This is a genomic window from Niabella drilacis (assembly GCF_900101395.1).
Taxonomy (GTDB): domain Bacteria; phylum Bacteroidota; class Bacteroidia; order Chitinophagales; family Chitinophagaceae; genus Niabella; species Niabella drilacis.
This window is the reverse complement of the sequence record NZ_FMZO01000001.1, coordinates 288,357-346,027: the sequence shown is the minus strand read 5'-3', so window position 1 is coordinate 346,027 and position 57,671 is coordinate 288,357. Positions and strand designations below refer to the sequence as shown.

At 48.8% G+C, this 57,671-nt stretch carries 50 protein-coding genes and 1 tRNA gene (1 of these 51 only partly in view); 28 read left to right on the top strand and 23 right to left on the bottom strand.

What is annotated here, in order from left to right; all coding sequences use genetic code 11:
* From BLS44_RS01560 to BLS44_RS01545, 4 genes are all read left to right on the top strand, one after another.
* A protein-coding gene (locus tag BLS44_RS01560) for a 5-(carboxyamino)imidazole ribonucleotide synthase (RefSeq protein ID WP_090388257.1) crosses the window boundary here: on the top strand, window positions 1-666 show its 3' portion. 462 nt of this gene lie to the left of the window's left edge; only the last 666 of its 1,128 coding nucleotides appear in the window; its start codon lies off the left edge, out of view; it ends in the stop codon at window positions 664-666.
* A gap of 81 nt (window positions 667-747) precedes the next feature.
* A complete protein-coding gene (locus BLS44_RS01555; RefSeq protein WP_090388256.1) occupies window positions 748-1,383 on the top strand; it encodes a hypothetical protein in 636 nt (211 codons plus the stop codon).
* A complete protein-coding gene (locus tag BLS44_RS01550; RefSeq protein ID WP_090388255.1) occupies window positions 1,383-1,931 on the top strand; it encodes a Crp/Fnr family transcriptional regulator in 549 nt (182 codons plus the stop codon). Before BLS44_RS01555 ends, BLS44_RS01550 begins: the two co-directional genes overlap by 1 nt.
* Window positions 1,932-1,985: 54 nt before the next feature.
* Entirely contained in the window at window positions 1,986-2,531 is a 546-nt protein-coding gene (locus tag BLS44_RS01545; protein ID WP_176954280.1) for a DinB family protein, read from the top strand.
* On the opposite strand, the gene BLS44_RS01540 is transcribed toward BLS44_RS01545, so the two are convergent.
* On the bottom strand, window positions 2,518-5,325 hold the full coding sequence (locus tag BLS44_RS01540) for a TolB family protein (RefSeq protein ID WP_090388253.1): 2,808 nt from the start codon (window positions 5,323-5,325) through the stop codon (window positions 2,518-2,520). The genes BLS44_RS01545 and BLS44_RS01540 overlap by 14 nt on opposite strands.
* Before the next feature lie 351 nt (window positions 5,326-5,676).
* Here BLS44_RS01540 and BLS44_RS01535 point away from each other — a divergent pair, with 351 nt between their 5' ends.
* On the top strand, window positions 5,677-10,434 hold the full coding sequence (locus tag BLS44_RS01535) for a translocation/assembly module TamB domain-containing protein (protein ID WP_245729058.1): 4,758 nt from the start codon (window positions 5,677-5,679) through the stop codon (window positions 10,432-10,434).
* Between the two features lie 102 nt (window positions 10,435-10,536).
* On the opposite strand, the gene dxs is transcribed toward BLS44_RS01535, so the two are convergent.
* Window positions 10,537-12,477 (bottom strand): 1-deoxy-D-xylulose-5-phosphate synthase, encoded by a 1,941-nt coding sequence (gene dxs, locus BLS44_RS01530; RefSeq protein ID WP_090388251.1) that lies wholly within the window; start codon window positions 12,475-12,477, stop codon window positions 10,537-10,539.
* Between the two features lie 377 nt (window positions 12,478-12,854).
* Complete coding sequence (gene nagA / locus BLS44_RS01525; RefSeq protein WP_090388250.1) at window positions 12,855-13,967, bottom strand: N-acetylglucosamine-6-phosphate deacetylase; 1,113 nt, start codon at window positions 13,965-13,967, stop codon at window positions 12,855-12,857.
* Between the two features lie 347 nt (window positions 13,968-14,314).
* Here nagA and BLS44_RS01515 point away from each other — a divergent pair, with 347 nt between their 5' ends.
* A complete protein-coding gene (locus tag BLS44_RS01515) occupies window positions 14,315-14,812 on the top strand; it encodes a deoxycytidylate deaminase (RefSeq protein ID WP_090388248.1) in 498 nt (165 codons plus the stop codon).
* 177 nt (window positions 14,813-14,989) lie between these two features.
* On the opposite strand, the gene BLS44_RS01510 is transcribed toward BLS44_RS01515, so the two are convergent.
* A complete protein-coding gene (locus BLS44_RS01510; protein WP_090388247.1) occupies window positions 14,990-15,508 on the bottom strand; it encodes a dihydrofolate reductase family protein in 519 nt (172 codons plus the stop codon).
* Between the two features lie 89 nt (window positions 15,509-15,597).
* Between BLS44_RS01510 and BLS44_RS01505 the strand changes: the two genes are divergently transcribed.
* Window positions 15,598-15,963, top strand: coding sequence for a winged helix-turn-helix transcriptional regulator (locus tag BLS44_RS01505; RefSeq protein ID WP_090388603.1), 366 nt, complete (start codon window positions 15,598-15,600; stop codon window positions 15,961-15,963).
* A gap of 39 nt (window positions 15,964-16,002) precedes the next feature.
* Here BLS44_RS01505 and map read toward each other — a convergent pair whose 3' ends face one another.
* The 3 genes from map to BLS44_RS01490 all read right to left on the bottom strand — a co-directional run bounded on the left by map (window position 16,003) and on the right by BLS44_RS01490 (window position 18,737).
* Complete coding sequence (gene map / locus BLS44_RS01500; protein WP_090388602.1) at window positions 16,003-16,767, bottom strand: type I methionyl aminopeptidase; 765 nt, start codon at window positions 16,765-16,767, stop codon at window positions 16,003-16,005.
* A 142-nt stretch (window positions 16,768-16,909) separates the two neighbouring features.
* Window positions 16,910-17,968: an ankyrin repeat domain-containing protein gene (locus BLS44_RS01495; RefSeq protein WP_090388246.1), complete on the bottom strand. Its 1,059-nt coding sequence runs from the start codon at window positions 17,966-17,968 to the stop codon at window positions 16,910-16,912.
* A 286-nt stretch (window positions 17,969-18,254) separates the two neighbouring features.
* On the bottom strand, window positions 18,255-18,737 hold the full coding sequence (locus tag BLS44_RS01490; protein ID WP_090388245.1) for an anthrone oxygenase family protein: 483 nt from the start codon (window positions 18,735-18,737) through the stop codon (window positions 18,255-18,257).
* Between the two features lie 156 nt (window positions 18,738-18,893).
* On the opposite strand from BLS44_RS01490, the gene BLS44_RS01485 reads away from it, so the two are divergent.
* Entirely contained in the window at window positions 18,894-19,247 is a 354-nt protein-coding gene (locus tag BLS44_RS01485; protein WP_090388244.1) for a hypothetical protein, read from the top strand.
* Entirely contained in the window at window positions 19,247-20,095 is an 849-nt protein-coding gene (locus tag BLS44_RS01480; protein ID WP_090388243.1) for a sterol desaturase family protein, read from the top strand. Before BLS44_RS01485 ends, BLS44_RS01480 begins: the two co-directional genes overlap by 1 nt.
* 144 nt (window positions 20,096-20,239) lie before the next feature.
* Here the strand turns inward: BLS44_RS01480 and BLS44_RS01475 are convergent, their stop codons facing one another.
* On the bottom strand, window positions 20,240-20,959 hold the full coding sequence (locus tag BLS44_RS01475; protein WP_245729057.1) for an RsmE family RNA methyltransferase: 720 nt from the start codon (window positions 20,957-20,959) through the stop codon (window positions 20,240-20,242).
* A gap of 76 nt (window positions 20,960-21,035) precedes the next feature.
* Window positions 21,036-22,619, bottom strand: coding sequence for a replicative DNA helicase (gene dnaB, locus BLS44_RS01470; RefSeq protein ID WP_090388242.1), 1,584 nt, complete (start codon window positions 22,617-22,619; stop codon window positions 21,036-21,038).
* A gap of 415 nt (window positions 22,620-23,034) precedes the next feature.
* Between dnaB and rsmG the strand changes: the two genes are divergently transcribed.
* Window positions 23,035-23,685 carry a 16S rRNA (guanine(527)-N(7))-methyltransferase RsmG gene (gene rsmG / locus BLS44_RS01465; protein WP_090388241.1) on the top strand — a complete coding sequence of 217 codons (651 nt, stop codon included), beginning with the start codon at window positions 23,035-23,037 and terminating at the stop codon, window positions 23,683-23,685.
* A gap of 9 nt (window positions 23,686-23,694) precedes the next feature.
* Here the strand turns inward: rsmG and BLS44_RS01460 are convergent, their stop codons facing one another.
* The 3 genes from BLS44_RS01460 to BLS44_RS01450 all read right to left on the bottom strand — a co-directional run bounded on the left by BLS44_RS01460 (window position 23,695) and on the right by BLS44_RS01450 (window position 26,242).
* Window positions 23,695-24,534 (bottom strand): hypothetical protein, encoded by an 840-nt coding sequence (locus tag BLS44_RS01460; protein ID WP_090388240.1) that lies wholly within the window; start codon window positions 24,532-24,534, stop codon window positions 23,695-23,697.
* A gap of 364 nt (window positions 24,535-24,898) precedes the next feature.
* Entirely contained in the window at window positions 24,899-25,669 is a 771-nt protein-coding gene (locus BLS44_RS01455; RefSeq protein WP_176954279.1) for an FkbM family methyltransferase, read from the bottom strand.
* A 189-nt stretch (window positions 25,670-25,858) separates the two neighbouring features.
* Window positions 25,859-26,242, bottom strand: a complete 384-nt coding sequence (locus tag BLS44_RS01450) for a hypothetical protein (RefSeq protein WP_090388238.1) — start codon at window positions 26,240-26,242, stop codon at window positions 25,859-25,861.
* An 88-nt stretch (window positions 26,243-26,330) separates the two neighbouring features.
* Between BLS44_RS01450 and BLS44_RS01445 the strand changes: the two genes are divergently transcribed.
* A complete protein-coding gene (locus BLS44_RS01445; RefSeq protein ID WP_090388237.1) occupies window positions 26,331-27,896 on the top strand; it encodes a M20/M25/M40 family metallo-hydrolase in 1,566 nt (521 codons plus the stop codon).
* 316 nt (window positions 27,897-28,212) lie between these two features.
* Here BLS44_RS01445 and BLS44_RS01440 read toward each other — a convergent pair whose 3' ends face one another.
* From BLS44_RS01440 to BLS44_RS01420, 5 genes are all read right to left on the bottom strand, one after another.
* Window positions 28,213-30,069 carry a M1 family metallopeptidase gene (locus tag BLS44_RS01440; protein WP_090388600.1) on the bottom strand — a complete coding sequence of 619 codons (1,857 nt, stop codon included), beginning with the start codon at window positions 30,067-30,069 and terminating at the stop codon, window positions 28,213-28,215.
* 76 nt (window positions 30,070-30,145) lie between these two features.
* Window positions 30,146-30,637 (bottom strand): hypothetical protein, encoded by a 492-nt coding sequence (locus BLS44_RS01435; RefSeq protein ID WP_143019626.1) that lies wholly within the window; start codon window positions 30,635-30,637, stop codon window positions 30,146-30,148.
* A gap of 64 nt (window positions 30,638-30,701) precedes the next feature.
* The gene (locus BLS44_RS01430; protein WP_090388235.1) at window positions 30,702-30,989 is read right to left on the bottom strand and encodes a chaperone modulator CbpM; all 288 of its coding nucleotides are present in this window, start codon (window positions 30,987-30,989) and stop codon (window positions 30,702-30,704) included.
* Window positions 30,986-31,903: a DnaJ C-terminal domain-containing protein gene (locus BLS44_RS01425; RefSeq protein WP_090388234.1), complete on the bottom strand. Its 918-nt coding sequence runs from the start codon at window positions 31,901-31,903 to the stop codon at window positions 30,986-30,988. Before BLS44_RS01425 ends, BLS44_RS01430 begins: the two co-directional genes overlap by 4 nt.
* 67 nt (window positions 31,904-31,970) lie before the next feature.
* Window positions 31,971-32,159 (bottom strand): hypothetical protein, encoded by a 189-nt coding sequence (locus BLS44_RS01420; RefSeq protein WP_090388233.1) that lies wholly within the window; start codon window positions 32,157-32,159, stop codon window positions 31,971-31,973.
* Between the two features lie 194 nt (window positions 32,160-32,353).
* Here BLS44_RS01420 and ung point away from each other — a divergent pair, with 194 nt between their 5' ends.
* The 8 genes from ung to BLS44_RS01375 all read left to right on the top strand — a co-directional run bounded on the left by ung (window position 32,354) and on the right by BLS44_RS01375 (window position 39,216).
* The gene (ung, locus tag BLS44_RS01415) at window positions 32,354-33,034 is read left to right on the top strand and encodes a uracil-DNA glycosylase (protein WP_090388232.1); all 681 of its coding nucleotides are present in this window, start codon (window positions 32,354-32,356) and stop codon (window positions 33,032-33,034) included.
* Between the two features lie 152 nt (window positions 33,035-33,186).
* Window positions 33,187-34,227, top strand: a complete 1,041-nt coding sequence (locus tag BLS44_RS01410) for a quinone-dependent dihydroorotate dehydrogenase (protein ID WP_090388231.1) — start codon at window positions 33,187-33,189, stop codon at window positions 34,225-34,227.
* Between the two features lie 14 nt (window positions 34,228-34,241).
* Window positions 34,242-35,060 (top strand): TerC family protein, encoded by an 819-nt coding sequence (locus BLS44_RS01405; RefSeq protein ID WP_090388230.1) that lies wholly within the window; start codon window positions 34,242-34,244, stop codon window positions 35,058-35,060.
* Window positions 35,061-35,587: 527 nt separating this feature from the next.
* Window positions 35,588-36,109, top strand: coding sequence for a DUF4251 domain-containing protein (locus BLS44_RS01395; protein WP_090388599.1), 522 nt, complete (start codon window positions 35,588-35,590; stop codon window positions 36,107-36,109).
* A 69-nt stretch (window positions 36,110-36,178) separates the two neighbouring features.
* Window positions 36,179-36,727, top strand: a complete 549-nt coding sequence (locus BLS44_RS01390) for a hypothetical protein (protein WP_090388228.1) — start codon at window positions 36,179-36,181, stop codon at window positions 36,725-36,727.
* 30 nt (window positions 36,728-36,757) lie between these two features.
* Window positions 36,758-37,681: a hypothetical protein gene (locus BLS44_RS01385; RefSeq protein WP_090388227.1), complete on the top strand. Its 924-nt coding sequence runs from the start codon at window positions 36,758-36,760 to the stop codon at window positions 37,679-37,681.
* Window positions 37,678-38,286: a hypothetical protein gene (locus tag BLS44_RS01380; RefSeq protein WP_090388598.1), complete on the top strand. Its 609-nt coding sequence runs from the start codon at window positions 37,678-37,680 to the stop codon at window positions 38,284-38,286. The genes BLS44_RS01385 and BLS44_RS01380 overlap by 4 nt, the downstream gene beginning before the upstream one ends.
* 84 nt (window positions 38,287-38,370) lie before the next feature.
* Window positions 38,371-39,216 carry a type 1 glutamine amidotransferase gene (locus BLS44_RS01375; RefSeq protein WP_245729056.1) on the top strand — a complete coding sequence of 282 codons (846 nt, stop codon included), beginning with the start codon at window positions 38,371-38,373 and terminating at the stop codon, window positions 39,214-39,216.
* 406 nt (window positions 39,217-39,622) lie between these two features.
* Here the strand turns inward: BLS44_RS01375 and BLS44_RS01370 are convergent, their stop codons facing one another.
* From BLS44_RS01370 to BLS44_RS01360, 3 genes are all read right to left on the bottom strand, one after another.
* A complete protein-coding gene (locus BLS44_RS01370) occupies window positions 39,623-41,068 on the bottom strand; it encodes a Gfo/Idh/MocA family protein (RefSeq protein WP_090388225.1) in 1,446 nt (481 codons plus the stop codon).
* Between the two features lie 54 nt (window positions 41,069-41,122).
* The gene (locus BLS44_RS01365; protein WP_090388224.1) at window positions 41,123-42,571 is read right to left on the bottom strand and encodes a Gfo/Idh/MocA family protein; all 1,449 of its coding nucleotides are present in this window, start codon (window positions 42,569-42,571) and stop codon (window positions 41,123-41,125) included.
* Between the two features lie 106 nt (window positions 42,572-42,677).
* Window positions 42,678-43,307 carry a DUF4230 domain-containing protein gene (locus BLS44_RS01360; RefSeq protein WP_090388223.1) on the bottom strand — a complete coding sequence of 210 codons (630 nt, stop codon included), beginning with the start codon at window positions 43,305-43,307 and terminating at the stop codon, window positions 42,678-42,680.
* 159 nt (window positions 43,308-43,466) lie between these two features.
* On the opposite strand from BLS44_RS01360, the gene BLS44_RS01355 reads away from it, so the two are divergent.
* A complete protein-coding gene (locus BLS44_RS01355) occupies window positions 43,467-45,206 on the top strand; it encodes a GMC oxidoreductase (protein WP_090388222.1) in 1,740 nt (579 codons plus the stop codon).
* Between the two features lie 73 nt (window positions 45,207-45,279).
* On the top strand, window positions 45,280-45,948 hold the full coding sequence (locus BLS44_RS01350; protein ID WP_176954278.1) for a gluconate 2-dehydrogenase subunit 3 family protein: 669 nt from the start codon (window positions 45,280-45,282) through the stop codon (window positions 45,946-45,948).
* Between the two features lie 78 nt (window positions 45,949-46,026).
* On the opposite strand, the gene BLS44_RS01345 is transcribed toward BLS44_RS01350, so the two are convergent.
* On the bottom strand, window positions 46,027-46,587 hold the full coding sequence (locus tag BLS44_RS01345; RefSeq protein WP_143019625.1) for a hypothetical protein: 561 nt from the start codon (window positions 46,585-46,587) through the stop codon (window positions 46,027-46,029).
* Window positions 46,588-47,223: 636 nt separating this feature from the next.
* On the opposite strand from BLS44_RS01345, the gene BLS44_RS01340 reads away from it, so the two are divergent.
* From BLS44_RS01340 to dnaG, 3 genes are all read left to right on the top strand, one after another.
* Window positions 47,224-47,694, top strand: a complete 471-nt coding sequence (locus BLS44_RS01340; protein WP_245729055.1) for a methyltransferase family protein — start codon at window positions 47,224-47,226, stop codon at window positions 47,692-47,694.
* Window positions 47,695-47,731: 37 nt separating this feature from the next.
* Window positions 47,732-48,520, top strand: a complete 789-nt coding sequence (locus BLS44_RS01335; protein WP_090388219.1) for a PhzF family phenazine biosynthesis protein — start codon at window positions 47,732-47,734, stop codon at window positions 48,518-48,520.
* Window positions 48,521-48,581: 61 nt separating this feature from the next.
* Window positions 48,582-50,606 carry a DNA primase gene (gene dnaG, locus BLS44_RS01330; RefSeq protein WP_090388218.1) on the top strand — a complete coding sequence of 675 codons (2,025 nt, stop codon included), beginning with the start codon at window positions 48,582-48,584 and terminating at the stop codon, window positions 50,604-50,606.
* Between the two features lie 28 nt (window positions 50,607-50,634).
* On the opposite strand, the gene BLS44_RS01325 is transcribed toward dnaG, so the two are convergent.
* Window positions 50,635-51,645, bottom strand: coding sequence for an AraC family transcriptional regulator (locus tag BLS44_RS01325; protein ID WP_176954277.1), 1,011 nt, complete (start codon window positions 51,643-51,645; stop codon window positions 50,635-50,637).
* Between the two features lie 87 nt (window positions 51,646-51,732).
* On the opposite strand from BLS44_RS01325, the gene BLS44_RS01320 reads away from it, so the two are divergent.
* Both BLS44_RS01320 and BLS44_RS01315 read left to right on the top strand, forming a co-directional pair.
* A complete protein-coding gene (locus BLS44_RS01320) occupies window positions 51,733-53,085 on the top strand; it encodes a glycosyltransferase (protein ID WP_090388216.1) in 1,353 nt (450 codons plus the stop codon).
* Window positions 53,086-53,327: 242 nt separating this feature from the next.
* A complete protein-coding gene (locus BLS44_RS01315) occupies window positions 53,328-55,034 on the top strand; it encodes a hypothetical protein (protein WP_090388215.1) in 1,707 nt (568 codons plus the stop codon).
* 350 nt (window positions 55,035-55,384) lie between these two features.
* Here BLS44_RS01315 and BLS44_RS01310 read toward each other — a convergent pair whose 3' ends face one another.
* Window positions 55,385-55,930 carry a DNA-3-methyladenine glycosylase I gene (locus BLS44_RS01310; RefSeq protein WP_090388214.1) on the bottom strand — a complete coding sequence of 182 codons (546 nt, stop codon included), beginning with the start codon at window positions 55,928-55,930 and terminating at the stop codon, window positions 55,385-55,387.
* A 123-nt stretch (window positions 55,931-56,053) separates the two neighbouring features.
* On the opposite strand from BLS44_RS01310, the gene BLS44_RS01305 reads away from it, so the two are divergent.
* Window positions 56,054-56,131 (top strand) — tRNA-Val (locus tag BLS44_RS01305).
* 176 nt (window positions 56,132-56,307) lie between these two features.
* Window positions 56,308-57,624 (top strand): DUF3592 domain-containing protein, encoded by a 1,317-nt coding sequence (locus BLS44_RS01300; RefSeq protein ID WP_176954276.1) that lies wholly within the window; start codon window positions 56,308-56,310, stop codon window positions 57,622-57,624.
* The last annotated feature ends 47 nt before the right edge of the window (window positions 57,625-57,671 follow it).

Below are 57,671 nucleotides of genomic sequence, written 5' to 3'. Positions count from 1 at the left end.
AACGAACAGGATGTGGCCAAAGGTTTTGACGCCATGTCTGTACTGGAAAAAAAGGTTGACGTAGCCCGGGAAATAGCCATGATGATCGCCATTGACCGGTCCGGCGCAATTGCCATCTATCCCGCAGTTCAGATGGTGTTTGATAAAACACTGAACCTGCTCGACTTCCAGTTATGCCCTGCGGATATTGAAGAAAAAACATACTGGAAAGCAGAAGCCATTGCACTGTCTGCTGTAAAAAACTTCAACTCCCCCGGTATCTTTGCCGTGGAGCTGTTTGTGACACCCGGCGGCGAGGTGCTGGTCAATGAAACAGCTCCCCGTGTGCACAACAGCGGGCACCATACCATTGAAGCCCACTACAGCTCCCAGTTTGATATGGTGTGGCGTATCCTGCTGAACTACCCGCTTGGCAGCACGGATGCGATCCTTCCTTCTGTGATGCTGAATATCATTGGCAAAGAAGGATATTCCGGTGAGGCCGTTTATGAGGGGCTGGATGAAATGCTGAAAATAGAAAATGCTTTTTTTCACCTGTATGGGAAAAGACAGACCAAGGCAGGACGTAAAATGGGGCATGTAACCATCATCAGCAATGAAAAAGCCGACCTGCTGCATAAGGCCAACAAGATCAAACACGGGCTTTCGGTAATTGCAAAAGAGTAATGCCTAAACCGTCTTATTATGTAAAAAGCCGGCAGGCCGCATCCTAAAAAAAATCCATTACAGGCCAAAACATTTACGCGTATGAAAAAACGATGCTTCGCGTTTCTGACCGGATTGCTGATAGGCATTACCCGCTTATTGGCACAAACTGCTGCCGACCTCCCGGCGGAGCCTGCACTCCTTATAGTGGATTCAACAGTCACCGATAACCTGGGTTACCTGCCCCCTGAAGATATCGAATCGATTACCGTATTAAAAGGAAAGGAAGCCATTGCCCGCGCGGCATTGTTCGGCAAAAGCGGAACAGGCGGTGTACTCCTTATTAAAACAAAGGATCCCCGGCAAACGCTCCCCGCCGAAGCGTATCTTTCCCTGTACAAGATAAAGCTAACTCCTTATAGCGTGCTGATGTTGGATGACCGGCTGATCGCGGATCCATGGCGTTTAAGGATCGACACCTCGCAAATTGTGCAGGTAACCCGGTCAGTATTCGACGGTCTTTCCTATCTTGATTCCGCCAGCAGGAACCTGCAACTGATAAAGATCTATACAAAAAGATTTGACGCTAAAAGGCCGGCGGAGGTCCCGGTAAAAAAAACACCTACACCATATGAACGCTACCAGGGTTTTAAAAACCTGCAGACCATCCGGTCTGCAGGATCACGACTGATCTATATGCAGCGCTATTGGTCATCAAACGGGAAAAAGTCTTTATAATGGAGGCGCAGCACAGGAACATTGCCGGCCTTATTCACCTCTTATTGGATTCCGGGGATCCTCAAAAAGAGATCGTCCTGAAGCGGAATGAGATCCTGCGTTCAAAAAAGACAGCGGATTCTAATATCTATTTTGTAGCCGCCGGCAGCATCCGGGTCTTTATCGAAGACGGGGACGCAGAGCAAAATATCCGGTTCGGCTATCAAAACGACCTGGTCGTATACATGGATGCGTTTTTATCCGGGAAGCCCTCTTCCTATTTTATACAGGCCTTAAAAAAAACCACCCTGAAGGTGGTCCCTAAAGAAACATTAAACCGGTTGCTGGGGCAACATCCGGAGCAGCTTAAGGTCTGGCTGGCGCTCCTTGAAGAGCTGGTACTACAGTTACTGGAACGCGAAAAAGATATTCTCACCTCTTCCCCTGCAGAGCGGTATCACCGGTTATTGCAGCGAAGTCCGCGGCTGTTCCAGGAGATCTCCAACCGCCATATTGCCAATTACCTGCGCATGAGCCCGGAAACACTTTCCCGGCTTAAAAAACATTGACATCCATCAACGTTTTTTTCTTTTCCCGGGTTGAATTTTGCAAATAAAATGAGCATGCGATCACAACCTTTATTAGACGCGCTGGTACTGCTGTCTGAAGAGCATACCCGGTTTGCCGAAGTGTTGCAAACCCTGCCCGGGGCATCCCTTACCCAAAGACCGCCTTGCGGAGGCTGGAATGTGCTGGAATGCATGGAGCACCTGAACCGGTACAGCATTTTTTATCTGCGGGAGATCGACGCGGTTATACAGAAAGCCGCTTCCCGCCCCGCAGGCAATTTCAAGCCGGGTGTACTGGGCAATTATTTCTGTAAGATCATCCACCCGGATTCTTCCCAAAAAGCGATGAAGACCTCGCAACCAATGAACACGCAAAATGCAAGGCTTACCCCAGCAGTATTAACCGATTTTATCAGCCATCAGCAACAGTTCCTACAGCTTCTTGAGAAAGCAAGGGGGATCAATATCGGCAAAGAAAAAACAGGCACCAGCCTTTCCCGCATGATCCGCCTAAAACTCGGAGATACGCTGCGCTTTGTAGCCTATCATAACGAACGGCATGTTCGACAGGCCAGAAATGTGATCGCTATCTCGGGATAAGACTCACGGGGAGGATTACTTCATAAAACCAGCGCCTGCCGGGTGCTGCAGGATCGGGGGTTAAAAGCCGGCCGGCTCTGAAGCCAAAGGTCAGCGGGTGCTGGTTCCACCACTGCGTATCCAGGTAAACTTCGCCCCCGGTACTCTGGAGTCTCGTATAAGAGCCCGGTTGCCGGCCGTTAACGGCCGTATAGTCATAAAAGGCTGCGCCCCTTACACGCCGCAGGTAAAAGATGTTACCAAAGCCCCAGTCGGGGTACCACAACGGTACATGATAACTGGCGGTTGCCGTTGCAACACGGGCAGAATCGATACCGTTAAAGCCTCTCGCAAAATTGATCCGGCTGCCAAAAAGCCGGTCTTTGGAAAACGCCTCCTGGTAACCCGCACCCAGTACCAGGCTGTGAGTGGCAAAAAGCCCGGGCAGGTATACCGCCCCTGTTGCAATAAACTGCCGGGCGCTCCATTTATTAATGGCATAGCGGTATTGCGTATTTACACTAAATCCCCAGCGCGGGTAAATATCCTGTACGGCCTGCTGCACCTGTGCGGCAAAACCCAGGTTATGCGCAATATATCCAAAGGCTACCGCAGGAAAGAGCGCTTTGTTCGCCCCTTTGGTAATATCCTGCCGGTAACCAACGCTGGTACCTGCATTTAAAAAACGGAACTGTTGCCCATGGTTCCAGCTCAGCGGTACGGTAAGCGACAGGAAATGATCCCACTGATCCCACTCCTTCAATTTTTTCTTCACCTCCTGGTGGCGGTTCATCCGGTATTGTGAGCTGATACCGATATAAGGGAACCATCCTGCATAAGTAATATTACCGCCAACAGCATGGGTACGATCGTTTTCATTATACAAATAATACAGCTCCGTTTGTGTGGTGTTCAGCGTATTATTACCATAGATGGTAAAGCTATACTCAGGATCATTATAATTAGGCCGCCAGCTGTGAAAATGAATGGGCCTCGTCAGCGAAGCATATTTTTTGGAGGGCAACACCGGAGTTTCCTCATCCAGCGGACCATGGCCGGCCGCTACCGTATCGCTGATGATGCCGGTAGTACCTGCTGCGAACACATCCGCAGCTACCGGCTCCCACACGGCAGCTGCAGCCGGTAGCTGCCGGAGCTGGTAGCCATCAGCCGTAAACTGGCTCCAGGTAAGCTTGCCGGAAGCCGCATTAACAAAATAGCTGTTATTTTCCCGGCTCTTTAACTGCTTTAATACACCTGAGTGCATATTCACCGAAAAGACCCGGTCCCTTAAACCATCAGCTCCTGTAAAATAAACAGTGTCTCCGGAAACGCTGATCTGGCCCACTGTTTTAAATGAAACGGGGGTAAGGGCCCGGACCTGTTGCCCCTCCAGGTCCACGATACCGATATACGAAGTGCCCTTTGTTTCCCTGATAGCGGCCACAATCCTGTTGGCATCTACGATCCTGGGACTGGCAAAATAATCAACACCGGCCGCAGAGAACTCCCGGAGTACGGCACCGGTTCCCGCATCCAGCTCCACAAGGGAGGAATGCTCCCGCAGGTCCACTTTATTAGCAACGATCCGGCTTCCGTCTGCCGAAATATCCGGGGAAAAATAGCGGGTCTTAGAAGCAAGCTTTTGCTGTTTCCCGGACTGCAGGTCCAGTACCCGCAACACGCTGTATGTTTTCCATGCCCAGCGCGGATCGGTCTCAATTGCAGCATACACGATCTTTCCGTTGGCATAGCCAAACTGGCGCTCACTGCTGATATCCCTGAAACGCAGGCGATGTTCCCCGTTCCTGTCCCGGATATAAAAAGCAGCCCGTTGTTTATTGGATACTTTTAAATAAAGCAGGGAATCGGCGCCTACCTGGCAGGGATAATAATAACTGGTGAGGGTTTTGTGATCTGCGGGCAGTAAAGCCAATGTACTATCTGTATATACCCCTGCTGCCTGTAAGCCGTAGCGCTCTTTATAAAAATCAAAGGCGGCTGTTGTAAACTTCCTGTACGAAAGTCCTGTATGCCGCCTGATGGCCGTTTGCAGGGGATAAAACAGCCCTTTATAAGCGGCAGCCCCGGAAGTAATCTTTCCCCAAAAATCAGGTCCGTATTGCGCGTACCCATAATTTGCCAGCAGGTATCCAAGGTCGTAATGATTGGGCACATAGTCTTTGAACGACCCATTCCTCAGCTTCATCCAGCGGTACTGTTTTCCATCATTCCACAGGGAAGGAAAGGCTTTCAGAAAAGAAGGCATGCGCCCCCGGCCCTGTGCCGACAGGCTGGTTTCCTGGTAAACGGCATCTCCTTCAAAAAACCAGTTAGGTATCGCAGCGCTGACAGCCAGCGCATATCCTTCCTGGCCAAAAAGCGTTTTCATTAAATGGCTAAGGCCCCTGTTAAAATTATTATACTGTTCCACATGCCGGTATTCATGCAGGGCCAGCTGATCGGCCCAATGAAGGGTCCCCTGGTCAAAATTATCAGCCGGGGGCGTTAGGTAAAATTCGCTCCGGAAAGGCCCCAGGCTCACATAACCATTGGAATTGACCGGCTGGTTCTGCAATACAATATCGATCTTCTTCAGCCGGTCACCCAGCGGGTGATAGGTCCCGGCGGCAAGGCGGTGAACGATTGCCGTTACGCGACTTGCCGTGGAATCCAGTCCCCGGGGATAAATGACCCGCACTGTATCCGTATTTACCTGCCGCCAGCGTACAGAGGGAGGGTTACCCCCAAACTGCTGCGCCCCTGTATCCACTACTACCCCCAAAAGCAGGATCACATACAATAATTTACGCATACCCGATTTTTAAATATAGTTTCCGAAAGGGATGTTCCGCCATTCACGAAACAGCTCCGGATCATTGTAACTAAAATTATAAAATTAAAGAGAGATCACCTGCAAATTTGCCTGTACTCCCCGAATAAAGTACTTTTACAAATATTTTAATCGTGTAATTTACTGAAGAAACTAAAAAAGATATTACTCATTGTTGCAGGGACGCTTGCAGGCCTTGTTATTATCCTGTGGCTGGTCCTGCAGACGCCGGGAGTTCAGAACTGGCTGATCAGTAAAGTAACAAAACGCCTGTCAAAAGATCTTCAAACCCGGATCGATATCCGGCATGTAGACTTTTCCTTTTTTAATAAAATGCACCTGCGGGGCGTGCTGGTTGAAGACCGGCAACGGGATACCATCCTGAGCGCAGGTGCCGTCACCGTCAATATAACCGACTGGTTCTTTCTTAAAAAGAATATCGAATTAAAATACATCGGTTTAACCGATGCCTATATTCAGCTGCAGCGGACCGATTCCGTTTGGCGCCACCAGTTCCTGCTGGACTATTTCAGCACCCCCGCAAGCAAGACGTCCAAAAAAGAAGGGGCGGTCAATATCGCTTTTAAAGAAGTAGACCTGAAGAATATCCTTCTGAAAAAACGAGACGGATGGACCGGTGAGGACCTGACATTCTCCCTTGTCTCACTCCATGTAGATCCCAAACACGTCGACTTTGATAAAAAGCTCATCGACATCAACGCCCTGGTCATTAATCAGCCTTATGTAGCCCTGCGTTCCTACAGGGGCCATAAACCTGAAATACCTGATGCAGACAAACCGGTTGCCAAACCCAAACCGCCCCAAAACAAAGCTCCCGGCGAGTTGGAATGGAATAGCGGGAAATGGGAGGTTAAGGCGGGGAATGTTACCATCAACAACGGTACTTTTAAAACAGACAACGACTCCATCTCCCCGGATGCCGGCGCTTTTGACGGCCAGCATATCGAATTCTCAAAGATCGATATTGATCTTAAAAAAGTACGCTGGTGGATGGATACCATTACCACCCATATTGCTCTTACCACCCGGGAGAGAAGCGGGCTCGAAGTAAAAACGCTGGACGCCAATGCTAAAGTAACGCCCAGGGAGATCACCTTTAACGACCTCGACCTCCAAACCAATGACAGCCGGCTGACGGACTACTTCAGTATGAAGTTTGCCAGCTTTTCCAGCATGAACCATTTTATTTCGGATGTTCAGATGGAGGGGCGCTTTAAAAAGGCCAATGTAAACAGCGATGATATTGCTTTTTTTGCACCGGCCATGCGCACCTGGAAAAAGAAGATCATTTTAAGCGGGGTCATTAAAGGGCCTGTGGCCTCACTGACAGGTCATAAGCTTGAGATCCAGGCAGGGAACCAGACTTATTTTGCCGGAGATGCCTCTATGAGCGGGCTCCCCGACATCGACGAAACATTTATCGATATTAAAGCCACCGACTTTCGTACCACTTATGCCGACGCGCTGGCTTTTGCCCCTGCGCTAAAAAAGATAACGATCCCCGATCTCTCCCGGTTGCAATACCTGAATTTTGTGGGAAGTTATACGGGCTTTATCCGCGATTTTGTTACCTATGGCACCTTGCGCACCAGCCTGGGAACCGTAAAAACGGATGTAAACATGAAGATCCCCAGGGGTGGCAATCCTATTTACTCAGGAAGTGTATCAACCGACAACTTCAACCTGGGGCCTTTGTTAAAGAACGGCGAGTTGGGTTTTGTCAGCTTCAATGCCAAACTGAAAGGAGCCGGCTTTGACCCAACCAGCGGGCGGGTTGCGCTGACGGCCAATGTCAACTATGTTGATTTCAATAAATACCGCTATAAAAATATAACCGCCGATGGAGAGATCAATAACAAGGTCTTTGACGGCAAACTGAAGATCAATGATCCCAGTATTGACCTGGATCTGAATGGCCTTGTGGACTTCAGCAAACCAGCTCCTGCATTCAACTTCATTTCGGATATCCGCACGATCAACTTTAAAGCGCTGAACCTGCTGCAGGAACAGATTGTCCTCTCCGGTAAAATCAACGCCCAGTTCACCGGCAAATCCATCGACGACTTCCTGGGCCACGCTACCATTACGAACGCCGTATTGGTACGCAATGATGCTCCGCTGTCCTTTGATTCACTGGCGATTCATTCTTCACTCGAAGATGATAAAAAACGGCTTCATATTGCTTCTAACGAATTTTCCGTAAACCTCTTCGGGACCTATAATATCCGCGACCTGCCCAATTCGGTGATCGGGTTCTTAAACCGCTACTACCCTGCCTATATCAAGCCCCCTTCACGCGCTGTTAAAGAGCAGGCCTTTTCGTTCGAGATCAAAACACAGAACTTCGACAGCTTTGCCCCCATTATCGACAGCAGCCTGGGCGGGTTTAACAACACCTCCATTACCGGCAGTATCAACACATTTACCAATAGCCTGATGCTGGATGCAGAGGTCCCTTTCTTCAGCTACGACCGGCTCAAATTCAATGATGTTTCCATAACCGGCAGGGGCAACTATGACAGTCTTTCCCTCACGGGCAGGACCACCAATATCCTAATCGGCGACAGCTTAAACGTACCGCTGGCCCTCTTCAACATCTCGGCCAGGAACGATGTTTCGCGGGTAATGCTGTACTCGGGCGGCACAGCAGGTCTTGACCAGGCCCGGCTCAACACCCTGGTACGCACGTATAATAACGGGGTTAAAATTGAATTCTCGCCCTCCTCCTTTGTCCTGAACGGCAAAACCTGGAACATTGAGAACCAGGGAGAGCTGGAGTTTCGCCAGAATGTACCGGCACACGGGCAGCTGGTATTGCGTGAAAGCACCCAGGAGATCCGCATCCGCACATTACCATCGGATGTAGGCAGCTGGAACGATATCGCTGTTACCTTAAAAGACCTGAACCTCGGCGATCTTTCCAAGTATATTGTACCCGACAACCGGCTGGAAGGAATGATATCGGGAGATTTCCTGCTGGAGAACCCCGGGAAAAACATGCGGGTCATTTCCAATAATTTTACGGGGAATGCCATCCGGTTCGACAATGATTCCATTGGAAATGTTACGGCCCGCATGGTGTTTGACCTGGCCACTATGGAGCTGGTGGCAAACGGGCAAACAAGACATCCGCAGCAAAAAGACCTGGCGTTTAACATCAACCTCTTTTTAAAAGACCAGCAGAGCCAGGCCAATAACATCATTTCCCTGAGCGCCTCCAGCTTTGACATCAAGTACATCAACCGGTTCCTCGGCTTCCTTTTTTCCGATATGCAGGGAGAGATCACCGGGAAATTTGATCTGAAAGGCCCCTTTAACAACCTGAATATTATAGGCAAGGGGCGCTTGCATAAAGCCGGGCTCCGGGTAAACTTTACCCAGTGCTACTACGCACTTGAAGATAATGAAATAGAGCTTAAGGAAAACGAGATCAACCTGGATGGGATCGTGCTGCGGGACACCATTACCAATAATCCTGTTTACCTGCAGGGCAATATCACCCACAATTCCTTTAAGGATATGTTCTTTGATGTGAACGTATCTACCCGGAAGCCCGGTACCCGTGGCGCCGCCAATAACCGTCCTGTACAGGTCCTGAACACCACTTACAATGATAATAAGACCTTCTACGGGAAAGTAAGGGCCACCGGGTCCTTTTCATTGGTAGGTCCTGAAGACAATGCCTATATGAAGATCGATGCCATCGCCTCCTCAAGAGACGAAAGCAGTTTTACCATTGCCTCCTCTGACTCCAAGGCAGGACAGATGCCGGACTGGCTGGTAGAACGTAAATATGGCGAGGCCATGGACGACAGTCTTTACCGGGATAAAACCAGCAAGATCACTTATGACCTGGACGTAACGGCGAATCCAAAAGTGGAAATGAAATTTGTAATGGATGATCTTACCGGTGATGAGATCAAAGGAAGAGGGTCCGGCACCCTGAATATTCATTCCGGAACCACCGACCCTTTAAGTATCCATGGACGGTTCGACATTACAGAGGGAAGCTATAATTATACCTTCCAGTCCTTCTTTAAAAAGCCTTTTGAAATAAAAAAAGGCGGGGAGAACTATATCTCCTGGACGGGAGACCCTATAAGAGCCAACCTGAACCTGGAAGCCCAGTATAAAGCCGAGCGGGTCAGTTTTTCGCCGCTCGCCAAGATCAATATCGACCAGGCCTATGCCAATACCCGGGAGAATGTATATGTAACAGCCCTGCTTACCGGGTTGCTGTCGAAGCCCGACTTTAAGTTCCGGCTGGAGCTGGACCCAAACAGCAAGTACAGGAACGACTTTAACGTAACCAATGCATTGCAGCAGATCGAAAGCAATGAAAATGAAGTAACCCGCCAGGTAACCTACCTGATCGTCTTCAACAGCTTTGCACCGCCGGAAACAGGATCCAATTTCGGTAATACGGTAAACGAATTCACTTACAACACCATTTCCAGCTTGTCCGGCCTCTTCTTTAACGAGATCAATAAAAAGCTGAACAATGAGCTTACAAAGATCCTGGGAGCCGATGTGAGCGTGGTCTTTAATGGCTCGGTGTATAACCGGAACATCCTGGCCGCGCCCAGCAGCAATTTTGATATTAACCAGGCCAATGTGAACGGTGCCATACTGGTACCCTTATTTAAAGACCGGTTCGTGATCTCACTGGGAAGCTCAATGGAAGTACCGCTGCAGTCCTCCATCCAGCAGACCGTGCAGTTCTTACCTGATGTTACTGCTGCCTGGATGCTGAACCAGAGCGGGAGCATCCGGCTGAATTTCTTCTACAGGGAAAACCTGGATTACCTGACCACCAATAGTACCGGCGCTGCAAAGCTGAAACGGACAGGAGGCGGAATTTCGTTCCGGAAGGAATTTGATACGTTGGGCGAGATCTTCCGGAATGTACGCAAACAAACACAGCGGGAAATGCTGTTGCAAAGCCCCGTGCGGCCGGATACCTCCAAACCTGCTGTGCCGGATTCTTCCCTGCAAAAACGGGTTGAGCCAGCGTTAATGGAAAAGAAGAAAGAACCGCTTTCCGCCTCTCCGAAGGAGAAAGTGGATTGACCCGCCAGCTACCCGTAACCAGCTATCAGTGCTGTCAATCCACAAGGGCGCGCTGCCACCCCAAATTACAGGACTGCGGCTTAAAAAAATCCAACCGGAAACTTAAATGTTGAACGTAGCAGTCGTTACCACTACTTTTTCCTTTACCATTTCGCGTACGGCAGCCGCAATACCTTCGGCATCAAATCCGCACTCCCGGTACAGTTCTCTTGGTGTTCCATGTTCCACAATACGGTCCGGGATACCCAGGATCCGCACTTCGTTCTTATACCCATGTGCGGCCATAAATTCCAGCACCGCAGACCCGATACCCCCCGTTACCGTACCATCTTCCACGGTAACCAGTTTGGGATATTTCCGGCAGGCTTCGTGCAGGAGCTCCTCATCGAGCGGCTTGGCAAAACGCAGGTCGTAATGCCCCGGCATGATTCCGTCCTGGTGTAATGTGCGGATAGCTGCCGCCGCAAAATTCCCGGGGTGACCAAAACTCAGGATGGCAATGTCTTTTCCCTCCTTTAACCGGCGGCCTTTACCAATGGTAATTTCTTCCATGGGTGTGCGCCATTCGGGCATGACCCCCTCTCCGCGCGGATAACGGATCACAAACGGGTGATCCGTTTTTTCGAGTTGTGCCGTATACATCAGGTTCCGCAGCTCCGATTCATTCATCGGCGCACTAACGATCATATTGGGGATACAGCGGAAGTAGGCGATATCGTAACAACCATGATGCGTAGGGCCATCATCCCCTACCAACCCCGCGCGGTCCAGGCAAAAGATCACCGGCAGTTGCTGAATGGCTACATCATGCACAGCCTGGTCATAGGCCCGCTGCATAAATGAAGAGTATACATTGCAGAAAACGCGCAACCCCTGGGTGGCCATACCTGCACTAAGCGTAACGGCATGCTGCTCGCAGATCCCCACATCCAGTGCACGGTGGGGCATTTGTTCCATCATGTATTTTAAAGAACTACCCGATGGCATTGCCGGCGTAATTCCAAAGATCTTATCATTCTTTTCTGCCAGCTCAATAATGGTCTTGCCAAATACATCCTGGTACTTGGGTGGCTGCGGCGTTTCAAAGGTCTTCTTAATAATTTCCCCCGTTACCTTATCAAATAAGCCGGGTGCATGCCACTTGGTCTGGTCTTTTTCTGCCAGCGCATATCCCTTTCCTTTTGTTGTGATCACATGCAGGATCTTGGGACCGCCGATCTGTTTGAGGTCCTTCAGGGTATCGACCAGTTTGGTGATATTATGCCCGTCGATAGGGCCGAAATACCGTAGCTTCAGCGATTCGAAAAGGTTGGAATTGCTGTTGAGCATTCCTTTTAACCCTTCTGCCATTTTATGTGCAATACTTTTGGAAATGCTTTTGCCTACCGGCAGTTTATTCAATGCATTCCAGACATCATCCTTGAACTTATTGTATTTGGGGGAAGTAGTAATATCAGTAAGATACTCCTTCAATGCGCCTACATTGGGATCAATGCCAATACCATTATCATTGAGGATGATCAGCATATCCGTATTCGATACACCGGCATGATTCATCGCTTCAAAGGCCATGCCGGCCGTCATGGAACCATCACCAATAACCGCCACTACTTTCCGTTCATTTTCCCCTTTATATTTGGCAGCAATAGCCATACCAAGGGCTGCCGAAATGGAGGTAGAGGAATGTCCCACACCAAATGTGTCGTATGCGCTCTCTGATATTTTCGGGAACCCGCTCAGTCCATTATATTTCCGGTTGGTTTCAAAACGGTCCCTGCGACCGGTAATGATCTTATGACCATAGGCCTGGTGCCCCACATCCCAAACCAGCAGGTCCTCGGGGGTATTGTACACGTAATGCAATGCGGTGGTCAGTTCTACCACTCCCAGGCTGGCCGCAAAATGCCCGCCATGCACACTTACCACGTCAATGATGTACTGCCTGAGTTCGTCGCAAAATTCGTGAAGTTTGTCTTCCGGTATCTTTTTCAGATCCGCAGGTGTATTCACTTGCTGCAAAAGAGGTCCTGGAGTTATTGCCATTCGCATCCGATTATGCTGCAAAAGTACATAAATATTCCCTTTATAGGGGAGTTTTCCTTGTCCGGAAGGGATGCCACAGAAGCGCTGAAACACAGAAGTTTAAATGCATGACATAATGGGCCGGAGACATACGGCCGCAATAGAGGCCTCCGTTCCGGGCATTCAGGATCTTTTCGTAACCCGGGGTGGATTCGCGGCCCTGTTTTACCCAACGACGCAGGGGGGCAAAGACGCAAAGTAACTGTAAATACCCCGAATATTTTCGTTGCCGGTTAAAGGGAGTGCCGGGCTTTGATCCATTTCGGTTCAGTCCCCAATCAAAATAAAAAAATTCAGCGCGTCAGTGTTTCGGTGCTTCTGTGGCCATCATCCCCGCGTCAGGAAAGATCCAGGGTTTCATAGGAGGCCAGTGCATCGTCAAACACCGAAAAAACGGCCGGGTAGCCCGTTTTTACCAACCCCAGGCGGTCGTCCATCCGGATGGCCCGGGCAGGCCGGATGGTTGCCATTGCCACCGCTTCCTGTAGGGGAACGCCTATAAAATCCACCGCATTTTTCATGGCCTCCGGCATCGAGATCGCGGCTCCCGCCAGGCTTCCGGCCTTATCGCGGTAATACCCCCCGATCATTTCAATATCCAGCCCCTGCCAGCCAAAACGGGGCATTTGCCGGCCGAGGAAAGAAGCATCGCTAATGAGGAACAATTGATCTCTTTTTTGCCGGTACGCGATCCGGGCTGCCGCATAGTGACAATGCCCCCCATCCAGTATTATGGGGGCATATACCGCATCATTGTCAAAAGTTGCCCCTACCAGGCCACATTCCCGGTGCCCCAGTTGGGTCATAGCATTAAAAAGATGCGTAACCAGGTTAATTCCCATAGAAAAATAACGCTGCGCCTGTTCATAGCTCATCATCGAATGGCCGGCAGACAACACGATGCCCGTACCGAGCAGGCGTTCCAGCTGCGCATCAGTAAAACATTCGGGGGCAATGGTCATCACCTGTATCACACCCCTGCCCAGTTCTATGATCTCATCCAGTTCCCGGTCTGTAGGTTTGCGGATGATCCGTTCATCATGCGCTCCTTTCTTTGCAGGATTCATAAAAGGTCCCTCTAGGTGCATGCCCAGCGTTCCGGGCTGTGCTTCGCTGAAACGGCTGATGGCATCCATTGCCGTACGTATGGTTTCCTGCGGGGATGAGATCAGCGTGGTAAGGAAAAAAGGCGTGGCATAGGCCCTGCTGGCCCGGTACATGTCCAGCAGGGTTTCCCGGTCCGGATCTTTTGAAAAATAGCGCTCCGTTCCCCCGTTCAGCTGGATATCGATAAAGCCTGCGGAAATATTTTTTCCATTAAGGTCTACCGGCATCGCGGCCTCCGGAATTTCCCGCTGTACAGAAAGGATCCGGCCTTTATCCACCAGGATACAATGGTCTGTTAGTACTTCGTTGCCCGTATAAATAATGCCGTTATGGATAGCTTTCATTGCAATGGGGTTTATGCAAATATAACACCTGGCTAAACGCAGAACGCAGGATGCCTGTTTCAGGTTTAATGTTTAAAGTTCCAGGTTGGATCCCGTTTCCATACTTGATGTCAAATCTCCAATTCCGGTAATAGCCGGCTGAAAGCTGAAGGCTGAAAGCTGAAGGCTGAACGCTGAACGCTGAACGCTGAACGCTGAAGGCTGAAGGCTGAAAACTGAAGGCTGAACGCTGAAAGCTGAACGCTGAAAGCTGAAAGCTGAACGCTGACGGCCTATTCCCATATCTTCAATTTTTCAAATTCCCCGGAGTCCCGCATCTCCTGTATATTTACAGTAATTGAAGCAAAATGTCAAAGAGAACCGATTACATTTCCTGGGATGAATATTTTATGGGAGTGGCGCTGCTATCCGGCAAGCGGAGCAAGGATCCCTCCACCCAGGTAGGCGCCTGTATTGTGAACCAACAGAACAAGATCGTTGGTGTGGGATATAACGGGTTACCCATCGGCATCAGCGATGACCAGTTCCCCTGGCAAAATGAAGGTAATTTCCTGGAGACCAAGTATCCCTATGTTTGTCACGCAGAACTCAATGCCATCCTGAACAATATCGGCATAAACCTCAGCGGCTGCAAGATCTACACTGCTTTATTTCCCTGCAATGAGTGCAGCAAGGCCATTATACAATCCGGGATTAGCGAGGTCATTTACCTGTCGGATAAATATGCCGGCAAAGAAAATTTCATCGCGGCCAAACGGATGTTGCAAACAGCCGGTATCCGGCTCCGGAAGATGACGCCCGGTGTAAATGAGGTAACGCTTTCTTTTGATGAAAAAGGCGTATGATCTGCAGGGTTCCCTTCTAAAGATTTCGTAAAAGCAGCGTTACAATTCAAACAGGAGGAACGGCTCAGCAACCGGTACCTGCAGCCAGCTGTATCAACAGTTGTTTAACTGGTATAATCTTTCTGATCCGCCGTGACAAATCAGAAAGACAAACAGAAAACTTTCGATACAGCCAGATCATGAAAGCGTTCTATACCGCAATTGCAGCACATCATTGTCCAGGCGCTCCTGTGCTACCAATTCAAGTCTGATATTCAGTCCCTCGCCGGAGCCCAGTATCCCTCCCACTGTAATCACTGGAATCATATTGAACACCACATCGGTGATCCGGTCTTTTTCCAGGAAGGCATTGTAAGTTGCTGTACCGCCCCCGATCAGCATTTCATCGAAACCCCTTGCCTCCAGGTATTTTACGGCTTCTTCAGGGCTATTGGCTACCTGGTATGCATCAGTTGTCTGCCAGGTGGAAGAAAGTATAACAAAGATCACCTCCGGAAGCAGTTCCCTTACCTTATCGACCCCACCGAGAGCTGTTACAAAATTTTCGAATGTTTTCCTGCCCATTACAAGATTCCCCACACGATTTATATACTGGATGGACAAACCGATTATTTCCGGCGGCACTTCATGACCGGCATTTTCTGACAGGAGTAATTTTCCATTTGCGGAAACATTTGCGTATACTGTTATTTTCATAAAAAGCGTTTGTTTCAACAAAAATACCAGCGGATTATTTTACTTTCATTATGCGTTAACAATGGGTAACTACTTACTTGGAGGTAACTATGCATATAAAAAGACCAGAAAAAACAAGCCCGGAATGTATTCCTAACCTGCTGGCCCTAAGGGACAGTCTGGAGCTTTTGGGGGGCAAGTGGAAACTTTTAATTGTGCTGCATATCAGTTGCCGCCCAAAAGAGCTACAGCACTTCAAAAAGCTGGAAAAAGAAATTACCGGTATATCGGCTAAGATGCTTGCCAAGGAATTGAAAACACTGGAAGAAAATAAAATCGTAACCCGTACCATTCAAAATACCCGGCCGGTTACGGTAACCTACGCCCTTACAGCCTATGGTGAATCCCTGATTCCCATTGCAAGAGATTTGCAGCAATGGGGATTGAATCACCGGAAAATAATAAAAGAAAAATAAAGCAACCGGGATATGAACCAGGAGACACTGTGCAGGCGACTAGTTAAATATCCCGTTCATTTCGGTTAGTATAATGGGCCTGCCCCCTGTTACCACGATGGTATGTTCGTGCTGGGCCATATACCCGCCGTTGTTTCCCACCAGGGTCCACCCGTCATTCAGTTCTGTTGCATAGGTGGATGCGGTAGCAATAAATGTTTCAATAGCTACAACGGAATTCTTCTTAAACCGGCGCTGGTCAAACCGCTTTTTGTAATTGAGCAACTCCTCCGGCTGTTCGTGCAGTCCCCTGCCGATGCCATGCCCTCCAAGGTTTTTAATCACCAGGAACCCTTTTTTCTTCGCCGTTGTTTCCATCAGGTGCCCGATATCGGCAATTTTCACTCCACCTTTAATATGTTCCAGGGCCTGTTTCAGTACAGCCTTAGATGCATCCACTAACTGCTGATGGTGATGGAGATCCGTTCCAAGAACAAAGGAGGCCCCGTTATCTGCCCAAAAACCATTCAATTCAGCAGATACATCAATATTGACCAGGTCGCCCTCCTTTAAGATCCGCTTGCGGGAGGGTATGCCGTGGCAAAATTCATGGTTCACACTGATGCAGGCACATCCCGGGAATCCATAGGTCAGCCGGGGCGCCGGTCTTGCACCAAAATCAGCCAGTATTTTAGCGCCATAATCATCCAGCTCTTTTGTGCTCATCCCGGGCCGGGCATAGTCCGTCATTTGTTTAAGGGTATAGGCAACGGCTTTACCGGCCTGCTGCATACCGGTGAGCTCAGATTCTTTTGTTATGGACATGGTTCCTGTATTTAGATTGTAGCCTGTATTTTTATTTGCGAATTTATCATTATTCCTGTTCATTACAGGAAATGAAAAACAGTGCAGGTATCAACACCGGGGGTCAGTGGAACAAATCCCCAGCCACAATAGATGGTACGCGTTACTCAACTATTTTATCGATCTGCGTTGAAGGATCGGCAAAAAATTCTTTAACGCTGCACAGCTCTTTAAATTCCTGGTGCTCATAATCTGCAAAGGCAAAGCATTTCTTTTTGGGATACCACACCAAAAAACCGTCGCTGCTGTAATTATCCACAGCACTCAGCAGGTCCAAAAATTTATGTTTCATCCAGTTTACTTCCTTAACATCCAAAAGTGCATTAAATTCAATAAACCGTACATTTTCATTGCCGGGCAGCTCAATGCGCCGGTCGGCACTGCGCAGTATTTTCAGTAGTGCATCCGGCAACTTATAACTTTTTAGCGCTTCCAGCCGTTGTTCCTCATTATGCCATTGCTCCGGCTCCAGCGCTTTCAGAAAGGCCTTCATTTCCTCATTCTGGTTGGCCGCGGCACAATTATACGGCCGCTCTCCATAATGGTCCTTTATCGTAACATCCGCTCCATGCGCCACCAGGAGCTTTACGGTTTCCACATCGTTCCGTTTAGCTGCAATGTGCACGGGTGTGGAGTTGTAAGGATATACCATATCCGGTTTGCAAAAGTTTACATCCACCCCCTGATCCAGCAACAATGCAATGGCCTTATACTGGCGGTTGGAGACGGCCTGTCGCAGGGAACTGCCGTCCTTTTTAAGATCATAACCGGCTTCGATCAATACGGAAATCAGGTGATAGTGATTGCCATACAGCGCAGCGCCCATGGCAGACTTACCTGTTTTATGCCGGGCATTTACAGCAGCGCCCTCTTCGATGAGGCGTTTTACGGTTTTGATATCGCCCGAGGAGCAACCTCCTAAAATGGCAGGATTTTCGGCATCGTTCAATTCCACCTTTTTTGAAAGCAGCCAGTCCAGTACCTTTTTCCTTTTTTCGCTAAGCGCAAGGGTAAGCGGTGTTTCAGCAACCCACCTGGTGATCTGGATCTTCTGGCTGATGTTCCATCCACTGGTTGCTTTATTTTCCAGAGCGGCAATATCTTCGGCCATGATCTGTTGGGCGATTTCGGTCAGTTCGGCGTTAGGTCCAAATAATTTCATCCTGTTGTTGTTTGATATAATGGTGACATTCCTTCACATGCAGCAGGCACAAGATATCACTTTTTACAACATATACATGTGAGCATCCTTTATCCCCGGGGCAAGCGCATCTAAATCCGGGTAAAAGGAGCGGAAGCAGGAACATTATCGGGCACCGTAAGAGCCCTGTGTTTGTAGCAAGGTGTTCAAACCGGTACATTTGCGATAAACATAACGCTCCTCCGGAACTGATCAATGCTGCAATCAGATGTGCTTGCCCTGCAATATCCCTGGAACATCCCCGGATTTAAAAGATCCCGATACAGAGCATCATCCCACAGGCCAGTATGGAAAACAGTGTGCGGATATGGTTGTACCGGTTCCAGGAGGTTTCAAAACGGGAGCGGACGGATTTCGCTGCTTCCGCATCCAGTTTGCCAATATCCTGCTGCTCCAGGTAATTGTTCAACGGAACGTTGCATAACATGGTAACCACAAATACGCCGCCTATATAAACCAGCGCGGTCACCAGCATCCATATAAACAAAACGGGATCCTCAAAAAAACGGATGAGGGCCGTTCCTGCAAGAAAAAGCGGCGCACCGATAAAACAGAACAGGAACACGGGGTTCAGGATCTCCTTATTGATCTTTTGCATTGCCTGTAAATAGCTTTTATCATCCGGTTTTTTTAAGCCCCGCGTTACCGCGATACTAAACGAAAAGAACAGGCCGGCCATCAGCGCCACCAGCAAAAGCGCCATAAAAAAGCATATTTTATCCAGTATCATATCTGATAATTTACAAGTTTGCGCTGCCCCCCGCCCGTTCTTTGTACACACGTAATCAACCGGTAAGAAGGCTCATAGATCCGGTCCGGTTATTCTGCGGTACAATTAACAATCATTTTTGCAATAAAAGTAGTAACTTTCAATATAATCATTGCTATGCTTAAAAAGCGTTTATTACAAACTGCAACCCTTTTATTATTCGTTTGCGGCATTGTATTGTTCCTTGCCTACCGCAGTGGTAATTTTACGGATCTTTTATCATGGGAGCGCACTTCTTTGCAGAGCAGTCCGAACGGAGGATCATTAAACACTTCAAAACCGAATGGAAAAGATTCCATCCGTATAAAGAAAACAACGATGTCTTCTTCTAAATCTGTCGTCCTTGTAAACTATAAAAGTTCCGGGAAGGACAGCGCACATCAATACTACAAACCAACAAAATCAATGCTTAGCAGTTCGAAATCCGCTATTATATTTAAGCCTGCAGACTCAGCAAAAAAAATACGCTAATGGAGGATTTCCTCAAGTTGGTTATTGCAACGGGCGCCAGTTTCCTTTTCCTGTCGCTGGTCTTTATGCCTATGGAGCGCGTTTTCCCCGCAAAGAAGAAACAAAAGATATTACGGAGCAACTGGGTGCTGGATCTGTGTTATTTTCTGGGGCAATATCTTTTATGGAATGGCCTTGTATTAATGCTTTTAAACATACTGGGTAACTGGCTTGACGGGGTTATGCCCAGGGACTTCCGGCTCCTGGTGGGTAACCAGCCATTGTGGCTGCAGGCAACGGAAGTAATTTTACTGAGCGATCTGTTCATTTACTGGGGACACCGGATACAACACAAAGTAGACTTTTTATGGAGGTTTCATAAAGTACATCACAGCACAGAGCATCTTGATTGGCTGGCCGCTCACCGCGAGCATCCGCTGGACACGATCTATACCGTGGGGCTGATCAATTTACCCGCATTGCTGCTGGGGTTCGATCTGGAAGCCCTCTCCATCCTTGTTGCGTTCAGAGGCATCTGGGCCATTTACATTCATTCCAATGTGCGGCTGCCGATCGGTCCGCTGAAATACATTATCGGATCGCCGGAGTTACACCACTGGCATCATGATATTGAACGGGATGCGGGCAATTATGCCAATGTTTCCCCCTTAATGGATCTCGTTTTTGGCACTTATAGCTGCCCGCCTTCCGAACCTGAAAAGGTGGGCATTAAAGAAGCTTTCCCTAAAAGCTATCTTGGGCAGCTGGCCAAACCGGTATTACCGGAGTCCATCTGGAAACTATTGATCCGTAAAAGAAAAACCGACCCTGCCCGGGTAGCAAATGGTTGTCCGGATGAAATAAAATAACCGGGACGGTTTTGCCCCCGCTGCACTATGTATTTTATGAGTGCCTCCGGCAGCCTTGATTCAACAAGTTCCTGCAGGGAATATTTATTTCAGCCATGTGGCAGGACGTTTTATTGTTTTCATGGTCGCAAAGAGCTTGCGTTCTTACCGCACACAAAGCAGGGCTGCTGCTACCACACCTGCGGTTTCGGTACGCAGCCTTGTAGCCCCAAGGGTTACGGGCTGATAACCGTTTGCCAGGGCCGCGCCGATCTCCTCCGTTGTAAAATCACCCTCCGGTCCTATGAGGATGATGCAATCGGCATCTACCTGCCGGTCCTTCAGCGAATACTTTTCCTCTTCCAGGCAGTGGGCAATAAATTTCCGGGGAATAGCCTGAAAACCGCGGTCCTTTATAAAATCAGTATACTTTACCGGTTCCGGCATCTGTGGCAGCCAGACCTGCCGGCTTTGCAATAAGGCGCTGATAAGTATCTGCTGCAACCGCTCTGTTTTAGCGCGGTCCTTTTCCGTGCGTTCACTAACCAGGGGAACGATGGATGCCACACCGATCTCGGTTGCTTTTTCGAGGAACCATTCAAAACGGTTCGCATTTTTTAATAAGGAAATGGCAATGGTGATCCGCGGGTAGCATGGCTCCAGGAAAGCGGTGTTGGTTATGGAAACCCCGCAGTGCTTTTTATGCGGATCAGCGATCTCCGCCGTAAGCAGGTGTCCCTTTCCATCTGTAAGGTGCAACGCTTCCCCGGTTTGCATCCGCAGTACCTGTACTACATGGCGGGAATTGTTTTCATCCAGTATGATGTTCTTTTCACCGGGTATGTATTCGCTGATATAAAAAAAAGGGAGTTGCAAAACGGGCATCTGATTTGAGGTTTGAAGTCAAAGTTCAAGGTACTGCGTTAAACCTGCCGCGGCTGCCGGAACAACCTGGAACGAATTAAAACGGCGCATCTTCCAGATCATCAAACTCATCATCCTTCATCTTATTCATCTTACTCTCTACCTGGAACAACTTGGCGCCACTGTCCCCCCCTTCTTCTTCATCGATCCGCTTCCAGCTGCTGCCGGGTGCAGCCATAATATTATAAGGATCCTCTTCCCAGCTGATGAACTTTTGAATATGCAGTAATGCTTTCAGTTTAATGGTTTCAAGCGAACCGTTCCGGTGCTTGGCTATTTTCACCTCGGTAAGTCCACGCTGGTCTTCCCCCTCGGCATTCGTGTTCATATCATAGTAATCCGGGCGGTACAGGAACATAACCATATCGGCATCCTGTTCAATGGCACCCGATTCCCGCAGATCGCTCAGCTGTGGTACCCGGTTGCCATCCTTGGAGCCCCGCTGTTCCACGGCACGGCTTAACTGGGACAGTGCAATAATAGGCACGCTCAGTTCCTTAGCCAATCCTTTCAGGTTCCGGCTAATGGAGCTGATCTCCTGCTCCCGGTTGCCTTTGGAATCACCGCTACCGCTCATCAGCTGCAGGTAGTCGATAATGATCATGCCGATGTTGTGTTTATTTTTGAGTTTGCGGCATTTGGCCCGCAGCTCAAAAATGTTCAGCGCCGGTGTGTCATCAATAAACAAAGGCGCCTGTGACAAACGCTGGATCCCTTTGGTATAAAGCTGTTTCATCTCATGATCTTCCATCTTGCCCCGGGCGATCTTTTCCAGCATGATCTCACTTTCTGCAGACAATACCCGCTGCACCAGCTGTGCAGCGCTCATCTCCAAAGAAAAGAAAGCCACCGGTGTCGGATGTTCTTTCATCTTGTTCATGACCGCATTCCGCGCCAGGTTTAGCGCAAACGCGGTTTTTCCCACGGCAGGACGTGCCGCAAGGATAATAAGATCCGTATTCTGCCAGCCATAGGTAACCTTATCCAGCATTTTAAACCCGCTGGGCACCCCCGTAATATCTTCGTTCCGGTGCCGCAGGTCTTCGATCCGCTGGATGGTTTGCACCAGCACCGAATCAATAGGCTGGATCGTACTGCGCAGGTGTGAGTTGGTTATTTCAAATAATTTGGATTCAGCATCGTCCAGCAGTTCAAATACATCCGTGCTGTCCTCGAATGCATCATTAATGATCTCCCCGCTGATCCGGATCAACTCCCGCTGGATAAATTTCTGCAACACGATGCGCGCGTGCGACTCAATATTGGCCGCAGAAACCACGGCATTGGTCAGCCGGGTAACATAATAAGCGCCTCCTACCATTTCCAGCTCTTCCCGGCTTCTTAATTCTTCTACAACGGTGAGGATATCGATCGGCTGGCTTTTATTGGCCAGCGACTGCATGGCGCGGAAGATCCGCTGGTTAGCATCTACATAAAAACAGTCCGGTTTTAATACTTCGATAACAGCGTCAAAAGCATTCTTCTCCAGCATAATGGCGCCTAAGATCGCTTCCTCCAGCTCCCTGGCCTGGGGAGGAACTTTTCCGTAAACCATTGTTCCCAGGTCAACTGCCGTTCTTCGTTTTTGTTTCCGGTCCTTATTTACATTCGATAATTCCATTATATTAAAACAACTGTTTTTCTGCCATTTATAGCAAAAGCCCCTTATCTCATCGGCGAAACGCCCATGATCTTCGGGAACATTTTTCCAACCTTAAATTTATTGATTTTAGAGGAGACGCCGTTTCGATCCCTTGAAATCAGGAAGCGAATTTAGACCCTTAAAAGGGTAGAAAAAAATCTTTATTTCTGGACCAATTATTAACAGGGTTATGCACAGGCGATTTTTTTTGTTCCAGGTTTTACATTCAAAGTTTCGTGGTTCTGGCCAGATCCGTTGCACACTTGACACCGGATCTCTGAGATGGTATTGAATCAGCTGAAAACGGATAACAAGCGGGCGGAATGCTGAACGCTGCCAGCCTGTTTTTACATTTCCTCACTTTCAAATTTTCAAAAATCGCTTTCTTTGCAGTATGGATATCCTGCTGAAATACTTTGATGATTTTACTGCCGTGCAACTGGAACAGCTAAAAGCCCTGGAAGGATTGTACCAGGAATGGAATGAAAAAATAAACGTGATCAGCCGAAAGGATATTGGCAGTCTTTATGAAAAACATGTACTGCACTCACTAAGCATTGCCACGATGTTCCGTTTCCGGCCGGGCACACAGATCGCCGACCTGGGCAGCGGCGGCGGATTTCCCGGCGTACCCCTGGCCATTTTTTTCCCCGAAGCCGAGTTCCTCCTGGTAGACAGCATCGGCAAAAAGCTCAAAGTAGTGGATGGTATCGCCGAAGCCATTGGTTTAAAAAACATCCGTACCCGGCATTGCCGTATTGAAGAGGTGAAAGATAAAAAATTCGATTTCGTGGTATCAAGGGCGGTGGCCCCGTTGAAAGACCTGTGGCAATGGAGCAGGCCCCTGATCCGCAAGGATAACACCACGCATACCATCCGGCTGATTGAAAAAGGGGAACATGCCCCCGGACTGATCTGCTTAAAAGGCGGCGACCTGGCCCGGGAGATCTCTGAGAGCGGTACGCGGCCGCATATCATTGCCATCAGCGACCTGTTTACCGAACCCTACTTTGAGGAAAAGTACCTGGTTTACGTGCCAAAGTAGCTGCGTAGCCTAGGGTTCCGGGGGGGCGGGCCATGCTTCCTGATCCTGGGGTTCCTCCACACTTATTGCAACATCCATTATCTGTATCCGCTCACCATTCCATATGGTTTCAGAGATACATGTTCTTTTTTCCTTATGCGCCGGAATTTTATTGGATGTGGAGTGGAGCTCCCTGTCAAAGATCACCATCTGAGCCGTCAGATCCACAATAATCATCCGGATCTTTTTCTGATTCACCCCGGGACTATCCAGTTCCTTTTGCAGGTAATAAAATTTCCAGTTCAGCTGTCCCGAATCCGCAGCGTATTTAAGTTCCAGGTTAAAAAAAACCGGTTTATATTTTTTTGCCGCAACATATGCCCGGGCCAGTTCCTGTGCACGGTCATAATGATACAGTGTTTGTTCAAGGTGAAAAAGGTAACGGGGAAAATCAAATTTCAGTACCTGCCCCAGCTTATCGAAGCTTACTTCAAAACAATATTCCTTTACCCGCATTTCGGGAAAAGAAAAAACAAACCAAAGCTGGTATCGGGGCACCAGGTGATAGTTGGACTGTGCCCGGACCTCATCCTTAAAAAACCGTTCCGGCTGGTATATACGGGCGCTGTGAAAGGTAACCTTATCTGCCCACTGCTGAAGGCTATCTTCCAATACCTGCGTTGCGATGGTCCGGATCTTTTCCGGCAGCCGGTCAAACCGTTTGATCTCCCTGGGCTGGTACGCCCATTCATCCTTGCCGTAATCCTTCAAACCGGACCGGATGCGATGAAAAGAGCTATAATTAACATATGGTTGGTATACTACAGGATTTTCGGGATCAAAAGGCTCCTCGCGATAAGGACCATTCATAAGCTTATTTTTTCCAAAGTTATAAAAAGTAGGCTACTCCTATCCTCACAGAAGTACTGTTCAGAACATTTGGAATTGCGCCCCTGGTGCATAGGCCACAAAGACGGAAAGGATTAAGAGCCTGTTTAAAATTCATTCAATGGCTTTATTATGGCTGTTTTGGGCTGCAACTGCGTTAAATTTTTCGCCATAGTGGCCTACTATGCCTGCAAAATTTTCCTTGTTTCGCTCCAAAATAGCTTCATAATAAATTCCATCAATAAAATTTAAACAGGCTCTAAAGAAGTATAAAGAAATGGTACAAAGTCCTCTGTATTCTGAACATCCGGATCAGTGTAGCTATACCTCTGTGGCTGGATTCATTTTACACTGTCCGCTCCGCAGCATAGGCCATAAAGAAATAGTTGTATCCCTTTTCAAACTGGCCAATGAATTCATGCCGGTTAAAGCCCGGGTAACCTTTGAGAAAATATTGCTGCAGGGTAAGGGTATAGCCCAGCCCATCAAAAAAATCAAACATCAGCTCCGGTGTGGCACCGTACAGGTCGCTCCCGCCTTTTCCAAACTCAAACAACACCACCGGCTTATGCTGTTGCAGGATCCGCCGGGCGCCTTTTAATACCTCCAGTTCGGCACCCTCCACATCAATCTTGACCAGGTGAACGGGTTGGTTGGCAGGAACCAGGTCTTCCAGGCGTTCCAGCTTTACTTGTATCTTTTCGGTATCGTAATTTGCATCCTCAAAACTCCGCTCTTTTAACCCGCTCACCGCAGGACGGTCTTTAAACACCGTAAACTCCGCTTCGCCGGCTTCGCTGGAAAGGGCGGTATTGAACAATTGTACACGGCTGCCGTATTTTTTCTGCAGCTGGCTAAACAAATACGGAATGGGCTCAAACCCCATATGCCGCCCCGCCGGTGCCGCTTTTAGTATAGCCTCCAGTATTTCCCCCTTGTGTGCGCCAATGTCAATACAGTTACTATCCTTCCGCAGCACCCGCTTTAGCACATCAAAGGTTTCAAAATCGTACCGGTCAAACGGAGGCTGCAACACTTTTTCTGTAAAACGATAAAAACGGTAGGCCATTTTTTTGGCTACCGTTGTCACCACCTGTGGAACATATTTGCGTTTCATGAGCTGTAAAAATAGGGCATTTAACTGCACAGGACTCAGGGGCGCACAAAGAAACTTCATAAGAACAGGCTGTTAATGGCGCTCCGGGCTGTGATCAGCAACCAGTTGTCTGCAATCAGATTCTTTCAGCGATCCACTCCACCCTGATTGCTGAAGGCTCAGGGCAGACCACTGAAAGCTGACCGCGGCTTATACAATTTGCGCCTTTATCTGGTTAAACCAGCTTTTGTTGGCGTTACCGAAAAAATGATAGTCTATGAAAAAATACATTACCTGCCCGCTGCTGGTGGCAATGCGCAATGGCTGTCCACCCAGGCCGAAATTATGCACCAGGTTTTTTGTATAATATTCATCAAACCCGATATACAGCTGGGTGATCCGGTCCAGCGGGATCGAGTAATATTCGGTACCCGATAGTTCTAAAGCGCTCCCTGTAAGGGCAATACCTGTTGCGTGCTGGTGAAAAGGCGGTGCGCCGCTTACGCGAAGGCCCATATCGCGGCCTTTATTACGCGTTAATACCTCATGTTTAAAACACCACAAGGCAGTACCGGTCATCAGTAATGTTTCCATGCCTTAATAATGTCTGCTAAAGATACACCCTTTTTATTTTTTAGCCGAAAGGGGCTATATTGGCAACAATCCAAACCGTTTTAGTATCATGAGACAAGCTTCAACTTTTTTCTGCTTCCTGTTTTTCTGCTGTACCGGGGGCTTTGCCCAATCTGCGCCGCAGGACCGGGGGAGCCTTTTGCCGGTCGTTCAAAAGATCGTTGACGAAGTGCAGCATCATTCCCAACTGGAAAAGCTGGCAACGGAACTGCTTGATGGCATCGGCCCGCGGCTGGTAGGCACGCCCGAAATGCAAAAGGCCGGCGACTGGGCCATTGCAACACTGGAAAGCTGGGGCGTACAGGGCAGCCAGCAGCAATTTGGCGAATGGCGGGGCTGGCAGCGGGGCAGCTCACAGGTTGACATGATCGCTCCCCGCATCAAAAGCCTGGAAGCAACGCAGCTGGCCTGGAGCCCGGCTACCAAAACACCCGTGCAGGGAGAAGTGGTCGTACTTCCCTCTGTAAAAAGCCCCGGGGAGTTTGCAGCGTGGCTAAAGACGATCCGGGGAAAAGTGGTGCTGATATCTCAATACCAGCGGTCTGGCCGGCCCGATTACCAGATCAAAGAGTTTGCCACACCCGACCTTTATGACAAAATGATGAAGGAGCGCACCGCAGATGCAGCCGCCTTTCGCAGGCTGATGGCCAATACAGGATATACGGGCAGCACACTCCCGGAAGCATTGGAGAAGGCCGGTGCTGCAGCCATTGCCCTTTCCAACTGGACAGGGATCATGGGCGCTAACAGGATCTTTGGGGCCCGCACCAAAAAAATACCTACTATTGATATTGCGGTGGAAGATTATGGCATGTTGTATCGCATGGCCGTAAACGGCCTGTCGCCCCGTATCCGGATCCATGTGCAATCAAAGGAGCTGGGTATGGTCAAAACATTTAACACCATTGGCCGCATAGAAGGAAAAGAAAAGCCGGAGGAATACGTTCTCCTCTCGGCACACTTCGACTCCTGGGATGGCGGCCAGGGAGCCACAGACAATGGCACCGGAACCATTACCATGATGGAAGCCATCCGGGTCCTGAAGAAGCTGTACCCCAATAACAAGCGCACCATACTGATTTGTCTTTGGGGAAGTGAGGAACAGGGGCTCAACGGTTCCCGGGCCTTTGTGAAGGATAACCCGGGGGTCGTGAAAAATATCCAGGCCGTTTTTAACCAGGACAATGGCACGGGGCGCATCGCCAATATCAGCGGCCAGGGTTTTGTAAACGCTTATGACTACCTGGGAAGGTGGCTTTCCGCTGTGCCCCGGGATATCACAGCGGGGATCGAAACCAGCTTTCCCGGGATGCCGGGCAGCGGCGGATCTGATCATGCTTCGTTTGTTGCAGCTGGGGTTCCCAGCTTCATGCTGGGCTCGCTGAGCTGGGGATATGGTGGCTATACCTGGCATACCAACCGGGATACGTACGACAAGATCGTTTTTGATGAGGTGCGGAAGAATGTGATCCTTACCGCGGTGCTGGCCTATATGGCATCGGAGGATCCGCAGCCGGCCAGTCGCGATAAGCGGATCCTGCCGGTAACAGACGGCAAACAAACTACCTGGCCCGAAGTTAAAGAACCCGAACGCAGAGGCGGGGCCGATAAATAACGGGGAACAACTCCTGTTCATCAGCAGGACCAGTTCCGAACAGGAATCCCCGACCCGGGGCCCCGGAACTGCCAGCGATCCGTTTCGACAGATCGCAGGTGTGCCCGGTTAATTCCTGCCGGCAGAAGATCCCAGGTAACAAAGGCGCAGGAAGAATAGTGCGGTTGCTATACAGGCACTACCGCCGGACCGTCGCTGTTGCCCCATGATAACCGTGCATGTTTCATCCGATTAACCGCGCTTGAAACGCCGGGTTAATGACCGCAAACCCGGTTGAGCCCGGCCGGGCTTCCCTGCATCCCTGTTACAAACGAACTCAATATTTCAATACTATGCGGTTGTTCCTCCGGTTTACATCAGCCATCCGTTGTGAGGGATCGATCTCAGCCGTAATAATATCCGTTAAGCGGTGATCTGTTTCCACAGTATAATATTTTCGGGTCCAGGGCCAGGGGCTATCTACCTTCCATTTTATTGCCGCATTCTCCGGAGGCTTCGCATTGTACATAAGATCGAGCGGGATGTTATGCATTTCCCCGGAGCTATCCCTGAATGTAATCAGGAAATCGACCGGCATCGGCATCAGGCCATCATTGCGTAGCCGGATCCGTGTTTTTCCCCCGTCCTCCCATAAACTGTCGATGGCGTAGTCGATGGTCCGGGTAGTGTAGATCCAGTAGTCCCTGTACCAATCCAGCTCTGTGCCGCTTGTTTTTTCGGCGGTCCGGATAAGATCATCGGGCCCGGGATGCCGGAACTTCCACTGCTGGTAATAGTTCAGCAATACCTGGTCCCGTACCTCTTCACCCAGGATATAACCCAGCTGTACCAGGAACAAAGCGCCCTTTATGTAACTGCTGCGTGTATAGGCAAAATTGGTATTAAAATGATCCCCCGGCGTGCTCATCGCCTCTTCCTTACCGCTCTTTACCAGGTCAAGATAATAGATGAACGTAGAATCGGGGCGGCTGTAACCGGCCACGCCCTGCTGATTCAGCCATGCAGAAACGCGGGTATCTGCATAATCGGCCCCGCCCTCGTCCATCCAGGGGTACCGTGTTTCATTGGTAGCCAGCCTGCCATAAAACCATTCATGCATCCATTCATGCAGCCAGGCTCCGGGGGAAGCCAGCAATGTAGCCATGGGATATTCCATCCCCCCATCGCCCCCGGTAATGAAAGAATATTGCTTGTAGGGGTACGGCCCAAAGGTCTTTTCGATATAAGGCAGGGCCCGTTCGGCATCGGAAAGGACTTTTTCCCATTTTTCGGGTGTGGCTTTTGCAACCTTGTACAGCAGATGGAGGGTAAGATCGTTCCGGATCTTTTTTGACCGGTGTATAAACTCCGGGTCAGCAGCCCACATAAAATCATGCACTTCCGGGGCAACAAATTTCCAGGTAAGCCGTGTACCGGCCGGCCGGGTCACCCTGGTCCCTTCTTCTTCATAGCCATACCCAACCTGGTTTGCATTGGTTAAATACCCTGTGCCTCCAAGTATATAATTCTTATCGATCGTAATATTCACCTCAAAGTCTCCGAAATTCCCAAAGAACTCCCGGCCTACATAGGGGTCTGGATGCCAGCCTTCTTTGTCATAAACGCTGATCTTGGGATACCACTGGCTCATCGAATACCGCACTTTGGTATCGGGGTTGTCTCTTCCGCTTCTGCGGATCTGCAACGGAACCTGGGCTTCAAAGCTCATATCAAACGTAACTTTTTGCCCGGGGAGTATTGGCCGGGTAAGTGTTACAACCAGGATGGTGCCGCGTGTTTCATATTTTTGAGGAGCCCCGTTCATCGTAAGCGTATTAACTTTCTGGTACCCGATCTCATCCGGTTTCAGATTGCTGATCCGGTCTTTAACCCGGGAATCCCAGTCCGGCTTTTCCCCTACCAGGATGGTTCCCTGCCTTCTGCTCCGTTCATCCATCATACTGCCCGGCTGAAAGGCGTTCCAGAACAGATGATAATATACCCGGCGCAGCGTATCCGGCGATTGGTTCCAGTATTCCAGTTTTTGTTTGCCTGTAAACCGGTTGGTTTGCACATCCATATCAATATTCATCACATATTTCACCCGCTGCTGCCAGTAACCGTTTTGTGCATTCGCAGAGAAGGGACCTGTTAACAACAACAAAACAAACAAATTCCCTTTTAAAGTACGCATGATCATTTTTTTTAGTTCCCGCGGAAAATAGTCAAAAAAAAAGAAAGAACGGATATTAAAAACGATGAGCGTCCGGTCAGTTTTGAGAGGCAGGTGTGTGGAGCAGTTTGCCGGACTCACTGAAATAATGATACTTTTTAGCAGACAGCGTATCCTGCAGCTGGAACCGGTAGGTTTCATAACCACTCGGAACATAGACCACATCAACATCCGCAACAACAGCAGTGCCCAGGCGCGACCGCCTGAAGCCGGCTTTTATTTTTTCGGGAAGCCGGTCAAAGCTAAAATCCATGATGGTATATTTCCATTCACTTTTTTTATAAACGGCTTCATACTTTTCGTTCTTCATCAGGAAATCGATAGTGGTCCGCCCTTCCTTTACCAGGCATTTTAGATCCGTGGCATAGGGATACTGGATGTAAAACAGCTCGGCAATATCGCCGGGTATACCGGTGGCCTGTGCCGCCGCATGAGCCCCGGATACCATCCAACAGAACAGTATGCAGGATACCCTTTCGATTGCCCGGCGCCCGAACACGCGCCACTGCTGGTAAAAAGCGTGCTTCAATACATCGTTTGTTAATAAATAAAGAAAAAGGGCATTACTGTTATAAGTTCCCCGTGGTGCCGGATCATGTCCCCAGCGCATTGCGGAGCGTACGGACCTCCGTTTGTAACACCTGCACCTTATTCAGCAAATGTGCAATAGCCTCCAGCCCCTCCATATTGATATCAAGATCGTAGTGCATATGCATGTACTTCTCAAGACTGGCCAGTTGTTCAAACCCGATAAAGTAATGCGTATCCTGCTGTATCAGTTCTATCAGCCCGTGTTCGCTCAGGGACTGAACGAATGTCACTTCTATGCTATAATAAGAACAGCATTGTTCTACGGATATACGATTGGTATGCTCTGTCATGATCTGTTTTCAGCCTCCTTTGCCAGTTCTTTGAACAATTCTTTTTCTGTTTCGGACAAGTGCTTCGGCAGCTGCACCCGGTACGTGATGTAAAGATCGCCAAAGCTTTCTTCTTTCTTATACACCGGGAACCCTTTTCCTTTCAGGCGTACGGTTGTTTCATTTTGTGTCTCTGGCCCAACCGTCAGTTTTACCTTTCCCGCCATGGTATCAATCATTACCTCGCCTCCCAGTACCGCTTTATAAAGATCCAGGGCCACATGCGTGTACAGGTCGTTGCCCTTGCGGATAAAGGAAGTATCATTCTGAATAGTAAACGTGATATACAGATCCCCGTTAGGCCCCCCATTTGCGCCGGGTGCGCCATGGCCGGCGATCCGGATCTCCTGCCCGTCTTCGATCCCCGCAGGCACGGTTATACGTATATTTTTACCATTTACGGTAAAGGTTTGCTGGTGGGTCTGGTAGGCATCCGACAGCTTCAGCTGTACAGCGGCACGGTAATCCTGCCCCTTGAACCGGGCGCCGGAACGCCCGCTCCTGCCCCCGCTGTTACCAAACAGGGAAGAAAAGAAATCTGAAAAATCGCCTTCTTCACCCGGGCCATAGCTATAAGATTCCCCGCCCCCGAAAGGCTGTCCCTGCGAACCGGCAGACTGCTGCCTGCGGGCCTGTTCAAACTGATCCGCATGTTTCCAGTCGGCTCCATACTGATCATATTTTTTTCTTTTTTCCGGGTCACTCAGTACTTCATGCGCTTCATTGATCTGCTGAAATAATTTTACAGCTTCGTTATCATCGGGGTTCAGATCCGGATGGTGCTTGCGGGCCAGTTTCCGGTATGCTTTCTTTATATCATCGGCCGACGCGTCTTTTGAAATCCCGAGGATCTTATAATAATCGATATAATCCATTTATCAGAAATATATACCAAGTTAAAACATAAATGGAAAAAATCCAATAAACATTCCCCGGTAAATTTCAGACATACAGGACACAGGCTACCGCGATGGCCAACAGGGATATCAGCCAAAGGCTTACGAGTGACACTTTCAGGATAGTAACGTACTTTTCTTTAAAGAGCCGGTCTTTTAAAAAAATATACATCGTGATGGAATAAATGCTGTTAGCAACGATCCAAACTACCGGAAATAAAACGTATGGGCTCATTTGACGTGGTTTAGCGGGCAATAAAAGTAGCCAAAATCATCCGCGCCCGCAGGGGTAAAATGTTAAATTATCGATTTCTTAATAACGGGATAATATTCCATATATTTAGAAAGCTACAAACCAGGCAGATACTGCATTTCAATAAATATTTGCGTTTCTGGGCATAGTTCCTATTTTTACTCAAATTACAGATCATGGAAGTAGCAATTGAAGATTCCTGGAAGAAAGAATTAGAGGAGGAATTTCAAAAACCTTATTTTGAATCATTGGTACAGCATCTGAAAACGGAAAAGCAGGCAGGAAAAATCATATACCCTGCGGGCAAAAATATTTTTAATGCTTTTAACACAACCCCCTTTGATCATGTAAAGGTATTGTTACTCGGGCAGGACCCCTATCATGGGCCCGGTCAGGCACATGGGCTCTGCTTCTCCGTGCAAAAGGGAGTACCGCCCCCCCCTTCGCTGGTCAACATTTATAAAGAGCTGAAAGCGGACCTGGGTGTTCCCATCCCTGCAAGCGGAGACCTCACGCATTGGGCACAGCAAGGTGTATTTATGCTCAATGCCTCGCTGACCGTACGGGCCGGGGAACCGATGAGCCACTCAAAAATCGGGTGGGCTACATTCACCGATGCCGTCATCCGCAAGGTATCGGAGCACAAAACACATGTGGTATTCATTTTGTGGGGAAAGTTTGCGCAGGAAAAAGCTTCGCTGATCGATGCCTCAAAACACCTGATCCTCCGGTCGGCGCATCCCTCACCCCTCTCCGCTCATAACGGTTTTTTGGGCAGCCGGCCCTTTTCAAAGACCAACGAATACCTGGCAGCCCATGGCATTGATCCCATCGACTGGAAGGTTGATGCGGTTTAAAACACCTGGCCCATCTGCTGTTATGCCAGACGGACTTTCTTTGGCTCGCCCCGTGGCTATCGGGAACCTCTCAAATCTCATTTCTGATAACGGATGGCTAACCGTTGAATGCTGATTGCTGAAATCTCAATTCTGGTTTATATTTGCAACCTATGTACCGTCTTTTACGCAAGTTCTATTTTACTTTTCCCCCGGAACGGGCTCATTATATGGCCATGCATCAATTGCAGCTGTTTACCCGGAACAGGCTGGGCAAATCGATCATACAGTCGTTTACCAACGCTCCCTTGCGGGAAACCCGTTTCCTGAACCTGAAGCTGAAGAACCCGGTTGGCCTGGGCGCCGGCTTCGACAAGAATGCTGTTTTCCTCAACGAGCTGGAAGCATTGGGCTTTGGGTTTGTTGAGATCGGCACGGTGACCCCCCTGCCGCAGGACGGCAATGAACAGCCCCGCCTCTTCCGTTTGCCGGCAGATAAAGCGCTGATCAACCGTATGGGATTTAACAATGACGGCGTTGACCAGGTTGCCCGGCGGCTGGAAGCCTGGAGGTCGAAAAAAGCCGGGAGCCAGGAAAAATATCCTTTGATCATCGGCGGGAATATTGGCAAAAACAAGATCACCCCCAATGAGAACGCCTGGCAGGACTATGCCGCCTGCTTTACCAAACTGCATCCCTTTGTGGATTATTTTGTGGTGAATGTAAGCAGTCCCAATACACCGGGCCTCCGCGAGCTGCAGGACAAGGAAGCGCTCCGGAAAATCTTGCTGAACCTGGCAATGATCAATAATGGCAAGGCGTTTGCCAAACCCATATTGCTGAAAATCGCACCGGATCTTACCCGGGAGCAGATCGATGATGTGATTGCACTGGCGCTGGAAATTCAACTGGATGGCCTGGTAGCCACCAATACAACCATCGACCGGAGCAACCTGAACACACCGGCAACCGAAGTTGAGGCCATTGGCGCCGGTGGGCTGAGCGGCAAACCCGTACAACAAAAAAGCACCGCTATTGTACAATACATTACCGAGCAAACCAACGGAGCCATTCCCATCATAGCATCCGGCGGTATTTTTACCGCTTCTGATGCAAAGGAAAAACTGGCAGCAGGCGCATCCCTGGTACAGATCTGGACCGGCTTTATTTATGAAGGCCCGGCTATCGTTAAAAATATCTGCACACATTTATAAACCAAAAACCTTTTATGGAGCTTTTATTTATTTCAACCGCTGAAATATTCACCGTTGATTCCCTGATCAGTTTCCTGATCCTGTCTGTCCTGGAGATCGTGCTGGGCATTGACAATGTTATTTTCGTAAGCATTATCCTGAACCGGCTCCATAAAGATTCGCGGAAAAAGGCCCGGCGCGTATGGATGGTTACGGGCATTCTGTCCCGCTGCCTGCTGCTGATGGCGCTAAGCTGGTTACTGGCACAAAAGGGCAAACACATTATTCCGGAATCCTGGTTTGGCAAAGGGTTTGACCTGGCAAGCATCGTAATGCTGGCCGGGGGGCTCTTTCTTATTTATAAATCCGTAAAAGAGATCCATCATAAACTGGAAGGAGAAGATCCTTCAGCGGCCACGCAAAATCAAAAGCAGCTCGGCTTCGGGCAGGCCATCGGCCAGATACTGATCATTGACGCCGTTTTTTCATTCGACAGTGTGATCACCGCAGGCGGAACAGCCAAACATATTGAGATCATGATCGCAGCGGTGATCGTTGCCATGTTTGTTATGTTCACCTTCAGTGCTAGGATCTCCGATTTCATACAAAACCACCCTACCATAAAAATGCTGGCGCTCTCCTTCCTGGTGATGATCGGCGTGAGCCTGATCGTGGAAGGCTGGAACTCAGAAATGGCGCATGAGCTCCACCTGAAAAATTACATTTATTTCGCGATGGCGTTCTCCTTCATCGTAGAACTGCTGAACCTGTTCATGCGTAAAAGACAGCAGCAGCACATTGTTCATTTAAACGGGCCGGTATTACCCAAAAGCGAGGACCCGGAAAAAGAATAAGCCTGTACCTGTATCAACCGTCTTTATTTTGTCTTGCCGAACAATGTCAAACAGGACCTGCTTTCGCTTCTATTCGGCATCTAAAGATGGTTATCCGTCAATAGACGCTGAAACAACCCCGATCGCTATCGCATATGCGTCAAGGTGAGCGGTAAAACCCTGAATGGGGTTATACCCGGATAGCCGGCGGTGCAACCGTCGGTTTATGGGCGATTCATTTGCATGGAACCCCGGCCGGGGTTCCACCAGGATCCGGATCATGAACCCCGCGTTCCACGCGCGTTTCATCAAAGAAAACCCCTTACGGGTTTATCAGGGCAGCAGCCGGGGAATAACAGTGGTTGGGCGGTCATTTATATATAGAAGCGGTCCCCCTCCTATGCCCTGGTTACCCATAATCCCCTACGGACCAACATGGACCTGACGCACATACGATCGCTATCGGGGCAGAACGCCAATGCGCCATTTTTGTTACCGGAAAATTGTGTAAATTACCTTCAGATCGCATCATGAATAAAATCGTTTTTATGAAAACAATACATCATTCATTGCTGATCCTGTTATCGGCAATGGTCATTTATTCCTCCTGCACATCTCAAAAGCAGGCTGCCAATACATCTGCAGCCGTATCGGAGGCCCTTACTGCCCAACAGTATACATTTGTTGCCCGTAGCGTTTTTCCAACAGAAGACAGCCGGTTCAATCCAAGGGTACTGCTCCCCAATGCCAGTAACCTTTACCAGCTGACCTCCCGTTATGATGTACGGGTAACGCCGGATTCGGTGATCGCCTATCTGCCTTTCTTTGGCCGTTCCTACACAGCGCCCACAGATCCCTCAAAAGGCGGTATCAAATTCACATCCACCAAATTTGATTACAGGAAAACACAGCGGAAGAGCAATTACGAAATAGAGATCATACCAAAGGATAATAACGAGGTACGGTCGCTTTACCTCACCATAACACCGGCAGGATTTGCATCGCTGCGGGTGCTGAGTTTAAACAAGACCCCCATCTCATTTAATGGTGAAATAGAGGAAAATAAATAGTACCATAAATTTTAACATTATCAAACAGGAAACCGACCTGTATTATTGTACTTTTATTAAAAGTCCAATATGAAAATACTGCCTGCTTTCCTGGTATTGTTTGCTGCTTCATGTGCCAGTCCTAAATCCATACAACCGGATACGCTCCTTTCCGGTCGGTGGAAGATCATCAACAGTGATATGATCTCAGAAACAGCGCCCCTGCTTTCAACCGGAAGCACGCTCAGCTTTGGTAAAGACCATGTTTTGACCTATACGCCGAAAAACGGGCAAAGAGCCACCGGCAAGTGGTATACAAAATCGGAAACTGACGCTTATTCCCCTTTCCAGGATCAATTCAGCCCGTTTTACCGCTATACCATGGGCGACTATGATTACCAGCGGCAGGTTTATTTTGACAGTGGCAAAGAATATAAAAAGCACCGGTTATACATGCAGCTGCCCTCCGGCGATCCGGATAAATCCGACAAGATATTTTTTGTACTGGTTCCGCAAGGCAGGAACCGGGTAAAAATAAACCTGGATCCTCTTGATCAGGCGGTATTATCCCTGAATACTGATTTTTACAAGCTAAAACGCATCCGCAAAAATACCTCCCGCACACCGGGCGCTGAATAAATTAATTTCAAATTCACTATTTTCGGGACCATGACGACCGTGACCCGGAAAATAAAAACCACAAAATACTTTGTTTTCATTGCACTCCTGATCTTCTCCGTACGGCAGGTCAGCGCCGCCTTGCCGGAGGATATTACCCCTACAAGCTCTCCTGAACAGGCACTGCAATACCTCAGCAGCATTAAAGAACTGCGCCAGAGCAGATGGTGGCCCAATGTTGCGCCGGACCTGCTGCTGCAGAACCTGAAGACCTTTACCATAAAGCCATTGGCCTTTTTTGAGGGAAAAACCACCAATTTTTGTTCCTACTCTGCGCTTACGTATATTCCGTTAACCTACGATCCGCTGGGCTTTGCGCGTTTTATGGTGGACCTTTACCGGAACGGCCAGGCCAATATCGGGAAGATCCAGCTGAAGCCCAGTAAACCGGTGCGCCTGGAGGCCGGTCTGCTGCGTTATAAAGGCTCCCTGGACATCAATCCCGCCGGCCAGATGTGGTTCCTGGCCCTTGCGGACCATTTTAAAGGCTATCTCAACTTTTTTAACCGGCGCTTTCAAAAGGGTGATGAAAATACCTTCTGGGCCTCAACAAACTTTGCAAAGTTTAACCGGATGCTCCGGCGCCTTTTTAACGGGAACGTAAAAGCCAGGGGCGCAGATCTTTTCCGGCCTTCTGTCAAAGACCTTCCGGGGTACCTGGAGGCACAAATGCAAAAAGGCCTGGTATTCCTTTACCTGAATAATAAAAAACTCTACCGGAAATCGCATAAGCAATCGCTGATCAGCACGCCCACCCATTATGTATTGCTGACCGATATCCGGCAGCTTCCGGATGGCAATATCCAGTTTGAATACTGGGACTATGGCGCAAGAGCGGTACAGCAGCTGTCGCCGGATTTTTTAAAGAACATCATCTATGGGGTCAGCCTGTGGATCCCAAAGGCTTCAAAATGAAAAAGAGTATATTCATATTAACCCTGATCTCCGGGCTCATGGGCGTCCTCGGAGGCTGTTCCTATCCCAGGAATTTCACCTCGGATTTCTATGCAAAAAATGAGCAGCGGCTGGAAACCATAAAAGATGATTTTAACCGGTTATATAACCAGCATCCTTTCTCCATCCTGTTTGAAGAAAAAACGTTTACAAATATCTCCTTCGAATTCAACGAGGACAGCATTAAATATATTTATCATTTCAATATTCATGCACCGGCTTTTACAGACAGTCTGAAAGCCCATCACTATCAGGCACAGGAAGTTCAAAAACTTGTGGAAAATATGCGCGCCATCCAATGCACCTGGATAGCGAATGTAGACTACTATGAAGGGCTGAAGGCCCGCCGGTTAACACAGATGTCTGTAAGAAATAAGGCGCTCAACAGCACGCTGAAGGGCGAAAGCTACTGCACCCTTGTGTTCTTTGAAACACCGCAGCCTTTTAATAATAAAGGGATCTTCCTGGACCGGTCTGACCGTAAAAGACGCCGGCAGATCAACGGCAATGTGCTGAAAAGAGTGAACGATAAAGTAGGTTATACGATCACCAAAAAATACCGGTAAGTGTTAAAAATACACACTTGTTAGTAATTCTTGAGCCGGATTAACTACCATTAGGGCTTCAATCGCTATTTTTGCAGGATGTTGATGGAAAAAGAATGTGTTCGTTTTGCAATACTGGACTTGAATGACGGGCAACCCAACCAGGGGATGCGTTGCATTAAAGAGATCGTACACCGGTGGGCAAACGAAAAACAGGTTGACCTGACCTACGATGTATTTGATGTGCGGGTGAAAAATGAATTGCCGGATATGTCGTACGACATTTACATCTCAAGTGGCGGCCCCGGGGATCCGCTGAGTACCCGTTTTGATGACTGGGATATTAACTGGAATAAATGGCTGAATGAAGTGCTCCGGTGGAATGAAAATCCGGGCAATGAACAAAAAAAATATGTGTTCTTCATCTGTCATTCCTTTCAGCTGGCCAGCCGGTATTTTAATGCAGGGCTGATCTGCAAACGGAGATCAACCTCCTTTGGTGTATTCCCGGTACATATGCTTCCGGAAGGCAAGACGAACCCGGTTTTTGAAAACTTAAGCGATCCCTTTTATGCGGTTGACAGCAGGGATTTTCAGCTGATCCAGCCCAATCTTTCCCTGCTGGGCGATATGGGTGCCTATATTACCTGTATTGAAAAAGAGCGGCCGCATGTACCCTACGAAAGGGCCGTGATGGGGATCTCATTTAATCCCTATATGTTTGGGACACAGTTCCATCCTGAAGCCGATGCAGACGGGATGCTGAAACATTTCCAGTCGGAAGACAAGCGAAAGACCGTGATTGAAAATCATGGAGAAGCAAAGCTGACCAGCATGATCGACCAGCTAAAGGATCCGGATAAGATCCTATGGACCAACAAACATTTAATTCCGAATTTCCTAAACGAGGCATACAGTCACATTGTGGCGGTAAGTCTTGTGGTATCTTAGCCTTTTTACGGTATCCCTGCAGTTAAGGTTTCAATGCAATGTGCACGGAGCCTCCGCAAGGTAATGCTATAGCAAACGGAAAGATCATTACAGAAATGCTTCCTGGTTCCGTGGTAAAAAATCAACCGCGGAGAAGATATTTTACAGCCTTGCAGCATCCCTGCAACGGGGGAACAGAGCAATGCTGCATTAGGGTGTTCGCTTCATAATAAGTCGGCATCAAAATTATTTCTTTTCTCGGTCAGTGAGGACACTGACCGTGGCGTGGGCCGTGGTTTGTGTCCTCACAAACCACTAGTAATTACGCATTTTAATAAAATTGATTCCGGTTCATTATCAGGTATCAAAAAAAAGAGACTGCCCCATTTCTGAGACAATCTCTTTATATGCAATTCAGTGATCGTTCTTAGAACTTCAGATCCGGCCACCCCTCACGGTAGGTACGTTTTACATACTGATTGGCCGGTTCAAAATTGGTCACCTTCATATTGTCTCCATCCCATTGCAGGGTGATGCCTCTTCCCGGGAACTTGCCCTGGGCATCTTTAAAGTTAAAGCTGCGGATGGCCAGGTTCCCCATCAGGATACTTTCGGTCAGCGGCACTGCATAACCAATAAAGGGAGAATCCACCATTTTGCTGCCCTTTTCATAACCAGCGATACAGGCGTCTACCCATTGTTTGTAATGCCCATCAGCGCCGCCGGGGATACGGGGATATTTTTTTGCTACCTTCAGCCCGTTCATTTTTGAAAGCGGCAGCAATGTGGGATCCTGTCCGTATACCCCGCACATCATTTTGCCTTTGGTTCCTACAAAAAGGGCGCCATTACCTACATCGCCTTTGCCTCCCATGATATCATTGGGGCCCAGTTCATCCGGGCGCTCCGGCTGAATACCTCCGTCCATCCAGTGCAGCTTGATGTTCTTACCGTTCTTTCCCTTGTATTTAAAATGAACAGAAGAAGAAACCGGGGGACTATCCGGGAAGAAGCCCTGTTTAAAGTTACCGGTATAGATCGTACTGTTACTACAGGTTACTTCTGTGGGGAAACCCAGTCCCAGCACTTTGAACACCGGCCCTACAATATGACAGGCCATGTCTCCAAGCGCACCGGTACCATAATCCCACCAGCCACGCCAGTTAAAGGGCACTACGTTATCTGCATAATCCCGGTAGGGCGCAGTACCCAGCCACAGATCCCAGTCGAGCCCTTCCGGTACAGCCGGCTTTTCTGTGGGCCATGCGATCCCCTGGGGCCACACCGGGCGGTTCGTCCAGCAATGAATGGATTCGATATCACCGATCAGACCGGCTTCATACCACTCTTTCAGATCGCGGACCCCGTCGTTGGAAGAGCCCTGGTCGCCCATCTGGGTTACCACTTTATAACGTTTTGCAGCATCGCCCAGCATGCGCGATTCCCAGATATCATGTGTCAGCGGCTTTTGCACATATACGTGCTTTTTGAGCTGCATGGCATGAAAGGCCACAATAGCATGGGTATGATCCGGCGTGCTTACACTTACCGCATCAAAATGTTTGCTTTCCTTATCCAGCAGCTCCCGCCAGTCCTTGTAATACTTCGCATTCGGAAACCGTTTGCGGCTGCCGGCTGCCTGACGATCGTCCACATCACAAAGGAACGCGATCTCTGCGTTGCCGCTCTTGTGAAACATACTGATATCACCCGAACCTTTTCCGCCAACGCCCACACCGGCTATTATCAGCTTATCGCTGGGAGCTACATAGCCCCTTCCCAGTACGTGCCTCGGCACGATAAAAAAGGCTCCGCCGGCCAGCGCGGAATTCCGGATAAACTTCCTTCTTGAGTTTCGATTCTTTTGGTCCATAATTACTTCAGGAATTAATTGAACATAATAAAAATAAAATAGCAATGAGATCCCTTAGAGGTTCAGGCTTCCCCAGCCATCCCTGTAGGTTCTTTTTACAAACCGGTTCGCCTCTTCAAAGTTGGTGATCTTCATATTCTTTGCATCCCACAACAATTTTTTACGGCCTGTAAATTTGCTCTTGCCCCAGCCACTCACGGAGGGATCCATATATAATGCACTCCGGATAGCCAGGTTGCCCATCAGGATGCTTTCGGTAAACGGACCTGCATATTCAAAAGGCGAGCTCGTAACCCCTTTTCCATACCCTGCGATGCAGGCATTAACCCACTGCAGGTAGTGCCCGCCTTCTCCTCCGGGTACACGGGCAATGGTTTGCTTAACAGCTTTGGCACTTTCATTTTTGGAAAGCGGCAACAGTCTTGGATTACCCCCGTAACAGTCAGCCAGCAGTTTGCCCTTGGTACCGATAAATAATACACCTCCATCCCAGTTACCAAAGGACTCTTCCGGCTGCAGCTCATCCGGGCGTTTGGGAAGTAGTCCCCCGTCATACCAGGATACTTTCAGGGTTGCTTTTTTATCTTTCCGCGGGTACTCCAGGTGAATGATCGAAGCAACCGGGCAACTATCTGTATTATTCGCCTCCTGGTTCATACCTGTCCACTGGTTGGCGATACTGCACTCTGCCGATGTCGGATAATCAATAGGCAGGATCCGGTAAATAGGGTCCATAATATGGCAGGCCATATCGCCCAGCGCCCCGGTTCCGTAAGCCCAGAATCCCCTCCAGTTAAAGGGCACATATGCGGGATTGTACTCCTCTTTAGGTGCGGTACCCAGCCAGAGGTCCCAGTTCAGTTCACTGGGAACGGCATGGCTTCCGGAGGGCTTGGGTACACCCTGCGGCCAGATGGGACGGTTGGTCCAGGCCTGCGCTTCCACGATATCACCGATCAGTCCTGCATCATAGAGTTCCTTCATCCTGCGTACACCATCACCGGAACCGCCCTGGTTCCCCATTTGGGTTACCACGCGGTATTTCTTTGCAGCCTGTGCCAGGATACGTGCTTCATAAATATCATGTGTCAGCGGTTTTTGCGTATACACATGTTTTCCCAGCTGCATGGCTGCCAGTGTAGCCACCGCGTGGGTATGATCGGGCGTACTGATGCTGCAGGCATCGATATTCTTTGCTTCTTTTTGCAGCATCTCCCGGAAATCTTTGTAATAATTGGCTTTCGGAAAATTCTTCCGCGAATTAACCGCCTGGCGGTCATCCACGTCACAGAGCGCTACAATATTAACATTGGGGCTCTTGGCAAAGTTTGCCAGATCACTTTCGCCTTTTCCGCCGGCGCCAATGCCCGCAATATTCAATTTATCGCTGGGCGCCACGTGTCCCCTGCCGAGCACATGCCTTGGTACTATAAAAAAGGCGCTGCCTGCAAGAGCCGAGTTCCGGATAAACTTCCTTCTGGAATATTGATTTTTTGGTTTCATAATGGCGAAAAATTTTAAATTTAGTTTTAAAAAGCAATCAAAGTAATAAATTTCGTTTAAACAGCATATTAACAGTCGGTAGTTTTTCGCTTTTTTTAAAAATTATTTAATTTAAGGGGCTGTTTACCTTACTTTTTATCTCATCTTTAAATACTACGTTAACCTTAAACTGCATGGGGGCGTAATACTGTTCCAGCACTTTCCGGATCTTTTCCTTTGCCTGCTCCACATAGACCGGCTGGCCATCCAGTTGTTTGCGCGACGCTGTATATAGTTTTTTTTCTACCGTACTGTAAGCCGCTTCGTTAAAACTGGTAAGCAATCCCTTCCGGGTACTGGCATCGGCGCGATCCAGCCGCAGCTCATAGCTCAGCAGCTGCGGCGCTGGTATTACAATATATACCTGCCGGTTCTTTTCTTCTATGGTCAGCTGCTGCTGCTGCAGGTTAACCCCGTACTTGGCAATATAAGGTACAGAGATGTTCAGGGTCTGTTCTGCAAACAGTTTTCTGAGCTCGTCGGTAATGCTGCCATCATTGGCCACATTGGTGGTTCTGATACTGGCGGTCCCCTGCACTTCCAGCGACGACAATTCAGCAACCTCCTGCACAAATGCGGCATTCAGCGCAATATGATCGATCGTCTTTGTCCCGTTCCGTTTTCCCAGGAGATAGGCCAGTATCCCCACTGCGATCACACAGACCAGGATCACCAGCGGTAAACAGCTTTTTTGCATAAGTAACCCATTTGTAACAATTCAAATTCCCGTTAAAATTAGCCGAAAATCATTTAAAACCGCCTTTCTCCGCAGAACTTAAAAAATAGGTTTAAAATTTTTAAACATTTCATTGTATCTTGGGTCACCATTTTAAAAATTTAAAACAGGCCATCTGAAATGAAAGAATTGCAAATCAAGAAACAGGGCAAAAAGTATGATGTGGTGATCGTTGGTTCCGGTGCGGGCGGCGGTATGGCTGCGTACACGCTGTCGAAAGCCGGGCTTAGCGTATGTATGCTGGAAGCGGGTCCTATGTATGACCCTCAAAAGGAGATCTTCCAGCTGAAAAGACCCTGGGAGTCAAAGCGCAGGGGCCGGGCTACCAAGTACCGTCCTTTTGGAGACTTTGATGCCTGCTATGGCGGATGGGAACTTGAAGGAGAACCTTATACAAAAGAAAGCGGTACTGAATGGGAATGGTTCCGGGCGCGGATGCTTGGTGGCAGAACCAACCACTGGGGACGGATATCGCTCCGCTTCGGACCCAAAGATTTTAAGGGCTACAGTCATGACGGCGTTGGCGCCGACTGGCCCATCAGTTACGATGACATCAAACCCTACTATGATAAGGTAGATCAGTTGATCGGCATTTTCGGAAGCGTGGAAAACCTCCCCAACGAGCCGGATGGGATCTTCCTGCCTCCGCCCAAACCCCGTCTTCATGAACTCTTTATAAAGAAAGGGGCTCAAAAATCCAATGTACCGATCATCCCCTCCCGTTTATCGATCCTTACCAAAAAAATAAATGATGACCGGGGAGCCTGCTTCTTTTGCGCGCAATGCGGCAGGAACTGCAGTATGGCCAAGGCCGACTTCTCCTCTTCAAATGTGCTGATTTACCCGGCGCTGAAGACCGGCAAGCTGGAAGTGATCGCCAATGCCATGGCACGCGAAGTGCTGACCAATTCTGAAGGAGTGGCAACAGGCGTGTCTTATGTTAATAAGGATGATATGCTGGAATACCAGGTGGAAGGCCGCGTGGTGATCCTGGCAGCCAGTGCCTGTGAAACGGCCAGGTTATTACTCAATTCAAAATCACAGCGCCATCCCAACGGCCTGGCCAACAGCAGCAACGTCGTAGGCAAGTACCTGCAGGACAGTACCGGCGCCGCCATGGGAGGCTATATACCCGAACTCTTTGGCCGGAAGCGATATAACGAAGACGGCGTGGGTGGTATGCACGTATACTCTCCCTGGTGGGGCGATGATAAAAAACTTGATTTTCCAAGGGGATACCATATTGAGTACTGGGGAGGCTTTGGTCAGCCCGCCTATGGATTTGGTATGGGCATGGAATCCTTTAATGGCAAATATCCCGTAAACGGCCAGAAGAAAGAAGCCGGCGGTTATGGTAAATCCTTAAAAGAAGATCAGCGTTATTTCTACGGGGCCAGCGTTGGTATGGCCGGGCGCGGTGAAGCCATTGCCTATGAACATAACCGCTGTGAGATTGATCCCACGGTTGTCGATAAATACGGTATCCCGGTTTTAAAATTCAATGTGAAGCTCAGCGATTACGAGGTCAAACAGGCCAAACACATGAAAGAAACCTTTAAAGAGATCATGCATAATATGGGAGCCGTGATCACCTGGGGCGACGATGGTCCGGAAAATAATTATGGCATTGATAAACCGGGATGGATCATACACGAGGCCGGAACCGCACGTATGGGTGACGATGCGAAGACCTCTGCCCTCAACAAATGGAGCCAGGCGCATGACTGTAAGAACCTGTTTTGCGTGGATGGAAGCCAGTTTACTTCCCAGGCCAATAAGAATATTACCTGGACCATCCTTGCGCTGAGCATGCGTGCCAGCGAATACATCATTGATGAAATGAAAAAACAAAATTTATAGCTATCAGACGCCAGATGCCGGACGCTGAATTCAGCCCATAGTCTAACATCTGGCAAACATTAAATATACCAGTATGAAAAGAAGAGATTCCTTAAAATATATCGCTGCCGGGGCGCTGGCAACGGGCTCTTTAGCCATTGGTTGTAACCCTGTCGAAAAGAAAGGCGAAACCACTGCGGCCCCTACTGATAAAAAGACCGGGCTTCACCGGTATGAAGATGAAAAAAAGCATGAGGATGACGTGGAAAAAACACCGGACTTTTTTGATGCGCATGAAATGGCTACCATTACCGTCCTTGCAGATATCATTATTCCCAGGGATGAAGTCAGCGGCAGCGCCAGTGATGCAAAGGTTCCGGATTTTATACAGTTTACCGTAAAAGATCAGCCGGCCCTTCAAACACCCTTAAGGGGCGGATTGCGCTGGCTGGACATGCAATGCCTGAAAAAATACGGCAAAGCATTTAAAGACTGTGCCGGGCAGCAGCAGATTGAAATGGTAGATCTTATTGCCTATCCCGAAAGGGCCAAGGGCAAACCGGAACTGGCCCAGGGCGTTGCCTTTTTTAGCCGGATGCGGGACCTTACCGCAACAGGATTTTATACGTCGGAGATCGGCGTAAAAGACATCGGGTATGCCGGCAACCAGCCCAACCAGTGGAATGGCGTACCGGATGATGTGCTCAAACAATACGGACTGGCCTATACAGAAAAGGAATTAAAGGAGTGCCTGAGCTTTTAGCGCGGCTGACGGATATAAGAGACACAAGCGGCTGTTTGAATGATTATTTTCAAACAGCCGCTTGTTTTTAGCAACTAACTATTGGGCTGTTTTCGTTACCGGTGAAGTTGAAAGGCTGTTGGCCAGTTTGATCAGTTCTTTATGCTTGAAGGCCAGTGTTTTTTGATCGATCTCCAACAGTTGCTGTATTGCAGGGCAGCAGCTCTTCATGCTGCTGACAGTGCGTTTTGTCAATTGTTCAACAGCTGCTGCTATTGGATCTTTCGTTTCAACCGCTGCCCTCGTTACCTGAAGAAATTCCAGCCTTTGTTGCAGGACCTGATACCTTACCCGAAGGGCCTCCAGTTTATCTTCCAGGCGTTCCAGCTCTTTTTTAATTTTTTTAGCAGTTGTCTGGTTTTTTTTTGCTAATGCCTGCCCTTTTTCCTTCAATTCTTCAGGCAATGACCCTATCTTCCTGCTCTTATCCTTTTGCAATGCCTTCCAGGTTTTCTCCAGCATTTCCAGCTTTTTCTCCGCAACACCGGGCAAAAACCGGAGGCCCTTTTCATCCATCGCAATCAGGGTGTGCGAAACGCCGAGTAATAAGGCCAGGTCGCGAAGCGTTAGTTGTGTTTCCTCCCGAAAAATTCTCATCATAGTGCATTTTAGGTTGTTTACAAGGAATTTGTTTACAAAAAAAATGTAAACAAATTCCTTGTAAACATTTTTTGCCGACAGCAGCTGCTCTTTCAAAAATTGCAAACAAAAAAGGGCCATCCATTATCAGCCGGCTCTCTATAAAGATACTTTATTTTGCTCATTACAGCGCCAGATTGCCGTGGTCATGATCTTTATAACGCCCTTTAGCCAACTGGCATCGGAACCGCATGATAAAACACCCCACAGCTGCGGAGTTCTTTCTCTACCCCCGCCGCAGGGCAAATGCATCTAATTTCAGCATTGCCCTGCGCCAAAGGAGGGTTATGGTTATTGCAAATGTGTCGTTTTAATCAACAGGCGCCTTTGGAGTCCCGTGTTTGTTTGGCCGTTGACAATTTTGCGCGGCTCCTATAGGAGTCGGGGTTTTCCTTTTAACACCACGCTACAAACTCGGGTACTTACCTCCCTGATAGTGTTCCTGCTTTTGCTCTTTTCACCCGATTTAGATGCATTTGCCCTGGCCCCGCTTTAACCGCTGCTATCCATTTTTTGTATTAAATTTGACAGGCCAACTCCCGCTGCCTGCACGCCATCGTATACCTGACCAGGAAGCCGGGACCGTTTTAAAAAGCAATGCAACAATCAATGATGAACCATTCCATACCCCGGGTTCCACCCCCGGTCTACTTCCTGCTCGCCATCATCCTGATGGTCCTGCTTGACCGATACGTTCCCGTTATGCGCTGGCTGGAGTATCCCTACCGGTACACAGGGATCCTGTTGATCGTAGCCGGGTTTCTTCTCAGCGCCGCCGGCAGCATGCTTTTTCGTAAACTGGGTACCCGTCTCCGGCCGGGAGCAAAGGCTACAACGCTGGTTACAGGGGGGCCATTCCGCTTTACAAGAAACCCGATGTATCTCGGGCTGGTGACCATGCTCACCGGAACAGGTATCGTCCTGGGTACCCTCACACCCCTGGTCATGATCCCCCTGGTTATCCTGCTGCTGCACTTTCAGTTCATCCTGCGCGAGGAGCAATGGATGGAGACATGGTTTGGAGCAGCTTACCTGAACTATAAGGAAAAAGTTCGCAGATGGCTGTAATGACAGCGATCTTTTTACACTGTTAACAACAAAATTAATGACACAACGTATCTACCAGGTTGACGCCTTTGCCACTGAAGTATTTTCCGGGAACCCGGCGGCCGTCTGCCCGCTTCAGCACTGGCTGCCGGATACCCGGCTGCAGCAAATAGCGATGGAGAACAACCTGGCTGAAACCGCCTTTTATGTACCCCATGCAGCGCACTACGAGATCCGCTGGTTTACCCCGGCCGTTGAAGTTGACCTTTGCGGCCATGCCACACTTGCTGCAGCATTTGTATTATTTCACCGGGAGGGACATACATCCCACAGGATCCGGTTCCATTCGCCCCGGAGCGGAACCTTAACCGTGGTCCGTAACGCTGATCTGCTGACCCTCAACTTCCCGGCGGACCGCCTGCACCCTGTTGCCCTGTCTGATGAACTGAACGCTTGTTTCGGCATCACACCCCTCCAGGCATTTAAAGGCAAAACCGACTACCTGCTGGTGTTCGATAAGGAAGAGGTGATCAAAAACCTGGCACCCCGGTTGCATGCCATTGCGTCATTGAACGCACGCGGGGTCATTGTTACAGCGCCCGGCAGCAGCGCGGATTTTGTATCCCGCTTTTTTGCACCACAATCCGGGGTTAATGAAGACCCGGTAACCGGTTCTGCCCATACCAGCCTTACTCCCTACTGGGCGGAGCGGCTGGGGAAAACCGAACTTTCAGCCGTACAACTTTCTGAGCGTAAAGGATTTTTGCAATGCCGCCATTTGGGCGACCGGGTTGAGATCAGCGGCCAGGGAAAGCTATACCTGGAGGGACAGATCTACCTGGAATAGCCCGGTGCCACAGGAGGGAATATTTCATTCTTTTTTACACTGTTTAATGTAATTTCGGCCCGTGATTTCTCAGAATACCATACAGGAGATTTTGTCCCGGATCGATATCCTGGATGTAGTAGGCGAATTTGTAAAGCTAAAAAAAAGAGGAGCCAACTACCTTGGCGTTTGCCCCTTCCATAACGAAAAAACCCCCTCCTTTACCGTTTCCCCTTCCAAGGAAATTTATAAATGTTTTGGATGTGGCAAGAGCGGCAATACCATCAGCTTCATTATGGAGCATGAAAAGTACAGCTATGTGGAAACCCTGAAATGGCTGGCAAACAGATACGGTATTGAGGTGGAAGAGACCTTTGCCAGTGCTGAGCAGCGGGAACAATACCAGACCGCAGACAGCCTCTTCATCATCAATAATTTTGCCGAGCAATATTTTTCCCAGACATTGATGGAATCTGAAGAAGGCCGTGCCATTGGTCTCAGTTATTTTAAAGAGCGGGGATTCCGGGAAGCGATCATTAAAAAGTTCCGGCTGGGCTACGCCCCCGCAGACCGGAGCGCTTTTGCCCGGGAGGCCCTGGCCAAACAATACAACAAGGAGCTCCTGCTCAAAACGGGGCTCGTTATAGAGCGCAACGGCACCCTGCTCGACAATTACAGGGGAAGAGTGATCTTCCCGGTTCACAACCACAGCGGGAAAGTAATGGGCTTTGGCGCCCGTATCTTAAAAACAACTGAAAAAGCGCCCAAATACATCAACACACCGGAAAACGAGATCTATGTAAAAAGCAAGATCCTTTACGGTTCCTATTTTGCAAGAACCGCCATTGAGAAGGCCGATGAATGCCTGCTGGTGGAAGGCTATACGGATGTGGTTTCCCTGCACCAGGCGGGGATCGAGAACGTGGTAGCCTCCGGGGGTACCTCCCTTACCGTAGATCAGCTGCGGCTGATCAAAAAGTACACCAATAACCTTACGATCATTTACGACGGGGATGCCGCAGGCATTAAAGCAGCCCTGCGCGGTCTGGACCTGGCCCTGGAGGAAAGTCTGAATGTAAAGCTGGTGCTTATCCCGGACAAAGAAGATCCGGACAGCTATGTCAATAAAGTAGGGGCGGGCGCATTTACCGAATTCATCAAAAAAAACAAAAAGGACTTCATCCTGTTCCAGCTGGAGTCCTCCCTCAATGATATTGGCGACGACCCGGTAAAAAAATCGGAGCTGGTCAACAAGATCGCTGAATCCATCAGCCGGATCAACAAGGCCGAAGATTTTACCAAACAACAGGATTATATAAAAGAATCTGCCGCTATTTTGCAGATCGATGAAGCCGGTTTACACGCCCTCGTGAACAAGTACATCCGTGATAAGGTAACCGCCATGGAGCGAAAGGCCGCGGGGAATGCCCAGAAAGAGCAACAGCTCCCCGAGGCAGCCCTCAGCAATTACGACGACGCCACTTTTGACCTGCTGTTTAAAGACCAGCTGCAGGAAAAAGAACTGGCGCGGATCTTACTGGAATACGGGAACCGGAAATGGGATGAGAACTCACTGATAGCACAGCATGTATTCGACGAAATTGATGAGCTGGAACTTGAGGACCCCGAGGTAAATACGCTCGTCGCTTCCATCAAACAACTGCTGCGCAATCATCCTGAGCAGCTGAACGATAAATATTTTATCTACAACGAAGATAAAAAGCTCAGCGCCTTCGCGGTATCGCTGCTCAATCATCCTTATGAAGAAAGTGAACGCTGGGCGGCTGATTTCAGCCCCAATACCGGCTACCAGAGAGACCTGTTTAAGCAAAGCTTTGAAGCATTTGCAAGGGTGATCAGCAAAGGCAATGAAACCGACCTGAACAAATACAAGCTGATCTCAGAAGACCGGACCAATCAAAAAGTGGAATCTGCGATTCAATACCTCAAACTCAAAAAGATCCGCCGGATGCTGCTCCAGAACCAGAATGATATGTCGGGCACCCTCAGTGAGCATAAATTCAAGGAGCTTCATTTTATTCATAAATCACTAAAAGATATGGAACGGGAGATCACCAATCTCCTGGGAACAGTGATCCTGCATTAGATCCTGCCGGATATTCCGGAGCACCTGTTTACCCGTTCACCAGCTGTTTTTTAACCACCTTGGGGGTTGACCTGGTCCAGAGTTTGAAAGCACGTCTGAATGCAGGAAGATCATTATAGCCCAGTACTTCAGCAACCTCTGTAATAGTGCCGGTGCGGTTCTTCATTAAGTGCAGTGCCAGTTCTTTTTTTACTTCGGCAGCAATTTCCCTGAAGCTGGTTTGCTCGGCGGTCAGTTTTCGCTGGAGGGTGCGCACGGTCATCTCCAGGCCGGACGCTGCATCTTCAATGGTTGGTATCTGTCCTTTGTGCTGCATCAGCAGCAGGTGCTTTACCGCATCCCTGCAGCTGGACTGTATCGCCAGTGATTTCTTTTGGCCCAGGATGTTGCTGAACAGTTCAAATAATGATGCATCACTCGAGGTAACAGGAGTGTGCATATCCTCCGCCAGGAACAACATGCGGTGCAAAGGAGCATTGAACAATACCTGGCAATGCAAAACCTCCTGATACATTTTAACGGCATCTTTTGCATACTCCACTTCCACAGCCTGCGGGTAAATACTCCGGCCACAGAGCCCTCTTATGAAATGGAGGGTCGAAGACAGTACAAAATCGATCGCGATCCTTGCGTTACGGGGGTATGTCGATTTCCAAAGCGCATTCTGATGCAGCTCTACAACCGCAAATTTCCCTTCTCTCCTATAGGTATATGTAATCATAGGGCATACCATCTGCCCGTATCTGCAATAAACACCGATAGCATCTTCCAGGTTTTTACTGGCCTGCATTAAAAAACCCACCATGCCTGTAATAGCCATGGAAACATCGCCCCCCATCACTAACCCGATCTGTTCGTTATGGGTTATATCCGCTAAAAGATCATATAGCTTTGCAGCTTTTTGCCACTCCACCATCTGCCCCGAATCGCTTATTTCCTCCTGCGTAAAACCGGCCATTTCCCGTAAGGTATCGTAAGCCTCCCCGTAGGTAGCGGCGGCATAGAGCATGTCCCTGATAGCAGTTGCTTGTAATCCCATGGCGTAAAATGACCTTTTTAAGGCACAAATTACACTTTTTCCGCCATTCATATCGCCGTTGCTTTGCGCTCTAAACAATAACAGAAGATGTATACAAAAACAGCGAACACAGCCAGCACGGTTGCGCCTTTAGGCGGTCCGTTTAAAAAAAGAATATTATTTGCCAACATCCCGGCAGACGGACATTTTAATCCATTAACGGGATTAGCGGTTCAGTTAAAGAACGCCGGGCACGATGTCCGGTGGTATACCGGCCCCAGCTATGCCCCCAGGATCCGGCAGCTGGATATTCCCTTTTATCTTTTTAATAAGGCAAAGGAAGTAACGGTTCATAATATTGATGAAGTATTCCCTGAAAGGAAGCAGATCAGAAATCATGTCAAAAAAGTAATCTTCGATATCTGCACCTATTTTATAGAGCGGGGGACCGAATTTTATGAAGACATAAAAGACATCAATAAGCGCTTCGACTTTGACGTCCTGATCTGCGACAGTGCCTTCACCGGTATGTCGTTCGTAAAAGAAAAGCTTTGTAAGCACGCAGTAGCTATCGGCATTCTGCCGCTATGTGAATCGTCAAAACAGCTGCCCCCGCCCATTATGGGACTTACCCCGGCCAAAACCCGGGCAGGTAAAGTCTTTCATTCATTCCTGCGCCTGCTCACCAACAAAGTGCTGCTTAAAAAACCACACGCGCTGATTGATGCGCAATACCGCCGGGTGGGCATGTCGACCAATGGCAGGAACCTGTTTGATGTGCAGATCGACAAAGCCACGCTGTTTTTGCAAAGCGGCACACCCGGGTTTGAATATAAACGGACACATATGAGCCGGCATATCCACTTTATAGGGCCCCTGCTGCCGTATAACAACAGCGCGGTGCAACCACTGGGCTTCGAAAATAAATTTCATCAATATGAAAAAATCCTGCTGGTCACTCAGGGCACTTTTGAAGGTGACGTCAACAAACTGATCGTCCCGGCAATAGAAGCTTTCAAAAACAGCAACTACCTGGTTATAGTAACCACGGCCGGCTGGCAAACCCGTATGCTGCGCGGACGATACAAAGCCTTTGACAATATTGTTATTGAAGATTTTATCCCCTTCAGCCAGGTGATGCCTTTTGCTGACGTATTCATTTCAAACGGCGGATATGGCGGGGTAATGCAGAGCATCTGCAACAAACTGCCCCTGGTGGTGGCGGGCATACATGAAGGCAAAAACGAAATATGCGCCCGCGTGGGCTATTTCGGGATAGGCATCAACCTGCGCACCGAACACCCCCGGCCCGAAAAGATAAAAAATGCCGTAAACAAAATTCTGGGCACACCGGTTTACCAGGAAAACATTGAAACATTGTCTGCTGAATTTGCCCGGTATAACCCGTTATCCCTGTGCGAAAAGTTTATTGACCAGTTGCCGGTTCCTTACCGGCAGTAGAAGACCTGGTTATTGGAACGCCCGGCACGGTTGCTCCGCCCGGATACCGTCCGATAGCCGGACAGCACTTCCCTGCGGGGAATACTGGTAGCAGTTAAAGGCATTCATTTACCCGTTTTGCGTTGTAAACGATCCATTGGCCGTATCCCGTTACCGGGACCGGGCAGCAACCTGCGCAAAATTTCAAATCAAATATATTTTTTAAACACACGTTAAAGCACCTGTTCCAAAATAAGTTATATATGAAAAAAATAAACGTATGGCTCTGCGTCATCCTCCTCGCTTCTGCCTGTACCAAGCCTGACCTTTCTTCCCCGGTTTCCATACCCGGCCCGCTGATCACCGTACCGGGCATTCCACAGGGAAGTGCCATTACCAAAACCATTGGCGTTTCCGGGGGATCTCTCACAAGTGCCGATGGAGATTTCAGCGTCATCATTCCTGCCGGGGCCCTGGCCGGCAACCAGGAGATCTCCGTACAACCCGTCATGAACCAGCTGCCTGCAGGTTATGGCAGGGCCTACCGCTTAACGCCACACACGATTTCCTTTCAGAAGCCCGTGACCATCCGCTTCCGCTACGAGGAAAACAGCATCCGGAACACGGCGCCTGAACTGCTTGGCATTGCCTACCAGGACCAGGAAGGCAAATGGTTCCATGCCGCAGCGCCTATGCTGGATAAAGAGAACAGGACGCTGACCGTAAGCTCCACACATTTCAGCGACTGGGGCTTTTTCCCCTATTTCTACATCGACCCTGCCCGGGTACTTACAGACCCGGGCGCACAACTCGACCTCCGTGTAATGGCGACAGTTCCCGATAATTCCGGCTATATTCCCCTTCCCGGCGAAAGCCCGGTGCTGCAACCTTACCAGCCAGACAACAGTTATTTTGGCGCATGGAATTACTCAGGCAACGGTTCTCTTGAGGGAAAAGGCAACACCGCACATTACCGGGCGCCCGATGCGGCGCCAAAAGTTAACCCCGAATCCGTAAGCGTGGCGGTTAAGATGCAGCGAAAAGGACAGTTTCTCCTGGTCTCCAACATAACGATCCGCACTGCATTTCATATCGATTATATGCAGGTAGACGAAACGGAACTTTATACGGGGGGCTTTAACTATCCCAGCCGGCTCTGGATCTATGGCAGCTTTGGGGAAGATCCCGGTAAAGGAAAACGTTCGGTAAAGATCAATAACACGGATGTTACGGTAGCAACCTGGATGCCCGGCATGATTGCCTGCGACATTCCGACCTCCGGGCCCTATGCCTCCGGCATAGTGAAAGTGGAAGCCGGAGCCGCCGCTGCCAGTAAACTGCTCAACGAATGGGTGCTGGATATGTACTATGATAAGGTGGAAAGCCCCGGTGGGGCGCTTACCAAAAAGGTAAACCTCGTTCTGCGTTTCCGTGGCGACGCCGAAGGTTTTTTTCAACAGGGGCAGGTTGCCATGGTTAAGGAAACCAATCTCCATGAAAGCAGCAAGGGCATCATCAATATGCCGGCCGGCAGCTACACCAATCATGTTACCATGGATGCCTGCGGCGATTACACGGTAAAATGGGATGCCATCCGCGACCTCGTCGTATCCCGTAAGAAATATACCGAAGCTGACGGGCTGAGCGGAAGCGTGGTGAACAAGCCCAACGGCTTTGATCTGAAGATAAGACTGATGGCAGAAAACGTGCTCATGACCCACCGGAAATTTGTTGATTGTCACAGCGGCAGTACCAACGATGACGTGCCCGATGCCATCCAGATCCAGGGGTTCCACGAGGCCATCATCCCGCTCCGGTTCTCCGGCAATGCCTCCATTATGGCAGGAGCCATGCCTTTGAAGACCGGTACCGGCGTAGCAGCGGGTCTCTATTTTGATGCGCCCGATTATGTACCCGCTCTTTTCACCACCCGCCTCCATTGGGATGAAGCTCTTCCTAAATATAAGTAGATGCGTTGCTATTTCATTACTCTTAAATCTTAAAAAATGAACCAGCTGATTTTGTGCAGGTCCTGCTATGCAATGCCTGCATAAAATCAGATACTACAGCGGATACCGGTCCCGTTATAAACGCTTTCGCCAATAGCAACGGCACCCCGGTACCGGCAGCAAGAAGACTTGCAGACAACACCATTTTTTGCAACACCCGGACCGCCGGCATCACAGGCGTCAACAGCAGTTACATGATCCCATGTTGGGAGCGGCCGTCAAAAAAGCCGGGGGTGCACCCGGGTAAGGACATGTCTTTGCTGCGACGGGGAGCGCAACAGTTCATTTTTAAGGGGGCCTGGAGCTCTGCGTTACCCCTTCATCCACATTGGTTTTTTCTTAAGGATCTTTTTATAGACCGGACAATCTTCTGCATGACACCCCGGCAGGTAGCCGGTGCTCATCAAAAATTCGTTCACGATTTCGCCACCGGTGAATTTAAAATGCTTTTTAAACAATTTGACCCACTCCTCTTTCGTTTTTGGATGATGATGATCAAGCCAGTTCTTAAAAGAGCCAAATTCCTTTTGAAGCGTAATGATAATTTTGGCGTTCTCGATCGCCGCATTAATCTTAAGCCTGTTGCGGATGATGCCTGCATCGGCCATCAATGCGTCAAATTTCTTTTGCGTGTAGCGGCTTACCTTACGGATGTCAAACTGGTCAAAAGCCTTATAAAAGGCATCCTTCTTTTTCAGGATCGTTTCCCAGCTCAACCCTGCCTGGTTGATCTCCAGTACCAGCCGGGCAAACAACTCGTTATCCGATTCCAGCGGGAAGCCATATTCAGTATTATGATAGCTTTCATGAACGGTCCCCTTCCCTTTTTCCTTGACAAACGTACAGTAAAATGACATGCTGCAAAATGCAATAAATTTTTTTGAAAAATATTTTGAATATAAAAAAACTTCCCCTTATCTTTGCAATCCCTTTACGGAACAACACACTGTAAAACAGGGACAAAGAAGCATTGACATATCGGGAGTTTAGCTCAGTTGGTTCAGAGCATCTGCCTTACAAGCAGAGGGTCGGCGGTTCGAGCCCGTCAACTCCCACCAATACCATAAAGGGTTTCAGATAATGAAACCCTTTTTTATTGACCTGTGTTGCACGTCTATATTTTATACGTCCCCGGAGGAAAAGATTTTATACCGGCCTTGCCGCCGGTCGGCTGGGAGAATGCCTGAGAACGCACTATTCAAATAATAAGGGGCTCTATTGTAAAATGTACAAAATGAGAAAGAACACCATAGCTGAATTCGTGGGGCATATTGGGTTTATCTCCTTTGCCGCTGCGCTCCTCTTTTTACTCAACCCCTATCAATATGCGCTCTATGCATTCGCATTCAGCATTCCGGTTCAATTCATCTTCCTGCGCCGCTACAATAATGGTATTAAAAACACGCTGAAACGGCTGCTTATTATAAGCGCCCTGGCATATGTACTACTGGCAGCGATATGTTCTTTCCTTCCATGGCTGCAGATGAAAGACTTTTCTCTATGGCACCGGAACTGGAAACAAACCACCGGTATCATTACCAAATATGAAGCAGACTGGAAAGGAGGCCGCGGCGGCAAATATGCCTATTCCGATATCCACTACCAATACCGGGTAAACGGCACCCTCTATCAAACCACACAGGAAAAGGCCATAAAAGTTTATTCGTTGCTTTGGATAACTGAGGCCGGGAAAAAGGCCCTTAAACAGGAAGCGGAAACGCTGATAAAAAAAGCAATCGCCCAAAATAACTATGTGATCTTTTACCAACCCGGCAAACCCGGCAAAAGTCGTTTATTTGCCGACATGTCGTTTGTCCGGCTGAATGGCTCAGCACTCTACGATCTTTTTCTTGTTTTTGGCGTTCTTATTACCGTCATACTACTGGTGGCACTTATGCCGGCAATGGCTACAGGAAAACGAATTCCCCGCATCAGGCCGGAAGTTCCTCCTGAAGTATTCAGGGCAAATGAAATAACGGGCATCCGCAAACTACGATTTGTGATCATGGGATTTTTTATAACACTGGATTGTGCGATCATCCTCTTTTTCGCCATCCAGTTTTTCATAGTCCATAACAGCCGCCGTACACCCGATGACGCATTCCTCTCGACCTCGGCTTCCATTTTAATGACGCTGCAACTGTTGCTGGCTCTTTTCCTGGCGCCTGTAATGATCATTATACACAAAAGGCTTACACGCTTTATCGGTATACTGCGCCGGCTCGATACGGACAGCCTGCATTTGTACCGGAATTATATACGGTTAACACCAAGAATGTTCGCGGTGGCGCCCCCTTTTGTTTTTGAAAAAGAAGTCATTTCTTTATTGCCCAGCTTTTCGTTTTCCGCCATTTCCTATAATGAAATAGTCTCCGTCAGGATCAGGCAGCACCGGCCTTTTCGCGGACCTGTTACTTATACATTAAAAGTTGTTACGCATTCCGGCGAAACCCGCAAAACAAATGTGGGCTCCTATGCCCAAATACAATTTGCAATAGAACAGCTTTTCGAAAAAAGACCCGATATACAGGTGGTCCGGGAAAATTTCTAAATCACTTTTTACCATTACAGAATCCTCCTCCGCTAAACATAAGATAG

Excerpts from the sequence above, each read along its gene's own strand:
- BLS44_RS01555 (WP_090388256.1), top strand. The coding sequence starts at position 748 with ATGAAAAAACGATGCTTCGCGTTTCTGACCGGATTGCTGATAGGCATT.
- BLS44_RS01550 (WP_090388255.1), top strand. The coding sequence starts at position 1,383 with ATGGAGGCGCAGCACAGGAACATTGCCGGCCTTATTCACCTCTTATTG.
- BLS44_RS01545 (WP_176954280.1), top strand. The coding sequence starts at position 1,986 with ATGCGATCACAACCTTTATTAGACGCGCTGGTACTGCTGTCTGAAGAG.
- BLS44_RS01540 (WP_090388253.1), bottom strand. The coding sequence starts at position 5,325 with ATGCGTAAATTATTGTATGTGATCCTGCTTTTGGGGGTAGTAGTGGAT.
- BLS44_RS01535 (WP_245729058.1), top strand. The coding sequence starts at position 5,677 with ATGCACCTGCGGGGCGTGCTGGTTGAAGACCGGCAACGGGATACCATC.
- dxs (WP_090388251.1), bottom strand. The coding sequence starts at position 12,477 with ATGGCAATAACTCCAGGACCTCTTTTGCAGCAAGTGAATACACCTGCG.
- nagA (WP_090388250.1), bottom strand. The coding sequence starts at position 13,967 with ATGAAAGCTATCCATAACGGCATTATTTATACGGGCAACGAAGTACTA.
- BLS44_RS01515 (WP_090388248.1), top strand. The coding sequence starts at position 14,315 with ATGTCAAAGAGAACCGATTACATTTCCTGGGATGAATATTTTATGGGA.
- BLS44_RS01510 (WP_090388247.1), bottom strand. The coding sequence starts at position 15,508 with ATGAAAATAACAGTATACGCAAATGTTTCCGCAAATGGAAAATTACTC.
- BLS44_RS01505 (WP_090388603.1), top strand. The coding sequence starts at position 15,598 with ATGCATATAAAAAGACCAGAAAAAACAAGCCCGGAATGTATTCCTAAC.
- map (WP_090388602.1), bottom strand. The coding sequence starts at position 16,767 with ATGTCCATAACAAAAGAATCTGAGCTCACCGGTATGCAGCAGGCCGGT.
- BLS44_RS01495 (WP_090388246.1), bottom strand. The coding sequence starts at position 17,968 with ATGAAATTATTTGGACCTAACGCCGAACTGACCGAAATCGCCCAACAG.
- BLS44_RS01490 (WP_090388245.1), bottom strand. The coding sequence starts at position 18,737 with ATGATACTGGATAAAATATGCTTTTTTATGGCGCTTTTGCTGGTGGCG.
- BLS44_RS01485 (WP_090388244.1), top strand. The coding sequence starts at position 18,894 with ATGCTTAAAAAGCGTTTATTACAAACTGCAACCCTTTTATTATTCGTT.
- BLS44_RS01480 (WP_090388243.1), top strand. The coding sequence starts at position 19,247 with ATGGAGGATTTCCTCAAGTTGGTTATTGCAACGGGCGCCAGTTTCCTT.
- BLS44_RS01475 (WP_245729057.1), bottom strand. The coding sequence starts at position 20,959 with ATGCCCGTTTTGCAACTCCCTTTTTTTTATATCAGCGAATACATACCC.
- dnaB (WP_090388242.1), bottom strand. The coding sequence starts at position 22,619 with ATGGAATTATCGAATGTAAATAAGGACCGGAAACAAAAACGAAGAACG.
- rsmG (WP_090388241.1), top strand. The coding sequence starts at position 23,035 with ATGGATATCCTGCTGAAATACTTTGATGATTTTACTGCCGTGCAACTG.
- BLS44_RS01460 (WP_090388240.1), bottom strand. The coding sequence starts at position 24,534 with ATGAATGGTCCTTATCGCGAGGAGCCTTTTGATCCCGAAAATCCTGTA.
- BLS44_RS01455 (WP_176954279.1), bottom strand. The coding sequence starts at position 25,669 with ATGAAACGCAAATATGTTCCACAGGTGGTGACAACGGTAGCCAAAAAA.
- BLS44_RS01450 (WP_090388238.1), bottom strand. The coding sequence starts at position 26,242 with ATGGAAACATTACTGATGACCGGTACTGCCTTGTGGTGTTTTAAACAT.
- BLS44_RS01445 (WP_090388237.1), top strand. The coding sequence starts at position 26,331 with ATGAGACAAGCTTCAACTTTTTTCTGCTTCCTGTTTTTCTGCTGTACC.
- BLS44_RS01440 (WP_090388600.1), bottom strand. The coding sequence starts at position 30,069 with ATGCGTACTTTAAAAGGGAATTTGTTTGTTTTGTTGTTGTTAACAGGT.
- BLS44_RS01430 (WP_090388235.1), bottom strand. The coding sequence starts at position 30,989 with ATGACAGAGCATACCAATCGTATATCCGTAGAACAATGCTGTTCTTAT.
- BLS44_RS01425 (WP_090388234.1), bottom strand. The coding sequence starts at position 31,903 with ATGGATTATATCGATTATTATAAGATCCTCGGGATTTCAAAAGACGCG.
- BLS44_RS01420 (WP_090388233.1), bottom strand. The coding sequence starts at position 32,159 with ATGAGCCCATACGTTTTATTTCCGGTAGTTTGGATCGTTGCTAACAGC.
- ung (WP_090388232.1), top strand. The coding sequence starts at position 32,354 with ATGGAAGTAGCAATTGAAGATTCCTGGAAGAAAGAATTAGAGGAGGAA.
- BLS44_RS01410 (WP_090388231.1), top strand. The coding sequence starts at position 33,187 with ATGTACCGTCTTTTACGCAAGTTCTATTTTACTTTTCCCCCGGAACGG.
- BLS44_RS01405 (WP_090388230.1), top strand. The coding sequence starts at position 34,242 with ATGGAGCTTTTATTTATTTCAACCGCTGAAATATTCACCGTTGATTCC.
- BLS44_RS01395 (WP_090388599.1), top strand. The coding sequence starts at position 35,588 with ATGAAAACAATACATCATTCATTGCTGATCCTGTTATCGGCAATGGTC.
- BLS44_RS01390 (WP_090388228.1), top strand. The coding sequence starts at position 36,179 with ATGAAAATACTGCCTGCTTTCCTGGTATTGTTTGCTGCTTCATGTGCC.
- BLS44_RS01385 (WP_090388227.1), top strand. The coding sequence starts at position 36,758 with ATGACGACCGTGACCCGGAAAATAAAAACCACAAAATACTTTGTTTTC.
- BLS44_RS01380 (WP_090388598.1), top strand. The coding sequence starts at position 37,678 with ATGAAAAAGAGTATATTCATATTAACCCTGATCTCCGGGCTCATGGGC.
- BLS44_RS01375 (WP_245729056.1), top strand. The coding sequence starts at position 38,371 with ATGGAAAAAGAATGTGTTCGTTTTGCAATACTGGACTTGAATGACGGG.
- BLS44_RS01370 (WP_090388225.1), bottom strand. The coding sequence starts at position 41,068 with ATGGACCAAAAGAATCGAAACTCAAGAAGGAAGTTTATCCGGAATTCC.
- BLS44_RS01365 (WP_090388224.1), bottom strand. The coding sequence starts at position 42,571 with ATGAAACCAAAAAATCAATATTCCAGAAGGAAGTTTATCCGGAACTCG.
- BLS44_RS01360 (WP_090388223.1), bottom strand. The coding sequence starts at position 43,307 with ATGCAAAAAAGCTGTTTACCGCTGGTGATCCTGGTCTGTGTGATCGCA.
- BLS44_RS01355 (WP_090388222.1), top strand. The coding sequence starts at position 43,467 with ATGAAAGAATTGCAAATCAAGAAACAGGGCAAAAAGTATGATGTGGTG.
- BLS44_RS01350 (WP_176954278.1), top strand. The coding sequence starts at position 45,280 with ATGAAAAGAAGAGATTCCTTAAAATATATCGCTGCCGGGGCGCTGGCA.
- BLS44_RS01345 (WP_143019625.1), bottom strand. The coding sequence starts at position 46,587 with ATGATGAGAATTTTTCGGGAGGAAACACAACTAACGCTTCGCGACCTG.
- BLS44_RS01340 (WP_245729055.1), top strand. The coding sequence starts at position 47,224 with ATGCAACAATCAATGATGAACCATTCCATACCCCGGGTTCCACCCCCG.
- BLS44_RS01335 (WP_090388219.1), top strand. The coding sequence starts at position 47,732 with ATGACACAACGTATCTACCAGGTTGACGCCTTTGCCACTGAAGTATTT.
- BLS44_RS01325 (WP_176954277.1), bottom strand. The coding sequence starts at position 51,645 with ATGGGATTACAAGCAACTGCTATCAGGGACATGCTCTATGCCGCCGCT.
- BLS44_RS01320 (WP_090388216.1), top strand. The coding sequence starts at position 51,733 with ATGTATACAAAAACAGCGAACACAGCCAGCACGGTTGCGCCTTTAGGC.
- BLS44_RS01315 (WP_090388215.1), top strand. The coding sequence starts at position 53,328 with ATGAAAAAAATAAACGTATGGCTCTGCGTCATCCTCCTCGCTTCTGCC.
- BLS44_RS01310 (WP_090388214.1), bottom strand. The coding sequence starts at position 55,930 with ATGTCATTTTACTGTACGTTTGTCAAGGAAAAAGGGAAGGGGACCGTT.
- BLS44_RS01300 (WP_176954276.1), top strand. The coding sequence starts at position 56,308 with ATGAGAAAGAACACCATAGCTGAATTCGTGGGGCATATTGGGTTTATC.